The 53,125-nt window shown below is 39.8% G+C and carries 64 protein-coding genes, 4 tRNA genes and 1 pseudogene (1 of these 69 running past the window's edge); 17 read left to right on the top strand and 52 right to left on the bottom strand.

Going from position 1 to position 53,125, the window contains the following annotated elements; translation table 11 throughout:
• Positions 1-171: 171 nt before the first annotated feature.
• From AC1M9A_RS12565 to AC1M9A_RS12555, 3 genes are read right to left on the bottom strand one after another with little or no spacing between them, the layout of a single operon-like run.
• Positions 172-1,239 (bottom strand): DUF6670 family protein, encoded by a 1,068-nt coding sequence (locus AC1M9A_RS12565; protein ID WP_481590849.1) that lies wholly within the window; start codon positions 1,237-1,239, stop codon positions 172-174.
• An 18-nt stretch (positions 1,240-1,257) separates the two neighbouring features.
• The gene (pssA, locus tag AC1M9A_RS12560) at positions 1,258-2,082 is read right to left on the bottom strand and encodes a CDP-diacylglycerol--serine O-phosphatidyltransferase (protein ID WP_481586809.1); all 825 of its coding nucleotides are present in this window, start codon (positions 2,080-2,082) and stop codon (positions 1,258-1,260) included.
• A gap of 39 nt (positions 2,083-2,121) precedes the next feature.
• Positions 2,122-2,979, bottom strand: coding sequence for a 23S rRNA (adenine(2030)-N(6))-methyltransferase RlmJ (locus AC1M9A_RS12555; protein WP_092768034.1), 858 nt, complete (start codon positions 2,977-2,979; stop codon positions 2,122-2,124).
• A gap of 117 nt (positions 2,980-3,096) precedes the next feature.
• Here AC1M9A_RS12555 and AC1M9A_RS12550 point away from each other — a divergent pair, with 117 nt between their 5' ends.
• On the top strand, positions 3,097-3,699 hold the full coding sequence (locus tag AC1M9A_RS12550) for a 2OG-Fe(II) oxygenase (protein WP_481590847.1): 603 nt from the start codon (positions 3,097-3,099) through the stop codon (positions 3,697-3,699).
• A 58-nt stretch (positions 3,700-3,757) separates the two neighbouring features.
• Entirely contained in the window at positions 3,758-4,285 is a 528-nt protein-coding gene (locus AC1M9A_RS12545) for a hypothetical protein (RefSeq protein WP_035269895.1), read from the top strand.
• A 25-nt stretch (positions 4,286-4,310) separates the two neighbouring features.
• Here the strand turns inward: AC1M9A_RS12545 and AC1M9A_RS12540 are convergent, their stop codons facing one another.
• The 5 genes from AC1M9A_RS12540 to AC1M9A_RS12520 all read right to left on the bottom strand — a co-directional run bounded on the left by AC1M9A_RS12540 (position 4,311) and on the right by AC1M9A_RS12520 (position 8,832).
• The gene (locus AC1M9A_RS12540; protein WP_035269894.1) at positions 4,311-4,562 is read right to left on the bottom strand and encodes a DUF2789 family protein; all 252 of its coding nucleotides are present in this window, start codon (positions 4,560-4,562) and stop codon (positions 4,311-4,313) included.
• 119 nt (positions 4,563-4,681) lie between these two features.
• Positions 4,682-4,921 (bottom strand): DUF2789 family protein, encoded by a 240-nt coding sequence (locus AC1M9A_RS12535; protein WP_179999322.1) that lies wholly within the window; start codon positions 4,919-4,921, stop codon positions 4,682-4,684.
• 148 nt (positions 4,922-5,069) lie between these two features.
• Positions 5,070-6,056 (bottom strand): malate dehydrogenase, encoded by a 987-nt coding sequence (locus AC1M9A_RS12530; protein ID WP_035269892.1) that lies wholly within the window; start codon positions 6,054-6,056, stop codon positions 5,070-5,072.
• 173 nt (positions 6,057-6,229) lie between these two features.
• A complete protein-coding gene (locus AC1M9A_RS12525) occupies positions 6,230-6,892 on the bottom strand; it encodes a ribonuclease T2 family protein (protein WP_481608172.1) in 663 nt (220 codons plus the stop codon).
• A gap of 26 nt (positions 6,893-6,918) precedes the next feature.
• Entirely contained in the window at positions 6,919-8,832 is a 1,914-nt protein-coding gene (locus AC1M9A_RS12520) for a lytic transglycosylase domain-containing protein (RefSeq protein ID WP_481608178.1), read from the bottom strand.
• 360 nt (positions 8,833-9,192) lie between these two features.
• On the opposite strand from AC1M9A_RS12520, the gene miaB reads away from it, so the two are divergent.
• The 7 genes from miaB to AC1M9A_RS12485 all read left to right on the top strand — a co-directional run bounded on the left by miaB (position 9,193) and on the right by AC1M9A_RS12485 (position 15,113).
• Complete coding sequence (miaB, locus tag AC1M9A_RS12515) at positions 9,193-10,650, top strand: tRNA (N6-isopentenyl adenosine(37)-C2)-methylthiotransferase MiaB (protein WP_179999317.1); 1,458 nt, start codon at positions 9,193-9,195, stop codon at positions 10,648-10,650.
• Between the two features lie 38 nt (positions 10,651-10,688).
• Positions 10,689-11,774, top strand: a complete 1,086-nt coding sequence (locus AC1M9A_RS12510; RefSeq protein WP_092768044.1) for a PhoH family protein — start codon at positions 10,689-10,691, stop codon at positions 11,772-11,774.
• A gap of 30 nt (positions 11,775-11,804) precedes the next feature.
• Positions 11,805-12,293: an rRNA maturation RNase YbeY gene (ybeY, locus tag AC1M9A_RS12505; RefSeq protein ID WP_481592023.1), complete on the top strand. Its 489-nt coding sequence runs from the start codon at positions 11,805-11,807 to the stop codon at positions 12,291-12,293.
• Between the two features lie 74 nt (positions 12,294-12,367).
• A complete protein-coding gene (locus tag AC1M9A_RS12500) occupies positions 12,368-12,661 on the top strand; it encodes an antibiotic biosynthesis monooxygenase family protein (protein ID WP_481596488.1) in 294 nt (97 codons plus the stop codon).
• 258 nt (positions 12,662-12,919) lie between these two features.
• Positions 12,920-13,600, top strand: coding sequence for a hypothetical protein (locus tag AC1M9A_RS12495; protein ID WP_179999309.1), 681 nt, complete (start codon positions 12,920-12,922; stop codon positions 13,598-13,600).
• A gap of 141 nt (positions 13,601-13,741) precedes the next feature.
• Positions 13,742-14,455: a DUF3108 domain-containing protein gene (locus AC1M9A_RS12490; protein WP_481610327.1), complete on the top strand. Its 714-nt coding sequence runs from the start codon at positions 13,742-13,744 to the stop codon at positions 14,453-14,455.
• Between the two features lie 82 nt (positions 14,456-14,537).
• Positions 14,538-15,113, top strand: a complete 576-nt coding sequence (locus AC1M9A_RS12485) for a xanthine phosphoribosyltransferase (protein ID WP_035265221.1) — start codon at positions 14,538-14,540, stop codon at positions 15,111-15,113.
• A 36-nt stretch (positions 15,114-15,149) separates the two neighbouring features.
• Here AC1M9A_RS12485 and AC1M9A_RS12480 read toward each other — a convergent pair whose 3' ends face one another.
• The 3 genes from AC1M9A_RS12480 to AC1M9A_RS12470 all read right to left on the bottom strand — a co-directional run bounded on the left by AC1M9A_RS12480 (position 15,150) and on the right by AC1M9A_RS12470 (position 18,146).
• Positions 15,150-16,004, bottom strand: a complete 855-nt coding sequence (locus AC1M9A_RS12480; RefSeq protein ID WP_481610326.1) for a MetQ/NlpA family ABC transporter substrate-binding protein — start codon at positions 16,002-16,004, stop codon at positions 15,150-15,152.
• The gene (locus AC1M9A_RS12475; protein ID WP_481610325.1) at positions 16,001-17,050 is read right to left on the bottom strand and encodes an isopenicillin N synthase family dioxygenase; all 1,050 of its coding nucleotides are present in this window, start codon (positions 17,048-17,050) and stop codon (positions 16,001-16,003) included. Before AC1M9A_RS12475 ends, AC1M9A_RS12480 begins: the two co-directional genes overlap by 4 nt.
• A gap of 115 nt (positions 17,051-17,165) precedes the next feature.
• A complete protein-coding gene (locus AC1M9A_RS12470) occupies positions 17,166-18,146 on the bottom strand; it encodes an aliphatic sulfonate ABC transporter substrate-binding protein (RefSeq protein ID WP_481610324.1) in 981 nt (326 codons plus the stop codon).
• A gap of 271 nt (positions 18,147-18,417) precedes the next feature.
• On the opposite strand from AC1M9A_RS12470, the gene AC1M9A_RS12465 reads away from it, so the two are divergent.
• The gene (locus AC1M9A_RS12465) at positions 18,418-18,792 is read left to right on the top strand and encodes a hypothetical protein (protein WP_035265212.1); all 375 of its coding nucleotides are present in this window, start codon (positions 18,418-18,420) and stop codon (positions 18,790-18,792) included.
• 50 nt (positions 18,793-18,842) lie between these two features.
• On the opposite strand, the gene wrbA is transcribed toward AC1M9A_RS12465, so the two are convergent.
• Positions 18,843-19,439 carry an NAD(P)H:quinone oxidoreductase gene (gene wrbA / locus AC1M9A_RS12460; RefSeq protein WP_481610323.1) on the bottom strand — a complete coding sequence of 199 codons (597 nt, stop codon included), beginning with the start codon at positions 19,437-19,439 and terminating at the stop codon, positions 18,843-18,845.
• A 114-nt stretch (positions 19,440-19,553) separates the two neighbouring features.
• Between wrbA and AC1M9A_RS12455 the strand changes: the two genes are divergently transcribed.
• The gene (locus AC1M9A_RS12455; RefSeq protein WP_481610322.1) at positions 19,554-20,798 is read left to right on the top strand and encodes a YihY family inner membrane protein; all 1,245 of its coding nucleotides are present in this window, start codon (positions 19,554-19,556) and stop codon (positions 20,796-20,798) included.
• 38 nt (positions 20,799-20,836) lie between these two features.
• Here AC1M9A_RS12455 and yddG read toward each other — a convergent pair whose 3' ends face one another.
• Both yddG and AC1M9A_RS12445 read right to left on the bottom strand, forming a co-directional pair.
• The gene (gene yddG, locus AC1M9A_RS12450) at positions 20,837-21,724 is read right to left on the bottom strand and encodes an aromatic amino acid DMT transporter YddG (protein ID WP_481610321.1); all 888 of its coding nucleotides are present in this window, start codon (positions 21,722-21,724) and stop codon (positions 20,837-20,839) included.
• Positions 21,721-22,662 (bottom strand): DMT family transporter, encoded by a 942-nt coding sequence (locus AC1M9A_RS12445; RefSeq protein ID WP_481610320.1) that lies wholly within the window; start codon positions 22,660-22,662, stop codon positions 21,721-21,723. Before AC1M9A_RS12445 ends, yddG begins: the two co-directional genes overlap by 4 nt.
• 102 nt (positions 22,663-22,764) lie before the next feature.
• Between AC1M9A_RS12445 and AC1M9A_RS12440 the strand changes: the two genes are divergently transcribed.
• Positions 22,765-23,568, top strand: a complete 804-nt coding sequence (locus AC1M9A_RS12440; protein ID WP_481592032.1) for an AraC family transcriptional regulator — start codon at positions 22,765-22,767, stop codon at positions 23,566-23,568.
• Positions 23,569-23,619: 51 nt separating this feature from the next.
• Here the strand turns inward: AC1M9A_RS12440 and AC1M9A_RS12435 are convergent, their stop codons facing one another.
• Together AC1M9A_RS12435 and AC1M9A_RS12430 are read right to left on the bottom strand one after the other, a co-directional pair.
• The gene (locus tag AC1M9A_RS12435) at positions 23,620-24,258 is read right to left on the bottom strand and encodes a fumarylacetoacetate hydrolase family protein (protein ID WP_481592033.1); all 639 of its coding nucleotides are present in this window, start codon (positions 24,256-24,258) and stop codon (positions 23,620-23,622) included.
• Positions 24,259-24,303: 45 nt separating this feature from the next.
• Positions 24,304-24,807, bottom strand: a complete 504-nt coding sequence (locus AC1M9A_RS12430; protein ID WP_035265193.1) for a YcxB family protein — start codon at positions 24,805-24,807, stop codon at positions 24,304-24,306.
• Between the two features lie 171 nt (positions 24,808-24,978).
• Between AC1M9A_RS12430 and AC1M9A_RS12425 the strand changes: the two genes are divergently transcribed.
• Positions 24,979-26,286: an SRPBCC family protein gene (locus AC1M9A_RS12425; RefSeq protein ID WP_481610319.1), complete on the top strand. Its 1,308-nt coding sequence runs from the start codon at positions 24,979-24,981 to the stop codon at positions 26,284-26,286.
• 73 nt (positions 26,287-26,359) lie between these two features.
• On the opposite strand, the gene AC1M9A_RS12420 is transcribed toward AC1M9A_RS12425, so the two are convergent.
• From AC1M9A_RS12420 to AC1M9A_RS12405, 4 genes are all read right to left on the bottom strand, one after another.
• A tRNA-Arg gene (locus tag AC1M9A_RS12420) sits at positions 26,360-26,436 on the bottom strand.
• Positions 26,437-26,796: 360 nt separating this feature from the next.
• Positions 26,797-26,873: transfer RNA gene (locus tag AC1M9A_RS12415), tRNA-Arg, on the bottom strand.
• A gap of 43 nt (positions 26,874-26,916) precedes the next feature.
• A tRNA-Arg gene (locus AC1M9A_RS12410) sits at positions 26,917-26,993 on the bottom strand.
• A 16-nt stretch (positions 26,994-27,009) separates the two neighbouring features.
• Positions 27,010-27,100: transfer RNA gene (locus tag AC1M9A_RS12405), tRNA-Ser, on the bottom strand.
• 262 nt (positions 27,101-27,362) lie between these two features.
• Between AC1M9A_RS12405 and rnr the strand changes: the two genes are divergently transcribed.
• The 3 genes from rnr to AC1M9A_RS12390 all read left to right on the top strand — a co-directional run bounded on the left by rnr (position 27,363) and on the right by AC1M9A_RS12390 (position 32,263).
• Positions 27,363-29,801: a ribonuclease R gene (gene rnr / locus AC1M9A_RS12400; RefSeq protein ID WP_481610330.1), complete on the top strand. Its 2,439-nt coding sequence runs from the start codon at positions 27,363-27,365 to the stop codon at positions 29,799-29,801.
• A gap of 172 nt (positions 29,802-29,973) precedes the next feature.
• Positions 29,974-32,013, top strand: a complete 2,040-nt coding sequence (locus tag AC1M9A_RS12395; RefSeq protein WP_481608162.1) for a M3 family metallopeptidase — start codon at positions 29,974-29,976, stop codon at positions 32,011-32,013.
• 40 nt (positions 32,014-32,053) lie between these two features.
• Positions 32,054-32,263, top strand: coding sequence for a YheV family putative zinc ribbon protein (locus AC1M9A_RS12390; protein ID WP_481586819.1), 210 nt, complete (start codon positions 32,054-32,056; stop codon positions 32,261-32,263).
• A gap of 92 nt (positions 32,264-32,355) precedes the next feature.
• On the opposite strand, the gene AC1M9A_RS12385 is transcribed toward AC1M9A_RS12390, so the two are convergent.
• From AC1M9A_RS12385 to AC1M9A_RS12365, 5 genes are all read right to left on the bottom strand, one after another.
• Positions 32,356-33,741, bottom strand: a complete 1,386-nt coding sequence (locus AC1M9A_RS12385) for a TRAP transporter large permease subunit (protein WP_373687203.1) — start codon at positions 33,739-33,741, stop codon at positions 32,356-32,358.
• 1,173 nt (positions 33,742-34,914) lie between these two features.
• A complete protein-coding gene (rrtA, locus tag AC1M9A_RS12380; RefSeq protein ID WP_092768072.1) occupies positions 34,915-35,502 on the bottom strand; it encodes a rhombosortase in 588 nt (195 codons plus the stop codon).
• An 84-nt stretch (positions 35,503-35,586) separates the two neighbouring features.
• A complete protein-coding gene (locus AC1M9A_RS12375) occupies positions 35,587-36,630 on the bottom strand; it encodes a hypothetical protein (protein ID WP_035265182.1) in 1,044 nt (347 codons plus the stop codon).
• 537 nt (positions 36,631-37,167) lie between these two features.
• Positions 37,168-37,482, bottom strand: coding sequence for a hypothetical protein (locus AC1M9A_RS12370; protein WP_481596500.1), 315 nt, complete (start codon positions 37,480-37,482; stop codon positions 37,168-37,170).
• A gap of 61 nt (positions 37,483-37,543) precedes the next feature.
• A complete protein-coding gene (locus tag AC1M9A_RS12365) occupies positions 37,544-37,804 on the bottom strand; it encodes an FAD assembly factor SdhE (RefSeq protein WP_035265169.1) in 261 nt (86 codons plus the stop codon).
• A gap of 179 nt (positions 37,805-37,983) precedes the next feature.
• Between AC1M9A_RS12365 and AC1M9A_RS12360 the strand changes: the two genes are divergently transcribed.
• Positions 37,984-39,156, top strand: coding sequence for an acyl-CoA dehydrogenase family protein (locus AC1M9A_RS12360; protein ID WP_035265167.1), 1,173 nt, complete (start codon positions 37,984-37,986; stop codon positions 39,154-39,156).
• A 48-nt stretch (positions 39,157-39,204) separates the two neighbouring features.
• Here the strand turns inward: AC1M9A_RS12360 and AC1M9A_RS12355 are convergent, their stop codons facing one another.
• From AC1M9A_RS12355 to rplD, 27 genes and pseudogenes are all read right to left on the bottom strand, one after another.
• Entirely contained in the window at positions 39,205-40,695 is a 1,491-nt protein-coding gene (locus tag AC1M9A_RS12355; RefSeq protein WP_481610318.1) for a flavin-containing monooxygenase, read from the bottom strand.
• A gap of 188 nt (positions 40,696-40,883) precedes the next feature.
• Positions 40,884-41,249, bottom strand: coding sequence for a 50S ribosomal protein L17 (gene rplQ, locus AC1M9A_RS12350; protein WP_034587447.1), 366 nt, complete (start codon positions 41,247-41,249; stop codon positions 40,884-40,886).
• An 18-nt stretch (positions 41,250-41,267) separates the two neighbouring features.
• Positions 41,268-42,275, bottom strand: a complete 1,008-nt coding sequence (locus AC1M9A_RS12345) for a DNA-directed RNA polymerase subunit alpha (protein ID WP_035265161.1) — start codon at positions 42,273-42,275, stop codon at positions 41,268-41,270.
• A 17-nt stretch (positions 42,276-42,292) separates the two neighbouring features.
• Complete coding sequence (gene rpsD / locus AC1M9A_RS12340) at positions 42,293-42,919, bottom strand: 30S ribosomal protein S4 (protein ID WP_035265160.1); 627 nt, start codon at positions 42,917-42,919, stop codon at positions 42,293-42,295.
• Positions 42,920-42,931: 12 nt separating this feature from the next.
• Positions 42,932-43,318, bottom strand: a complete 387-nt coding sequence (rpsK, locus tag AC1M9A_RS12335; RefSeq protein WP_001040166.1) for a 30S ribosomal protein S11 — start codon at positions 43,316-43,318, stop codon at positions 42,932-42,934.
• 19 nt (positions 43,319-43,337) lie between these two features.
• The gene (gene rpsM, locus AC1M9A_RS12330; RefSeq protein ID WP_035265156.1) at positions 43,338-43,694 is read right to left on the bottom strand and encodes a 30S ribosomal protein S13; all 357 of its coding nucleotides are present in this window, start codon (positions 43,692-43,694) and stop codon (positions 43,338-43,340) included.
• A 106-nt stretch (positions 43,695-43,800) separates the two neighbouring features.
• Complete coding sequence (rpmJ, locus tag AC1M9A_RS12325; RefSeq protein ID WP_000867907.1) at positions 43,801-43,917, bottom strand: 50S ribosomal protein L36; 117 nt, start codon at positions 43,915-43,917, stop codon at positions 43,801-43,803.
• Positions 43,918-43,937: 20 nt separating this feature from the next.
• Complete coding sequence (gene secY, locus AC1M9A_RS12320; RefSeq protein WP_171076742.1) at positions 43,938-45,257, bottom strand: preprotein translocase subunit SecY; 1,320 nt, start codon at positions 45,255-45,257, stop codon at positions 43,938-43,940.
• Positions 45,258-45,302: 45 nt separating this feature from the next.
• Positions 45,303-45,743 (bottom strand): 50S ribosomal protein L15, encoded by a 441-nt coding sequence (gene rplO, locus AC1M9A_RS12315; protein WP_092768082.1) that lies wholly within the window; start codon positions 45,741-45,743, stop codon positions 45,303-45,305.
• Positions 45,744-45,746: 3 nt separating this feature from the next.
• Positions 45,747-45,923, bottom strand: a complete 177-nt coding sequence (gene rpmD / locus AC1M9A_RS12310; RefSeq protein ID WP_004786899.1) for a 50S ribosomal protein L30 — start codon at positions 45,921-45,923, stop codon at positions 45,747-45,749.
• 6 nt (positions 45,924-45,929) lie between these two features.
• Positions 45,930-46,427 carry a 30S ribosomal protein S5 gene (gene rpsE / locus AC1M9A_RS12305; RefSeq protein WP_035265141.1) on the bottom strand — a complete coding sequence of 166 codons (498 nt, stop codon included), beginning with the start codon at positions 46,425-46,427 and terminating at the stop codon, positions 45,930-45,932.
• A 2-nt stretch (positions 46,428-46,429) separates the two neighbouring features.
• Positions 46,430-46,780 (bottom strand): 50S ribosomal protein L18, encoded by a 351-nt coding sequence (gene rplR, locus AC1M9A_RS12300; RefSeq protein ID WP_035265138.1) that lies wholly within the window; start codon positions 46,778-46,780, stop codon positions 46,430-46,432.
• Positions 46,781-46,794: 14 nt separating this feature from the next.
• Positions 46,795-47,328 (bottom strand): 50S ribosomal protein L6, encoded by a 534-nt coding sequence (gene rplF / locus AC1M9A_RS12295; RefSeq protein ID WP_035265135.1) that lies wholly within the window; start codon positions 47,326-47,328, stop codon positions 46,795-46,797.
• A gap of 13 nt (positions 47,329-47,341) precedes the next feature.
• Positions 47,342-47,737, bottom strand: coding sequence for a 30S ribosomal protein S8 (rpsH, locus tag AC1M9A_RS12290; protein WP_035265132.1), 396 nt, complete (start codon positions 47,735-47,737; stop codon positions 47,342-47,344).
• 12 nt (positions 47,738-47,749) lie between these two features.
• A complete protein-coding gene (gene rpsN / locus AC1M9A_RS12285) occupies positions 47,750-48,055 on the bottom strand; it encodes a 30S ribosomal protein S14 (protein WP_067731180.1) in 306 nt (101 codons plus the stop codon).
• A 9-nt stretch (positions 48,056-48,064) separates the two neighbouring features.
• On the bottom strand, positions 48,065-48,601 hold the full coding sequence (gene rplE, locus AC1M9A_RS12280; RefSeq protein ID WP_004809796.1) for a 50S ribosomal protein L5: 537 nt from the start codon (positions 48,599-48,601) through the stop codon (positions 48,065-48,067).
• Between the two features lie 16 nt (positions 48,602-48,617).
• The gene (gene rplX, locus AC1M9A_RS12275; protein ID WP_035265122.1) at positions 48,618-48,935 is read right to left on the bottom strand and encodes a 50S ribosomal protein L24; all 318 of its coding nucleotides are present in this window, start codon (positions 48,933-48,935) and stop codon (positions 48,618-48,620) included.
• A gap of 11 nt (positions 48,936-48,946) precedes the next feature.
• Positions 48,947-49,315, bottom strand: a complete 369-nt coding sequence (gene rplN, locus AC1M9A_RS12270; RefSeq protein WP_035265119.1) for a 50S ribosomal protein L14 — start codon at positions 49,313-49,315, stop codon at positions 48,947-48,949.
• A 91-nt stretch (positions 49,316-49,406) separates the two neighbouring features.
• On the bottom strand, positions 49,407-49,664 hold the full coding sequence (rpsQ, locus tag AC1M9A_RS12265; protein ID WP_004691314.1) for a 30S ribosomal protein S17: 258 nt from the start codon (positions 49,662-49,664) through the stop codon (positions 49,407-49,409).
• Positions 49,661-49,858 (bottom strand): 50S ribosomal protein L29, encoded by a 198-nt coding sequence (gene rpmC / locus AC1M9A_RS12260; protein WP_035265113.1) that lies wholly within the window; start codon positions 49,856-49,858, stop codon positions 49,661-49,663. Before rpmC ends, rpsQ begins: the two co-directional genes overlap by 4 nt.
• Positions 49,858-50,271, bottom strand: coding sequence for a 50S ribosomal protein L16 (gene rplP, locus AC1M9A_RS12255; RefSeq protein WP_035265110.1), 414 nt, complete (start codon positions 50,269-50,271; stop codon positions 49,858-49,860). The genes rpmC and rplP overlap by 1 nt, the downstream gene beginning before the upstream one ends.
• Positions 50,211-51,027 (bottom strand): annotated as a pseudogene (gene rpsC / locus AC1M9A_RS12250) (30S ribosomal protein S3). Before rpsC ends, rplP begins: the two are co-directional and overlap by 61 nt.
• A gap of 1 nt (position 51,028) precedes the next feature.
• The gene (gene rplV / locus AC1M9A_RS12245) at positions 51,029-51,358 is read right to left on the bottom strand and encodes a 50S ribosomal protein L22 (protein ID WP_035265103.1); all 330 of its coding nucleotides are present in this window, start codon (positions 51,356-51,358) and stop codon (positions 51,029-51,031) included.
• An 11-nt stretch (positions 51,359-51,369) separates the two neighbouring features.
• On the bottom strand, positions 51,370-51,645 hold the full coding sequence (gene rpsS / locus AC1M9A_RS12240; RefSeq protein ID WP_004281508.1) for a 30S ribosomal protein S19: 276 nt from the start codon (positions 51,643-51,645) through the stop codon (positions 51,370-51,372).
• Between the two features lie 19 nt (positions 51,646-51,664).
• Complete coding sequence (rplB, locus tag AC1M9A_RS12235; protein WP_035265099.1) at positions 51,665-52,489, bottom strand: 50S ribosomal protein L2; 825 nt, start codon at positions 52,487-52,489, stop codon at positions 51,665-51,667.
• Between the two features lie 11 nt (positions 52,490-52,500).
• Positions 52,501-52,821 (bottom strand): 50S ribosomal protein L23, encoded by a 321-nt coding sequence (gene rplW / locus AC1M9A_RS12230; protein WP_035265097.1) that lies wholly within the window; start codon positions 52,819-52,821, stop codon positions 52,501-52,503.
• On the bottom strand, positions 52,818-53,125 hold the 3' portion of the coding sequence (gene rplD / locus AC1M9A_RS12225) for a 50S ribosomal protein L4 (RefSeq protein ID WP_035265093.1). The gene runs 295 nt beyond the window's last position; only the last 308 of its 603 coding nucleotides appear in the window; the start codon falls outside the window, past its right edge — the gene reads right to left on this strand; the stop codon is at positions 52,818-52,820. Before rplD ends, rplW begins: the two co-directional genes overlap by 4 nt.

Here is a 53,125-nt window from a genome sequence, read left to right as displayed (position 1 = left end):
TTATTCAGCTAAATCCTTGTTTTTCAACAAGTTTTAATCAACATCACCGCCGATGGATGTGCATTCTACAGCATTCCTCCCCCAATGCAACCATGTTTTTTAAATATTTAAAAAAAATATGATTAACTGGATATTTATTGTTCAATTTACGTGATTTTTATGCTTTTGGAGCTATTTTTTAAGCGTGCATGGCACAATACTTGCAAAATTATCCATTAATTTTTCATCTTTATTAATTTCTTGCCACTTTAAACTACGGCAATCTATATATTCACAATACCCAGATTGTCCCACTTCTTGAATTCCATCAATCTGCACCTGATAACTAAAACTACCTACATAACCTGCGGCAAGACCAAATTTAAAATCTCCACGACTTTCACCTTTCACGATTATTTTTCTTTTTTTATTTTCAAATGACCATTCAAATACGCGCGCTAAATACATCTCATGTCCATTAGGGGTTTTTACTTTTGGGTATACACGATGGACTTTGAAATAAACATCATCAAACATTTCAGATGTCTGAGCTTTTAAATCTCTTAAATACATCCTTGATTGCACAATTTGATTTAAACCATTGCGTATATGAGCAAGAAGTAACTGTCTTTGGTCGATTAAGTTAATTATCTGATAGGTAAAAAAATGAAGCGGTAGATAAGGAATATTGATCGCTCTGGCAAATTCAAATGATCCTAACTGGTCAATTTTATATGTTTGTTCTTTATAGGTTACTGTTCCTTTGCATTGACACACTAATGACCAGTGATCAAATAAACCTAATTTTAGTTTGGTAAAGTGCGAAATAATTGGTTGAGTTTGAATATTCAGATCAACGGAAAGTTCATTGTCCTTTCTTATTAATTTGAAGTTTGGGATTGAGCCTTCTAGTTGTTCTCTTTGTCCAAATACAAATTTATTCTCTTTAATCTCGCAATCATTGATGATTGAATAACCATTAAAATGTCCAACCATATGTGGACTAATGCTCGTAATGAGTGAAACAGTATCCAAGGCTTTTGTTTTAATTGCATAATCATTACGCAGCATTGGAACATTCGGCTGTCCGATAATGGTTAAAAAATTAAAATAATGAAGTGGAGATGGTAATCCTGGAATCATCAATCCTTGATGGATAATTTTATAGATTCCTCGTGGACCGTGATAATCCAACCGAAGAGGAAAAGGAGCCTGATTCAGCTGTTTTGAATCGTCCGCTAAACTCATCAACAACTGCATATCAAACTCCTTTTTTATTTATCTTGTTTTTTCTCGAGCCAAAAATGTAGTGACGAAACCTGAAAGTGCATAAATAATCGAAAGCACTAAAATACCGACAGGAATATTGTACGTAATCGCAGCAAAGATAAACACAACAATAGGCAAGACTGCAAACGGCACACGTTTACGATCTACGGTTTTAAACGAATAGTATTTAATATTCGAAATCATCAGCAAGCCAACTGCAATAATAATGACTGCATTTATGGTCTGAATCATTGGATCAGATAGGACAAAAATTTCAGGGAAATCACGTCCCACCCAAACCAAAGAAATGATCATTACTGCGGCTAGAGGACTAGCTACACCAATAAAATAGCGTTTATCAACCACACCTATTTGCACATTGAAACGTGCCAATCGGAATGCAGCACAAGCAGTATAGACAAAACATGCAGCCAAACCGATTCGACCTAGATCATGGAGGCTCCAGCTATACATCAAAATTGCAGGCGCAACACCAAATGCCAACATATCTGATAATGAATCAAACTGCTCACCAAAAGGGCTTTGCGCTCCAATTGCTCGTGCGACCCGACCATCTAAACCATCAAATAAAGCAGCGATAAAAATGGCATAAATAGCTTGTGTGAATTCGCCATTCATACTTGCAATAATTGAGTAAAACCCTGACAACAATGCTGCAGTAGTAATCAGATTTGGCCACAGATAAATCCCACGACGCTTAACCTTTTGCCCTTCTTGCGTATGTTCCTCTTCTTCAACTTCGAAAGTAATACCATCAAAGCCCGGAACATTTCTTGGAGAAGATTCAGTTTCAGGTTTATTTATATTTGTCATTGTCATTCGTCCTAACTGTAGCCTTATCTCTCAATATTCTTATTCGCCGACCAACCAACGAACGGCAGCATGACCACCATTTTCACTCATTCTTAAGTGCGGGAAAAGCCATTGCAATGCTTCATCTGCATCTTCAGAAAACTTCCAAGGTGGATTAATCACCAATAAACCACAACCGTTTAATCCTACAGGTGTATCGTCTGGCCATACACATACTTCACAAACCAATTGACGGCGAATACCAGTCTTAATCATTTTCTTCTCAAAACGATCAATCATTGCGCGGTCTTTAATTGGGTACCAAATTGCAAATACGCCTGTAGGCCATTTCTTATATGCCGTAGCGATGAGTTCAACCAACTGCGGAAAATCCTTTCGCTCCACCTCATATGGTGGATCAATCATGACCAATCCACGTTTTTCTTTAGGAGGAATCACACCGAGCAAACCTTCATAAGCATCACGCTCATGCAAACCTGCACGACGATCACGCACATTCATATAAAGTTGCTGAAATACATCTCGTTGCATCTCAAAAATTGTTGCTTTATCTGTTTCGCGCATTCCTTCCAAAGCGAACCATGGCGAACCCGGATAAGCGCCTTTTCCGGCACCTGCACGCATATCTTCTACAACTTTAAGATATTGCTTAACACCTTCAGGGGCATTACGCTTAATTGAGTCATCGAGTTTAACTAAACGGTGAATACCATTTAAAAACTCTCCCGACTTCTGTGCTGCAGACGTTGATAAATCGTATTTACCTGCACCACCATGTGTATCAATGTAACGATACGGCTTATCTTTTTGATTAAGACGTGACAAAATCTGAAGCAACAATACATGCTTCATGACATCGGCAAAGTTTCCAGCATGGAAATGGTGACGGTAATTCATGTTTCAATTATTCCTAAGATCAACAATCATTTTAACATGAAAAAGTGTTTCATTCAGAATCGATTATTACTCTAAAATAGCTGACCTTTTTTTTATACAGTAAATAGCGAGATAAATATGGAAGCAGTTGTCATCCCAGGGGCTTGGAATGTTGATCAAATCCTTGATGATTTAGATCAACATGGCTTCAGTATCATCGATCATGCATACCCACCAAGCTATTTAAAAAACGTTGTAAATGAATGCCAAATCCATCTCGATGATTTTAGAAATGCAGCAATTCAAAATGGCATTGTCAGCACAATCCGCAGCGATCACATTTTGTGGTTAGATCCAAAACTATCAATTTCCCATCAACACATTAAAACCTTACATTTACTCTCTCAGGAATTAAATCGTGCATTTTATTTAGGCATTCAAGAAGTCGAAGCCCACTTCGCTTGTTATAATCCTGGTGATTTCTATGCTTTACATCGAGACAACCCTCAAGGCAAAAATGGTCGTGTGATTTCGACAGTTTTTTATCTGCATGAAGAATGGCATCAGCATTGGGGTGGTCAACTAAAGCTCCAAGATAAGAATAATCAGTGGCATATTATTGAACCCAAACCTAATCGCATCGCTCTATTTCAAAGCGATTTATTACATGAAGTTCTTGTTGCACACCACCAACGTCTTTCAATTACAGCTTGGTTAAGGACCGCACGAACTTTAATTTAGCGCTTTATTTTTTCGAAGTTGCCTCCATATAGGTTTTAAACCTGATGAGGACTCATCCATGCAATCAAATACCAAGCTAATTATTCAACGCATTGGTGAAACAGACCAACTTTACTTACAAAAAAATACGCCTGAGCTTGCCTTTGAACGTGCCGAATTGCGTTTAGAGCTGGTCAGTATGAGTAAGCTTCGTCAGGAACAAATTCATTTTCTTCAAGAAGCGATTGTTCTTCTTGAACAAGGTCGAGTAGATTTCGAAGAAATGCCAATGCGTTTGTATATTAATCTTACCCTGATGTTAGCTAGAGCCTACATGATGTATTTTGAGATTACTCAAGATGAAAAATTTGCGATCATCACTCAGCAAATTTTAAAATCATTAACATCGACCAATCATAGTGATGTTTATTTTAATCTGGCTTATGCTTGCGCTTCTCGTAAAGAGTCAGCACTTACACGCCATTGGCTAAATAAATATTTTAAAACTATTGATCATGATTTAGAGGTGATAAGAACTCACCCTGCTTTCAAACAATTTCATGACCAAGAGTGGTTTATCCAGTTAACCAAACCTAAGATGCATTAAAAAAAGCCCCATGAAAGGGGCTTTTTTAGGCCATTTTTAATTTATATGCATCCATATGTAACTGTTGATTAAGTTCATCTATCCATATTGCCCAATCATCATCTTGTACTAAATGACTAATTAAGAAGTCGCGCTGACCTTTATTCCAAAATGGTGCATCATGTAAATTTTGTTGAGCGGAAAGCTGATGTGTACGGATATAGAGTTCAATTGCAGCTGGACTATTTGCCAACCCCAATTGAGAAAACAATAACGCTAAGGAAGGTTTATGTTCCATCAAGAGACTCCCCTTATCAGATTTTAATAAAATTATTATTTAAATAACTTATAAGAAATCCATGAAAAAACCCAGCTTTTGGTCTGGGTTTATTGTTTCAATTTGTGATTATATTTTCATCACTTTGTATCGTTTGTGAGCTGCTCACTCAATTGGTCAATGACAATGGCCCATTCATTATCTTTTTTCCAATGACTAATAATAAAATCGCGTTGCGATGGATTCCAAAAATCAGCTTCATGCATCGGCGTATTGGGATCAAGCCGATGTGTTTGTATAAATTGATCAATCCCTTCAGGTGAGCTATCTAAGCCCAATTGCTCAAAAAGTAATTCTTGATTTACTTCCATATCCAACATGGATTGCTCCTTGAGTTTTCATGATTTTGTTCAAGATAACATGTCAATACACAGTTCTATGTAGAAGGATTTCTTAAGCATTGTTAAGTTTTGTGCATTAAAAAAGCACTCCATTCGGAGTGCTTTTTTAATTTAGTTGAAAACTAAATTATTTAACCATGTCAGCAATCGCTGCACGTTCTTCTTCTAACTCATTAAGCGTGAAGTTGATACGCTCACGGCTGAATTCGTCAATTTCAAGACCTTGAACGATTTTGTACTCGCCATTTTCACAAGTTACAGGGAAACCGAACATTACGCCTTCAGGGATACCGTAAGAACCATCAGAAGGAATACCCATAGTTACCCATTCGCCGTTTGTGCCAAGAGCCCAATCGCGCATATGGTCGATTGCAGCGTTTGCAGCAGAAGCAGCAGAAGAAAGACCACGCGCTTCGATGATCGCAGCACCACGCTTACCAACAGTTGGAAGGAATACGTCTTTATTCCATGCAGCATCGTTGATTTTGTCTTTTAAGCTTTCGCCGTTTACGTTAGCAAAACGGTAGTCAGCATACATTGTTGGAGAGTGGTTACCCCAAACTGTCATGTTTTTGATGTCAGAAACTGCAACACCTGCTTTTTGAGCAAGTTGAGTTAACGCACGGTTGTGGTCAAGACGTAACATTGCTGTGAAATTTTTCGCTGGAAGATCTGGAGCAGATTTCATTGCGATATAAGCATTCGTGTTAGCAGGGTTACCTACAACAAGAACTTTAACGTCACGGCTAGCAACTTCGTTAAGCGCTTGACCTTGACCGATGAAGATTTCACCGTTGACTTTAAGAAGGTCAGCACGTTCCATACCAGGACCACGTGGACGTGAACCAACAAGAAGCGCGTAGTCAGCATCTTTGAATGCAACTTTAGGATCATCAGTACCGATCATGCCAGCCAACAATGGGAAAGCACAGTCGTCAAGTTCCATCATCACGCCTTTAAGCGCTTGTTGAGCTTTCTCAACAGGAATTTCTAATAATTGAAGAATAACTGGTTGGTCTTTACCCAACATTTCACCGCTAGCGATACGGAATAAAAGGCTGTAACCAATTTGACCAGCAGCGCCAGTAACGGCAACGCGAACAGGTTGCTTCATGTAATTATCTCCAGTTGAGAGGATAGTCAATGCGATTAAATAGCTGTTCTATCTAATCTTAATAATCATAAACGGCGAAGATTGTACTCCAATACTTTGACAGATGCATTGAAAAGAGAATGAATTTCAACAAAAGTCTGATAGGAAATATAAATTAACTTCGCGGAAATAAATTAGTAGGCGCCCTCTATGTCAAATGTATTTGGGCAGGTCGAGACAATATCAGACGCACATGACTTGAATTGACCATTCGTGCGATAACAGATTTCAACCCCCGTTAACACCGGGCGACCATTTAAACTTTGGCATTGAAATTCAATACCTTGGCTGGGTAATTTTGGGTTGAGTTTGATGAATTGCGATCGTAATGTCGCGATAGAGACTGTTTTACGATCCACTCCTGTTAAGTAATCAGGAACTTTTAATTGGTCTGCATGATTAATAATGGTACGAAAATACTGACTGGCATTCATTGGAACGCAACCACCATAGTTGGCCCACAGCCTAATTCTAGCCTGCTCATCAGGCATCACCCTAGCAACAACCCTCTTCTGTAGCGGTGCCAAGGTGGCAGATGAACTCGTTTGGCAATCATGACGACTGGTTTCTGGGATAAGACCCTTTATCGTAAGTGAATATCCTTCTAGGCATTTACGGTGTTTCGCTTTTGTTCGATCTAATGCACAAATGGCAGGTGTCATCTGTACTTGAAGCACATATCCTTGTAAACCTTTCCCTGATGCCATCACATCTGCTGAACACAACAAAGCCCCTACGCTCAAACTACTGAGGAGGTAAGTGTGTTGACGACTAAACAGCAGTTTTGTGTGATTCATCAAAGCTCACAAAAATAGTTGAAATGCTATTGCGTATTTCTTACTGGAATAGGCGGCATACGACTTTCGATCGCTTGCGGCCCCTGTCCAAGCAAAACACCATAATGAGCAGCATTGGTCATAACTTTCTTCACATAGTCACGTGTTTCATGAAGTGGTATTGACTCTGTGTATTGATCCGCCGCAATGCTTTTAAACTCTGGTTGCCAACGACGTGCTCTAGTCAGCCCTGCATTATAGCCAGCCGTAGCTAGAACTGGACTGTTACTCAGCATACCTTGAATCATTGACAGGTAATATGTCCCATAACGAATATTGGTATTCGGATCTGATAATGCAGCAGGATTATACGTTTCACCCATTTTTCGTGCCACATCTTTTGCTGTAGCAGGCATAATTTGCATCAATCCACCAGCACCTACATGTGAACGGGCCGTGGTTACAAAGCGACTTTCTTGACGCATTAAACCATAAGCCCACGAAGGATCAATCCCTGCATTTTTACTATGCGTCACCACTAGATTTTGATGTGGTGTCGCATAACGATATGCATAGTTATGACGTTTAAGTGTTCTTTCCGCCGCATAAATAGCACGGTCATACCACCCCATTTCTGTGGCACGTTTTGCCGCAGCCAGTAATAGACCATCATCTTGCTTAAGATAAGCTTGGCGGACAGCCCAATTCCATTCACGGTTTGTGTAAGTTGCTGAAGCATTGATATTGCGTAATGCAAAAGCACGTCTAAAGTGAATATCTTGATCTAAACGTTGAATATCCTGTGCGCTTGGTTGTGCTCGATCATGTGCTTCATTATAACGAATACCTAAATGATCTTTTGCCAACAGATTGTGATAATCATCGCCAGCGGCAGCTAATCGTTGATAAATACTTTTTGCAGCTTGCTTGGAAGCTTGATCTTTGCGATTTTCATACGCTCTCGCCATCCAATATTGCCAGCGATCTTCTTGTTTTTGCGTAACGCTCATACTATCTATGGCGCGCAACACACTTTCCCACTCACCAAAACGAATCGCTTGACGCGCGTAAATTTCAGCCTCTTCTGGTGTAAAAGGCACGCCATAACTGTAATCAAAGTTCTTCAGCACTTCAGGATTAAAATTATTTTTCATCACTGTCGTGCCTCCAATATACGCCACCGTGCGGTACATATACTTTTGAACATCTGCAGGAACACCTTGCACGACACGAGGAAGATTTTGAAGCGCCGTGTTCAAGTCAGCATCTGCAGCACGACCTAAAGCAAACACCAAATAAGCATAATCTACTGTTGTTCCTTTGGTCGCAGACCATAAATAATTCAAAGGATCTGCCTGAATTTGATTTAATTGTGCTAATGACAAGTTTAAACCCAGAGTTTGTGCTGTTGCGATCGCTGGACCGGACTGGCCCGCTCTAAGTTGCGCAAACAAGCGCTGTTGACGATCAGTGGTGGTGAGTAAGGGACTACTTAGCATTAAGCGACCTAAACCATTACACGATTCTGGCTGCGACTCTGTTGTAAGCCAGACATCTTTGTATTCCGCGTACACCAATGTATCGCCATTTTTTGCTCGTACTTGCGCAACCGCACAGCTTTCAGCTTGGTCAGGATTGGTGACATAAGGTAAAACAGGTTGAGCTGTCTTGAAATCCGCTTGTTTTACCTTTTCTTCGACATAATCAGCAGCTAATTTTTCAGCCATTGCAGATTGAGGATAGCGCTGTGCAAAGCTGATAATATTCGTTGCGGGTTGGAAGCCTAAATTATTATTCAACATCCAATATTCTGGATAATATCCAAGCGCATCATTTTGCATTGCAGAACGATAATATTCGAGCTGAGCTGTATTACCCGAGTTCGCAAATTTAATCGCCTCATTAAATTGCTCTTCAGCCGCATGAGCAACGGGCAAACAACCTAGTGTTATCAGCCCCATTAAATATTGTTTTAACTGTTTTTGCTTCACTGCTTTTTTTAACACGCTTCTCTTCTCAACTTTAACTCGTCGCTACATTTGGACATGCTTTTTTGCATGATCAACTCTTTTGCAGCGCTTGGCAATTTTAAAATGTATTTTAAATACTCTAATGATCAAGTACTGTTCTGTTATGTAAAGCGCTGATTAACCACTATTATTTTAAAGTATTTTTACTGTAAATCCATAAACTTGATCTGATTTATATATTTGTTCAACCCGTAGTACAAATACTGTAAAATAGCTCGCTTTTATCGAGTGTGGGATTCCCCCATACTTCACCGGAACATATTTATCCCTTTTTATAGGATAGGAGCCTTCATGACGGTTCAAACCTTCATTCCGAATAGTGCCCCAGCTGCCTCAGAAAACACTGTTACCCAGCCACAGCACACCCCAGCCATCGATGGTGCAGTCAAAAAACTGTATATCGAAACGCAAGGGTGTCAGATGAATGAGTATGACAGTCATCGTATGGCCGACTTGCTAGGTGATTCACACGGTTATGTATTAACAACAGACCCTGCTGATGCAGATATTCTTTTAATGAATACCTGTTCAATTCGTGAAAAAGCGCAAGAAAAAGTATTTTCAGAATTAGGTCGCTGGCGCAAGCTGAAAGAAAAAAATCCTGATTTGGTGATTGGTGTAGGTGGATGTGTTGCATCTCAAGAAGGTGACAATATCCAAAAACGTGCACCTTATGTCGACATGGTATTTGGTCCACAAACACTTCACCGTTTGCCACAAATGCTTGATCAGCATACGGATCAAATTGAAAAGCCGAAAAAAGAGAAAATCAAACTGGTAGACATCTCATTTCCAGATATCGAAAAGTTCGACTTCTTACCTGAACCTCGCGTTGAAGGTTATAAAGCTTTCGTATCGATTATGGAAGGCTGTTCAAAATACTGTTCATTCTGCGTGGTGCCATACACTCGTGGTGAGGAAGTCTCTCGTCCCCTAGATGATGTACTTGCTGAAATTGCTGGTCTTGCGGAAAAGGGCGTACGTGAGGTTTCTTTACTCGGTCAAAACGTAAATGGTTACCGCGGAGAAACATTCGAAGGTGAAATCTGTACGTTTGCTGATCTTCTTCGTCTAGTGGCGGAAATTCCAGGCATTGGTCGTATTCGCTATACGACATCTCATCCATTAGAATTCAATGATGACCTTATCCAATGCTATCGTGACCTACCACAGATGGTTTCTCACCTTCATTTACCAGTTCAAAGTGGTTCAAATGATGTATTGAAGGCGATGAAGCGTAACCACACGATTGACGTTTATATCGATAAGATTGCTAAATTACGCCAGGTACGCCCTGATATGCATTTGTCTTCAGACTTTATTATTGGCTTCCCTGGTGAAACTGATGCTAACTTTGAAGAGACATATCAATTTATTCAAGACTTAGATTTTGATCATTCTTATAGTTTCATCTACTCGAAACGTCCTGGTACACCAGCATCAGAGCTGGAAGATTTAACACCTGAAGATGTTAAAAAAGAGCGCTTGGCTAAAGTTCAACAATGGATTAAGCAGTCAAGTATCCAAAAAACTGATGCTATGCTTGGTACTGTCCAACGTGTGCTAATTGAGAGCGTTTCAAAGCACGATCCAAACTTATTGGTAGGAACCGCAGACAATACACGTTTAGTAACATTTATTGGTGATGCCTCTTGGCTTGGACGCTTTGCAGAGATTGAGATTACAGAGATTAAAACCTTGAATTTAGTTTACGGTGAACTCTTGAATCTTGAACCTGACGTGGCGTAATGTAGAGGTATAGATTAATAGACTCTAAAGGAAATCTCTTGACTGCAGCGATTCGACGTACAGTGGCTTTTCCCGGTGTTTCAATGGACCGTTTACAAACCATGCTTGGCGCGTACAACGGTCATATGAAACAAATTGAACAACGTTTAGATGTAAAAATCAGTCAGCGTGGTGATAGTTTTTTTATTGACGGTGGAATTGATGAAGTCGAGAGAGTTGAAAGCTTACTTCAGCGCTTATACGCCGAAGCTGAAGTTTCTCAACAAATCAGCTCTGATTTGATTCATTTAATGATTCAAGGCAGCCAGACTGATCATGAATTACAATTGGATCCTAATCAAGAACACACAGGACTTGACGAAGTCTGGCTCCAAACTCGCAAGGGCCGCATTAATCCGCGGGGGGCCAACCAAAAACGCTATGTACAACGTATTCTTCAAAGTGATATTTCTTTCGGGATTGGTCCAGCGGGTACAGGTAAGACCTATTTGGCTGTAGCTGCTGCCGTTGATATGCTTGAACGCAATGAAATTCAACGTATTCTTTTAGTTCGCCCTGCTGTGGAAGCTGGTGAAAAACTTGGCTTCTTGCCAGGTGACTTATCACAAAAAATTGATCCTTATTTACGCCCGCTCTATGATGCCTTGTATGAAATGCTTGGCTTTGAAAAAGTGGCAAAATTAATTGAGCGTCAAATTATTGAAGTAGCGCCACTTGCATATATGCGTGGTCGTACACTCAATCACTCCTTTGTCATTTTAGATGAAGCTCAAAATACAACGCCAGAACAGATGAAAATGTTCTTAACTCGTCTTGGTTTTGGTTCGCGTGCAGTCATTACAGGTGACATTACCCAAGTAGATTTACCACGTGGACAACAGTCTGGTTTGGCACATTCATTACGTGTGCTTGAAAAGATTAAAGAAATCCATATCACACGTTTTCACTCACGTGATGTTGTAAGACATCAGCTTGTACAAAAAATTGTAGAAGCATACGAAGGTTGGGACAGTGAACAACATCGTTTAACTGCTGAAGCACGTGCGGAACGTAAAGCGCGTCAAGAAGCACTCATATCAGAAAATGATTCTGCTGCTGATGCTCAGCATCAAGATGCAGAGTAATTTAAATCTAATCACGCTCAAGGCAAGATTTTGAAACTCAGTCTCTCATTACAACAATCGTTTGAAGCATCAAACTTGGTGCTCAAACGTGCGTATGTTAAAAAAATTATTGAAACCACCCTTCGTCATATTGATACACAAAGCGATTGTGAAATTGGAATAGCTTGCGTAGATGTCGAAGAAAGTCACAAACTTAACCTTGAATATCGTGGTAAAGATAAGCCAACCAATGTTTTATCTTTTCCAAGCGACTTACCAGATGAAATGGCTGAAATTTTAGACAGTTTCCCTATCGGAGATCTGGTGATTTGTATTCCCGTTGTGCTTCGAGAAGCAGAAGAACAATTTAAAGCACCATTAACACATTTCACTCATATGTTGGTTCACGGTACTTTACATCTGATGGGCTATGATCATGAAACTTCTGAACAAGATGCTGAGGAAATGGAAGCAATTGAGATTGAGATTTTACAAAAACTAGGTTTTGAAAACCCTTACTTGCTTTTGGATGACGAATAACACTCCTCAATGACTTCGGTCTATGCTTCCCGTTATTCGGGAAGCAAATTAAAATAATAAATGAGTATTCAAAAATGAACTTCGTTGTCATCTTCAAAGCTAAAATAAAAAATATTGATGATGAATATGTAATATTGGCTAGCCAAATGCGGCATAAAGCGATGCATGATTACAATTGTACAAAGTTTGAAAGCTATCAAGAGAAGGATAATGAAGTCAGTCTTTCTTATTGGAGTCGGTTAGAAGATATTCAAGCTTGGCATCAAGACACCCAACATCTTTATGCCCAACAAAAAGGTCGCCTATCATGGTATGACACGTATTCGATTGAGGTCTGTCAGATTCAGCGCGCTTATCAATCTGAGTAAATCGAGTTGATCTTTATATTGATGACATATTTTAGACAAATGAGTTAAATATTGAGCAAGTTCTTCAGATAAAATAAGATAAAGTCATGCGAAACCAATAGATTAAACTTAAATAACGCCTGACCATCAAAACCATAATAAACGTCTTTGTAAACATTACATCGCAATTGGATAAGCTGTTATCCTTCGGCAGTAATCACCTACAAGATATACACTAGCTGACATCTCACAATATTTAGAGGTAATGGAACTTCACTTATGCCAACGATTATTTCAAATATCGCGAACAAATTTCGTAAAGTCTATCAAAAGGCTGAAGGGTTTATTGAAGAAGAACGTGAATTTCCTGTCTCTCAAGTTTTTTTAAATGCGACTTTCAAGCGCTTTGTGACCGACAATGTCAGCATCCTTGAAGACTTACATGCTGATTTACACGACGATTGGCTTCGACTCTATGCCACTTTGAATGTGAAAGGGCTTTATACCATTCTCTCTGTAGATTTAAAGCTCATTCAAATGGAATTGAATAAAGATGTACAACTGATTGTATTTGAACAAATTAGTGAAACCGAAGTAATTGAAGCAAAATTTCAAACCTTTTGGATGAAAATTGCATTCCGCTCTGCCCTATTTTTCTATCAAAAAATTCTTCGTAAAGATCCACTTGGCATGATTTTAGAGCGTTTTAATGTCATTAAAGTCAAAGATGATCTCTTACATCTCGATTTAAATCAGTGGCTCGGAAAAAATCGCTCGATCATCGAAACATTGGGCAAAGTACACGTCAACCATGCAGAACTGCGTGAAACAGAATTGGTCGTGATTGGTAATGTAAATTTGATGGCTTTATTTAGCAAAATGAATACTGATCGATTCAAATCTAAATCTGATGAAGTGGAAAGTGATCACATTACACCAATTAAACAAAAGGACGACTAGAGCGCAGCGTTTTGATGTCGTCATAAAGCTTAAGCTACAGAAAAATACATTTTCACTGTGATTATTGATTATTTCTCCTTATTTATCAGAGATAATATAACTTCAAGTGATCCTTCGATACGAAGGTAAAGGAAAATATTTATGGCATTTAAATCGTTTAAAACTTTGAGTGTGATTGCAAGTGTAGGTACAGCCGTGCTTTTCACAGGCTATTCAAGTCAAGCGCTTGCCATGACGCCCTTCCAAGCCTCTTATCAGTTTGCATACAATGGTAAAAACTTGGGGTCAGCAACACGAACCTTGAAAAAATCAGGTAACACCTGGAATTACGTTTTTGCAGCTAAAGCAGGTGGTATTGCTTCAGCAACTGAAACCAGTAACTTCACATTCAATAATAATCAGATTCAATCATCCAATTTCAGTCGCACCAGTAAAATTTTGGTTCATAACAATACGATGAGCATTAAATTTAATCCAAGTGCCAAAACCATTAACACCACCAAAGATAAAGAGCAACGTTCATTTGCTTGGAAATCTGGTGTACTGGATGAGTTAAATGCAGAATTGCAAATTCGTGAAGACCTCAAAAATAACGGTTTAAAATCGCAATATTGGATTGCAGATGCTAAAGAAGTTGAATCACGTCGATTCGTCAAACAAGGCACTGAAAAAGTGGAAACCAAGTACGGCACGTTAGATACCATCAAGGTGGTGATGAAACATGATAAACCAGGTCGTGAAACGATTTTTTGGCTGTCTCCGAAATTGGACTATCTACCAGTGAAAGTCACACACCAAGATAAGAAATCTTCATACGGGCTCTTACTGACAGGGTATAACGGTCCACAAAATTAAGGCATTTTTTACTTGCTTTTTTGCAGATGCTTTTTAAAATACGTCTTTGCTTAAAAAGGCACCTGCCCTAGAGGATTCTCCCGTGTACGCACTAGAACAGAAAATCTTAAACGAAGGTATCGTTCTATCTGATCAGGTTTTAAAAGTTGATTCTTTTCTAAACCACCAAATCGACCCAGTGATGATGCAACAAATTGGTCAAGAATTTGCTCGTCTATTCAAAGATGCAGGCATCACCAAAATCATCACAATTGAAGCTTCAGGTATCGCACCTGCTGTGATGGCTGGCTTGGAACTTGGTGTACCGGTAATTTTTGCACGTAAGTATCAATCTTTAACTTTAAAAGATGATTTATATCGTTCAAAAGTATTCTCATTTACAAAGCAAGTAGAAAGCACAATTGCTATTTCTAAGAAGCACATTGCAGCAACAGATAAGGTTCTTGTGATCGATGACTTTCTTGCGAATGGACAAGCAGCTTTAGGTTTAGCTGATTTGATTCACCAAGCTGAAGCTGAGGTTGTCGGGATTGGTATCGTGATTGAAAAGTCGTTCCAACCTGGCCGTGATCTTTTACTTGAAAAAGGTTACCGAGTTGAATCACTTGCTCGTGTTGAATCACTTGCAAATGGGACAGTGACTTTTGTTCAAGAATAATGTTGAACATTAAAAAAAGCGCCTAACGGCGCTTTTTTATTTTAATGTGGCAGGATCAAGTTGAATACCCAATTTTGTACCACCAAAATGCTTTTGAATATAATCTTCAACGTAAGGCTGATGGTAAAGATTTGAAAGTTTTTGAAATTGTGGATCATTCAATCGATCTTTACGCACTGCAAGTATATTGACATTTTCTAAAGCTTTATCAGTAACCTCTTCTTTAAATATCGCATTTGTTATTACATTTAGTCCACTTTCTAGAGCAATAGTATTTCCAATTGCGGCTAAATCCACCTCAGACAATACACGTGGTAGTTGTGCACCTTTGACCAATTTAAATTGAAGTGATTTCGGATTTGACTGGATACTTTCAAGAGTTCCAGAAATCGTATTAAAATCTGGCTTAAGTTGAATCAACTGAGCACGTTCTAATAGTCTTAATGCACGTGCTGTATTCGCCACATCATTTGGAATTGCAATTAAGGCCCGATAAGGCAAAGCAGTTAGTGACTTGTAGTTTTGAGAATATAAACCCATAGGCTCTAAATAAGTGGTCGCCAAGACAGCAAGCTTATGATGATTCAAGTCATTAAATTCTTTGAAATACGCCCAAGATTGAAATGCATTTACATCAATTTCACCATCGAGCAAAGCTTGATTCAAAGCCACACCGTCATTAATTTCTTTCACCTCAATGTCAACATTTGCTGCTTTCGCCTGATCAGAATCCGCGATATGTCTCCAAATATCAACATCCGATCCATGTGATCCAATCACGATTGTTTGTTGTGTTTGCTTTGTTTTTTGAGGTTCAGGTTGAGCACTACATGCACTGATAATGAGAATTGCAAAAATAATAAATAAAAATTGGGCGTATTTTGACTTCATGATTTACTCGATATTGTTGTTGATTGTTTGAGTTGTTTAAATTGCTCTGGATAATATTTTTCAGTAACGTCTAGATGAGATCTAAGTCGACCTTTGATACAGTTTTCTCCCACATTTCTCAGTAAAGGATTCAGCGGATCTGTCTCTGGTCCTTGTGCAAGCGCTTTTAAATTATCTGCAAGATTTAAAAGCGGAATTTCACCAGCAAATAAATTGGGAGAAAGAAAATAAGCAACCGAATACCGATCTGCATTCGTTGGAGATATGACTCGATGTTGATTCGCAATCAAATATCCATTTGTGGCAAGCTCTAAAACCTCACCGATATTGACGACAAATGCGTGTTCAACAAATGGTACTTCAATCCATTTACCTTGACTTAAGACCTGAAGTCCTCCGATCTGGTCTTGTAAAAGTAAAGTTAAAATATTGGAGTCTTTATGAGAGCCTACCCCCTGATGATTCATTTGATCAATTGGAGGATAATGAATCAGCTTGAGTAGTTCATGTGGACTACCTGTAATCAATTGATCAAGTGCTGTGTCCTGCTGCCCCAATGAAAGCAACAAGGCTTTTAATAATTTAATTGCAACCTGTCTGAGATCTCGTTGCCATGCGGTGACTACGCGTTGAAACTCAGGCCAATTCGAAGGCCACTGATTTGGTCCCTGCAAACGTCTCCATGTCGGTCCAGTTTCAGGTTCTAATGCTGCAAGTTCAAAACCAATGTCTATTTGTTCTCTAAAATCAGGTTGCAGACGTGTAACTTCGGCATTTACTCGACTATACCCTCGAAAATGCGGGGAATGAATCATAGCGATTTCATCTTTTTGTTCTTGTGGCAGCGAAAAAAACTGTCGAGTAATACGCTGAATCTCCAAAATTTTTTCAGCTGAAATGCCATGACCTGTTAAATAAAAAAAACCAATATCTTTGGCGATATGTGCAAGTCGTTGCAGAAAATCTGCTTGCGTTGATGATTGATCAAATTGACTTAAATTCAGAATAGGAAGTGCGGTTAAGCTTTGTTGTAATGGTTGATTCATGATGCACTCATCTTTCTAAGACTTCATTGTATTAATGACTGAAAGATGAATGCTTTTGAAATCATTTAAATTGGATACTTATTCGTCTATAAAAATATGATTCGCGTTCAATCACTTAGTCTTGCCCAGTCCACACATGATCTTTTAAAGACACGGCATTCGGAATGAGTTTGAGCTGATAAAATAAATCTGCAATTTTTTGTTGCGCCGTGACTGTATCTGTATCGACCAGTTTGGCATAAGCAGGAATATTTCTTTTTTCTAAAACCAGTTTGGTAATATTTTCGTCCAAGCTTGTACTTTGCGCCAAAATTTTTGCGGCTTGATCTGGGTGTTGATTAATCCAATCATCTACTTGATTTAATGTTTGCACAAATTTTTGGGCTTCAACCCCATGTTGTTTTAAAAATTTTGGAGAAGACAAATAGAAGCTATACGCTAATGGCAAAGCTTTTGAATCAATAAGAACACGTGTATCACCTTTAAGCGAAGCAGCACTTGCATAAGGATCCCAAATCGCCCAAGCATCGAGTGATTTTTTATCAATAGCAGCTCGTGCATCTGCAGGCGTTAACCAGACGGGTTGAATATCAGACCAACTCAATTGAGCTTGATCTAATATTTGTGAGAGAAAGTAATGCGCACTTGAACCTTGTGTAACACCAATACGCTTACCTTTTAGATCCTTTAAACTTTGAATCGTGCTGTCTTTGGGTAACAGCAAGCTGTGTGCATTTTTAGATCCATTTTCATATGCTAAATATTGAATTGGTTTCCCTGCAGAAAGTGCGAAAATTACAGGTGTATCCCCTGTATACCCCACATCTATAGCACCGACATTTAATGCTTCTAGTGTTTGAGGACCTGCCGGGAATTCTTTCCATTGAATTTTCACACCAGGAAATGCCTGCTCAAAAGTTTTATTTTGTTTTGCAACGATGAATTTAAGCGCCGCTTTTTGATAGCCAATATTCAAGGTTGTTAATTTTTCATTTGATTCATCTTGCCCCTTAAGCTCAGTAGGCTTTTCTTTTGAGCATGCAATGAGGCTAAAACTCAATGTCACAATGGTGCTTAGTACAAATAATTTTTTCATTGTCTTGGTAATTTTTTTGATTGGAATAAAAAAATAAGCCAAACTTCGAAAAAAATTAAATCACTATTTGCGCTTAGTTATTCAGTTCAAGATCTAAGCCATCCTGCTCATAAAATACGGTTTTATCCTTAAAAATTAAATTAATCTATTTTGAAATCAATTTTTTATTTTATCTGGCATTACAGTTTTTCTACATTCAGCCATGTTGCAACTTTAAGCGCAATGCTAGAATCTTTTAAATAAATGGATGTATAGATTAGAGCAATCCTAAATGACTGAAAACTTAGAAATACACTGCCCAAAATGCGGTTCAACTGATATTGAAAAACGCAACCATGAACAATTACTGCAAAAAACAGGTGGTGTTCTTCTTTCCGCAGCGGGTACGACTGCGGGTACTGTAGGTGGTGCTGCATCAGGTGCTTCTATTGGCGCTTCCATTGGCGCTGTTGCAGGCCCTTTAGGTGTAATCATGGGTGGCACAATTGGCACTTTTGTTGGTGCAATCAGTGTGGGTGTGACTGGTGGCTTTTTAGGTCATCGTTTTGGAAAAAAAGCGGGAGAAATCGTCGACAAAAATGTTTTCCTCGATTACCAATGTAAAAAGTGCAAACACCGGTTTGAACAAAAGCATATTTCAAAATAAAAGTGAGCGAGAAGCTCACTTTTTTATGCCTGATAAAATAATCTTTAAAATTATTTCTTTAACATTTGCAACGCCACTTCACCTAATCGTTTCCCTTGCTCGATACACAGTGATTTTTCATCTTGGCTTAGAGATTGATCGTGTCTAGGTCCACTGACATGTGTAGCACCATAGGGTGTCCCCCCTGATTTTGTATTCGATAAAGCTGGGTTGGCATTGGTTAAACCCAAAATCAACATTCCATGATGAAACAAAGGTGGCAACATAGTCAGTAATGTACTTTCCTGCCCGCCGTGCATAGAGCCCGATGAACCAAACACACAAGCAGGTTTATTATGCAATGCACCATTGAGCCATAAACTCGTTGTTTGATCCCAAAAATATTTCATTTCTGATGCCATATTGCCAAATCGAGTTGGTGATCCTAATGCAAGTCCCGAACAATGTTGAAGATCATCCAAAGTCGCATAAATATCGCCCTCCTCTGGAATACTTGGTGCTGCTTTGGTCACCACTGTTGCCAACTGTGGAACTGTTCTAATTTTCGCAAGCATTCCAGTAGATTCAATTCCTTGAGCAATTAAATGTGCCATTTCCTTGGTTGAACCATATTTGCTGTAATACAAAACTAGAACATATGCTTGCATAAAAAGATCATCCAATGAAAAAAGAAAACTATACGGTATTTTTTTTAAAATTTGGTTAAGCTGTGCAACGAACGTACAGAATTTTAACTAAAAAATACTCGAGACTCATTATTTATGGCGGAAATCTTAAAAAAGTTACCTTTCTACAATAAAACATGGTTTCAGTTTATTTTGTTTGTACTACGACGCTTTGAAGCTAACAATTGTCGTGAGCAAGCAGGCTCTTTAACTTACACCACACTTTTCGCTGTCGTGCCCATGTTGACCGTATTCTTGGTTATCATTTCATCGATTAAAGCATTAGAACCTGCTCGGCAACAATTACAACAATTGATCTACAGTAATTTTCTGCCTAAAACCAGTATCGCGTTTGATAAAGCATTGAATGCATTTACTGACAATTCGAGCAACTTAACCATTATTGGTGTGCTGTTTTTATTCTTTACCACAGTAATGATGCTCACTAGCATTGAGACAGCATTCAATCGTATTTGGCGTGTGACAGAAACGCGTAATGGCATTATTGGTTTTATGCGCTATTGGACCATCATTTCACTGGGACCAATCCTGCTGGGTTCGGCTTTTGTGATTTCATCGACTTTAGCGTCTATGAACATCCTAAGCAATAATTTTGCAGGTTATGAATTAAATGGGACGTTTATTTTGTGGGTCATCTCATTTGCACTCACCGCATTTGGTTTTTTTGCCTTGTATTGGACGATTCCAAACCGCTCTGTTCCAATAAAAGCAGCCATGATTGCTGCGATTTTTAGTGCTGTTACCTTCGAGTTACTGAAAAATTTATTCGGCTTCGTGATGACTAACTTTACCAGTTATCAGTTGGTTTACGGTGCTTTTGCAGCAGTTCCAATTTTCCTGTTGTGGATTTATCTCTCTTGGAACATCGTACTGCTTGGTGTTGAGATAAGTTATGCCCTCACAGCATTTCATACAGGTAAGACCGAAACGCGCCATCCAATTCTCATGCTTCTAGATATGCTTGAGTTATTCTATAAAAAACAAAAACAAGGTAAAACCGTAACCGATCTGGAGGCACTTGATATTTTAGGACGCGGTGAAATTGGCCGCTGGCCTAAATATGTCAATCTATTAGAACAGCAGAATATTATTAAACGTACTGATAATAATGAATATGTTTTGGTTAGAAATTTAGATCATCTGGATTTTTGGTCATTTTATAAATCATTGCCTTATACGCTACCTGATAAAAATGATATCGGACAAATCCATGAAGATGACATATGGATGAACCGTATTGGTCCTGCACTAATTGAAGCTGATGATTATCTGGCTGCAAAGCTCTCCGTACCGCTATCGACCATACTTGAAGAAAAATAAACTCTTGCAATAAGAAAAGACCTCTATAGGTCTTTTTCTTATTTCATAGATGGATTATATGGACGTGTAGATTGCCAACAAATAAGTGCACCTAAGGTCACTAAGACACAACCGATCCAAAAGCTCATTAGAGGTTGCACATCTAGAATCAGCATCGACATCAGACTTGAAAAAATGGGCATAAAATACGTTGCCAAAATTAAAATTTTGAGATGTCCATATTGCATGCTTTGGTTCCAATTGCTGTAAGCCAAGCCAATTAAGCTGCCAATGACTACAACCATCAGCCATGTCATCAAATTCAGCTCAATAAACGGTTCTCGCATCACAAAATGTACAGCCCACAATCCAACTGCAGTCATTAGAAAAAGAAATGGGACAGTATTATGACCTTCTGCATATTTCTTGGTAAATATACTGTACAAAGGCCATAGTACGGCGCCGATGAAAGCAAATGAATATGCTAATGGATTTTCAAGCACAGCCACAAATATCCGTTTCGGCTCGAGAATATCAGGATTAACAACCATCATTAACCCAAGAATGGCACATGCAAAGCCAGCAATCACCCAAATATTCGCGCTCAATTGCCGTGCAAGAATCGAAAATACAATCAGCAAAGGAGGCCAAAGATAATTAATCATTGCAATGATTAATACCTGTTCTCGATGCGTTGAAAGTGCAATCGAAATTAAAAACAGGATCTCATAGCCAACAAAAAGAGCACCACAGCCCCATAAGTATTTTTTAGGCATGAGTGAAAGCTTGGGAAAACCATTTTTCCATAACATGAACAATGCACTAAAACTATAGATCAGTGCCACCGCCTGTACCGGGCTTAATGATTCAGTTACAAGTTTCACCACCGCAACCAACGAGGCCCAAATTAAAATCGAGCTTAATCCCAGCCATGTATACTGATTCAATGGAATGCTCCAATTCTTGCGCTGATTCGATCAAAATAAATTCTCAAATAGCGGTGCAAAGATACAATCATAATCCCTGCAAGAACCATACTAGAACCGACCAAGAAACTCGTTTCGATCTCCTCATCTAACAGCCATACACCAAACAACATGCCGAACATGGGGGTCAAAAACGAAAACACACCTAAGCCATTTGCTAAATAAGTTCGTAACAACCAAAACCATAGCAGCAAACTTAAAAAAGACATGACAACCGCATGAAATGTTAAGCTCAGAAACGTCAGTTGTGACCAGCGTACATCTGCTTGTCCAGTCCAAAAAGCTAAGGGTAATAAAAAAATAAAGCCCCCAAGCAATTGATAAAATAATGTTTGAGTGGGCGGCGCCTCAGAAAGCGTTGAAAATTTTAAAGAAATCGTAGTCAATGCCCACATCATCCCTGCCATTAGAGCAAGAAAATCTCCCCATAAAATATGGTTGAGTTGACTTTGAGCTTGATCACGCACTAAAAAAGTATAAGCGATGCCAAAAAATGCGAACCAAATACCAAACCACTGCAAGTGATTCAATTTTTCAGCTTTGACTTTCCAATGTAAGCCTAAAGCCACAAAAATAGGCGCGGTATAGAGCAGAACAACAGTGTGCGCAGCACTGGTGTACCTGAGTGCCTCAGCAACCAAATAAAATTCTGCAGAAAATAAAAAGGCTAACCAAATTCCAGGAACAACATAACGGTAATTGAGCAGTTGTTGCACTCGTTGTCGATACAATAATGGAACGACAAGCAAGGTTGCCAAACCACAGCGCAATGCGATTTGCATCAGAGGACTAATATCAGTAGCTGCAAGTTTCAAGACAATTTGCTGTAAACCCCAGACTAAACACAATACGATCATTAAGCTTGACGCCTGAAGGTCAAGACCTCTTCGCTCACCCATGAGTGGCACTCTTCACACAAACAAGTCGTCACTATACTGCTGACTGAATTAGAATATATAATTCAAAACAGACAACAAATACATTTATTCAGGCAATTTAATATGCCAAAACGCCATCCACATGAACTATTCGTTCAGTTAGATAATTATGATCATATCCAAGAGAATCTTTGGCTAACATTCCGCAATGATCCAGCCCATTCGGAATATCCTAAACACGGTCATGCATGGGGCGAATTTATCTATGCATTTGATGGTGTAATGGAAGTTCATATTGATCAAAATCAATATTTAACACCTCCGCCCTACGGAATTTGGCTACCGCCGCATCTGCATCACAGCAGTATTAATCTCACAGCTGTTTCTCATGCCACCTTATACGTGCATGAAAGCCTGTGTGATGCACTGCCCAAACAAGCAGGTATTTTACTAAGCTCCCCCTTAGTGACGGCGCTACTCAATGAACTCAGAAAAACTTATTTCAAACATGATCAACCCGAATATCAACGACTTTTAATGGTTTTACTGGATCAATTAAAAAGCTCACCCCTGCTCAAAAGCTACTTGCCCCATTCTGATCATCCTGCATTACAAACGATATTTACATACATCCATGAGCATCTCAGTGATCAGCGTCCACTGAGAGATTATGCTCAAATGGTGAATATGAGTGAGCGCACTTTATCTCGCCTATGTGAAGCTGAAATTTCGATGTCGCTCAATGAATGGCGTCAACGCTTTAAAATTACACGAGCATTAAGCTTATTGTCTGAAAATAAAACCGTTGAACATATTGCTCTAGATTTGGGCTATGCCAACGCCTCAGCCTTTATCAATATGTTTAAACGCTGGATGCACATCACGCCCCAACAGTTTCGTAAAAACATCAACTCAGACAATCTCTAGCCATAAAAAAAGGATGAACCATCATCCTTTTTAATTGAGCTTGATGCATCATTAATGCACTTGCGTAGTCCACACAAAATCTTGTTTTAAGCCAGTCAAAGTCATTTTGAGCTGATCACCCGATTCTAATGGTCCCACACCTGCAGGCGTACCCGTCATGACAACATCACCAGACATTAAGCTAAAGTTTTGACTGATTTCTGCCAAAAGCGCTCCTAATTTAAAAATCAGTAACCCCGTATCACCATGTTGCCTAAGTTGATCATTAATTTCGAGCTTAAACTGGACTTGATCTAATGCTGGGACCTGATCAAGCGAAATCCAATCTGCCAAAATACAAGATCCATCAAATGCTTTCGCACGTTCCCAAGGTTGTCCTTTCTTTTTAAGCTGATCTTGTTGATCTCTTAAAGTCAAATCCAAACCAAGGGTGACTGCACCTACTGCTGCTAATGCCTCTTGAGGATCCTTAACGTTTTTGAGCGGTCGATCTATTCGTAATGAAAGTTCACATTCATGATGACACTGTCCCAATGCACGATTCCAATCAATCCCTTCTGCTAAGGACACCAAGCTACTCGGCGGCTTGATAAATAAGACAGGTTGATCAGGAATCGCATTACCTAATTCTTGAGCATGCGCAGCATAACTGCGACCGACACATACAATTTTTGATGGAACTGCACTCATGAAAATCTCTCTTATTTATAGTTTGAGTAATGAACTCATCAAAACTTAACGTTTTTGGAATGTATTTTCAAACAGTGTTCTGTCTACATCAGACTCAAATGCACGTTTTGGAATAATGACCACTGTATGATTTTTGAGTTCAAGCATATAGGTCAATTTACCCACTACAAATTTTTGTACTTCACTGTAGGCAAATGCTTGTTTAGGACGACCACTTGAAAAAAGCTCGGCAGAGTTTTGAAACAAATCGATACCTTGTTCAGTCTTACCAAATTGATATTTTTCAAACTGACGCTTGAACATCATAGGTAAGAACCAGTAACGCATAACGATTTGTAAAAAGATAAAGAACGTGCCTAAAGCCACGTAATAGCGTCCTACACCCTCTAATCCAAGATAAAGCCCCCAAATCACGATCGCAATACTGACAAGTGGCGTTAAAAAACGCGTAAATTGTTTTTTGCCAAAAGTAGCTAATGCAAAACCATCCTGAGACTCTTGTAAATTTAAGAAGTAACGGACAGATAAAACTGGTTGAGTATCAGACATAGGGGATTCAACAATCGATTTTCTTAAGCAAAGATATTACACCACTTTACCTGAAATCGAATTGTCGTTTTAATGAATACTGTTGATTACATCATCGCACTATTGATGAAAGCATCACACGATTTACAATGACACAAAATAAAAAGTCTAAATTCATAGTTCAGGATGAAAATGAAATACTTTAACTATCGAGCATTGTGCTTAAGCCTTATTTTTGTACCTAGCTTGTCGTACAGTGCGATTATTGAATGGAAAGAAAATATACCCAGTGCGTTAAAACCATTTCAAAATAATAGTACCGAACTCGCCAGCATCGCAAAAGATCAGATTCTCATCTATGCGCACACAAATACCCAAACATCTATTCCGACACGCAAAAAACAACCCAATCCAAATGTGAAGTTCACATCATCTGCCATCGTATTGCCTGTTAATGAAGAAAAGGTCGCCAAAACGCTTTCACAGTTTGAAAATTTTGTTGGTTTATTCCCGACATTGAAGTCAGCTAAAATATTAAATCAAGAAAAAAATATCACTCAGGTTCAATATAAAATTTCCATTCCAACACCAATACCTGTGCTCAACTTTAATGAGACCATAGTGTTTCAGCATCATATTGAAGGTAATACTATTTCGAGTTTGATTGTGGATGCACCCGTTCCTTATGGTCTAGGCAAATTTGAATGGTTCAAATTGGATCAAAATCATACTCTTCTGACCCTAACGCAATGGGGAGATTTGAACCAACCTAAAGGTTTTCTATTTAGCAAAGTTCTGAATGCAGTGCCTGAAGCAAAAATGGGAATTCCAAGTGGTACACATGCATTTTTACTTGAATCAATTCGAAAAAAATTAACAGCACCTTCTTCGAGTACGCTCAAACCAGGTCAATTTCCATCCGACCAATTAACGACAAATCAATTGGCCAAAATCGCACAAATCAGTCGTATCACCGAACACCCTGTAAGTTTTGTCCATACACCGACAACCGTGCCTTATCAACACGGTGCAGAATCAATGCGTTTTGTGACGACGTATCAGTATTATTCCCAACCAGTGCAACAATTACAAAAATGGACACAGCCTGTACATTATAAAAAGTTGTTTCCCCGCCAACTCAAATCTATTGATATCGAAACCCTAAAAGACCAAACACAATTGGCAGATTTTAAAGTTGAACTCGGGTTAGGAGTTATTCAAATTCCATTCCGATTTAAACTAAATTTTAGCTTTCCTAAGTCGAATCAGAATAGTTTTTATGCTCAAGGCGGTGATCTGAAATACATTAAAGGAAAAATGCAATTTGATAAGTTTCAACAAGGTACTTTATTGAAAATGACGAATGCTGGAAAAATAGATGAAAAAGCACCGTTCCTGATTCGTGCAGCACGGAGCTTGCCTTATCATGATGTGCTCCCTACAGTTGGGGCGAATGTCGTCTTTGCATTGAAAGTCAAAAACGAAGAGCAGAAGAAATAAGATAAAAAATAGACACAAAAAAACCGCAATTAAGCGGTTTCTTCTCTTTTTTACATCTTAGAGATGATCAAGTTGGTGCGCTCAGAGAGATTCGAACTCCCGACCCCTTAGTTCGTAGCCAAGTGCTCTATCCAGCTGAGCTATGAGCGCGACGTCTTGATGGAGTGCATTATATATGAATATTATTATTTGTTAAGTACTTTTTAATAAAATTTAAATCAAGCGAACAGTATTTATACGTAAATGTAAATTATGGCTAGATAATCAACAATTTAAGAGATGGTCAACAGGATCAATCCAAATTCCAAACAATCCTGAGTTGGATTGATGATGTTTTTATAAGAGCTAATATCTATTAATTAAAAATAATATGTGTAGAAATTTTAAAATTTATTTCTTTCTTAAGTAGCTAATAAAATATGATGATTTATAGCATCACTTCATTCTAGAAACAAAAAAACCGCAATTAAGCGGTTTCTTCTCTTTTTTACATCTTAGAGATGATCAAGTTGGTGCGCTCAGAGAGATTCGAACTCCCGACCCCTTAGTTCGTAGCCAAGTGCTCTATCCAGCTGAGCTATGAGCGCGTACTTGAGTGTCTTACGACTTCGTTACATCGATTAACTTGATTGGTGCGCTCAGAGAGATTCGAACTCCCGACCCCTTAGTTCGTAGCCAAGTGCTCTATCCAGCTGAGCTATGAGCGCATTTCAAGTTTATCGTTGGCGGTGAGAGAGGGATTCGAACCCTCGATACCAGTAATAGGTATGCTTCCTTAGCAGGGAAGTGATTTCAGCCACTCATCCACCTCACCGTAACGAGACGCCATAATACAAACTTCGTCCCTACTCTTCAAGTGAGAATTTAAAAAATTCTATGTTTTTTGTTCAATCATATATTTTTTAAACAATTTTCAGGTTTTTTACCTTTAATCTGCATTAATTTCACTTTAATACTGTCTATTCTGCATCTCTTTTATAATTTATGAACTAAAAACACTTTATTGCAATCATTTACGTGCAGTATTTCTCATCATGTCTTATGCTAAACTTATCTTCTGATATGAAGCCAAAGACATTATGAAAAATTGGGTCGACCCTGAAGCCAAAGCGGAAGCTGAACGTTACGATAATCCTATTCCAAGCCGTGTTCTGATTCTAGAAACGATTGAGAATAAGAAAAAAGCATTGTCTCATGCAGACCTTGTGGAACACTTCGAAATTGCGGATCAAAAAAGTATTGAAGCACTTAGTCACCGTTTAAGTGCGATGGTTCGTGATGGTCAATTGACGAAAGAAGGTTATAAGTTCCAGCTTATGGCAGATCAACCTGTTCATGATGCGACCATCTATATCAATAGCAAAGGTTTAGGGGTTGCGAGTATAGATGGTAAGAAAGAAGAATATTTGTTACCTGAGCGTGAATTACGTCAAGTCTTCCATGGTGACCGAGTTAAAGTTCAACAGACCTCTGTTGACCGTAAAGGTAAACCATGGGGTTTCATTACTGAAATTACCCAACGACGCGTCAAACAAATCATTGGGAAACTCGCAGAATATGAAGGTGAATACTTCATTCAACCAGCAAATCCAAATGCGCATCAACCGATTACCTTAGAAAAAGAACTCATTGCGCATGCGAAAGCTAAAGTTGGTGATTCTCTTCGAGTTGAAATTGATGATTTTCCAAATCGTGAAGAGTTTGCTACAGGCCATATTATTCAATCTATGGCCGACAAATCTGATACTGAAATTATTATTCCTCAAACCATTTTAGAATATGGTTTACCTTACGAATTTCCAGAAGCAGTAGTTCAAGAAGCTGAAAGTTTTAAAGAACCGACAGCACGAGATCGTCAAGGACGCATTGATTTAAGAGATTTACCCTTAGTCACAATTGACGGTGAAGATGCACGTGACTTCGACGATGCTGTCTATGCAGAAAAACGTCCTGGTGGCGGCTATCGTGTCGTAGTTGCGATTGCAGATGTCAGTCATTATGTTCGTATTGGTAAACCTTTAGATGATGAAGCACAAGAACGCGGTACGTCTGTGTACTTCCCTCACTTTGTCTTACCGATGTTGCCTGAAGCACTTTCAAATGGCTTATGCTCACTCAATCCAAATGTCGATCGTCTATGTATGGTCTGTGATTTGAATTTAAGTCGCGCAGGTAAAGTCACAAAATTTGAATTCTATCCGTCGGTGATGCACTCTAAAGCACGACTCACCTATGACCAAGTTGCAAAATATTTTGAAGGTGATAGTCAAGCTGTACCTGAAGATCGTACAGTGCGTAAATCACTGAATACATTATTCCAACTTTACCAAGTATTAAAAGGTTTACGTGGAGAACGCCATGCAATGGAATTTGAAACCGTTGAAACGTACATGACCTTTGATGAACTTGGTGGAATTAAAGAAATTCTACCAAGATCACGTAACGATGCTCATAAACTCATTGAAGAATGTATGTTGTTAGCCAATGTCGCTGCTGCTGAATTTGCTTTAAAACACGAAATTCCAATGTTGTATCGTGTGCATGAGCCACCTGAATTCTCACGCATTCAAAAAGTTCGCGACTTTGTTAAGTTATTAGGTTTGAAATTCCCTGATCAACCTACGCAAGCGGACTACCAAGCGGTCATTGAAGCCACTAAAGACCGTATTGATGCGCCAAGTATTCATGCTGTGCTTCTTCGCTCCATGATGCAAGCTTATTATGGGCCAAATAACGCTGGTCACTATGGTTTGGCGTATGAGGCATACACTCATTTCACCTCTCCAATTCGTCGTTATCCAGATTTATTATTACATCGTGCTATCAAAGCACACCTGAAAAATAAACCTGCACCAGTCTCAGGTGGCGCACTAGAAGAAGCCGGTAATCATTTCTCGGCAACAGAACGTCGAGCTGATGAAGCTTCTCGCTCAGTAACCACTTGGTTAAAATGCCATTATATGCAACAGCATCTTGGTGAAGAGTTTGTTGGCGTCATTAGTGCTACGGCTGAGTTTGGTCTATTTGTCACTTTAAAAGATTTATATGTCGATGGTATGGTCCATGTAAGCCAGCTTGGCGATGACTTCTTTGTCTTCGATCAAGCGAGTCAAAGTTTAGTTGGGCAAAATCGTGGTCAGACCTTCGGTTTGGGTGATGAAGTACGCATCAAGGTTGCAGGTGTCAATTTAGAAGAACGTAAGATTGATTTTGAATTGATTCAACAACTCAGCCATGCAGGTCGCGCTATTCGTAGTCGAGCACCACGTGTCGTAAAGGAAAAACCGGTCACCAAGCAAGAAGCGTTAAATCGCATGTTGAATGAGCCTGTCGAACTCCTAAAAGATAAAGATGAAAACGGTGAACGCCCTGTTCGTAAGAAAAAGTCCAAGGCAAAACCAAGCTCTTATTCTAAAAAATCAGACAAAAAATCTGATGGAAAAGTAAAAGATAAAGCGAAAAAGAAAGCTAAAGTGAAAAAGAAAAAGTCGAATGCGAAAGCTAAATTAGACTAAATCTTTAAAGAGCGCTACGGCGCTCTTTTTTTTAAGCTTTATTTTTTTAATTTATAATCAAGTGCACCGATTCTTTATTTAGCACTTACGTAAATAATTGAATGTATCACTTGATTTAAAGTCCATAAACCCCTACATCTAAATGAAGTAAATGAATCAATTAGGTCCTTGAATGACTTTAGAAAAGGCAACTTTGCCTGTACCCGATTTTTCTCAAATTACACTCGATCAACTTAAAGCACAGATTGAACAAGCGATTCAAAATGGTCAACACTTTATAAACCAACTCGAGAAAGTCCCAGACACGGTACAATTACAATTAAATGTGCTCGATCAAATCGATGAATTAGAAAACCAAATGAGCGAGTCTTGGGGAATTTTGTCTCACTTAAATGCTGTGATGAACAATCCTGAAACCCGCGAGATTTATCAGTCTCTTTTACCTAGCTTAAGTGAATACTACACACAATTAGGGCAACATACTGCGCTCTATCAAACCTACCAACATGTGCATGATGCACCTATTTTTTCGGATTTACCAGAAGCTCAACAGAGTGCGATTAAACTTGCACTTAGAGACTTTAAACTCTCAGGCGTGGCTCTAGAAGGCGATGCAAAAAAACGCTACGCAGAAATATCAGCTCGTTTATCGCAGCTTTCTTCAGATTTTTCTAACCACGTTCTTGATGCCACACAATCATATTTCAAACCATTAACTGAAGATGAACTTGCTGGTTTACCTGCGAGCAGTATCGAACTGCTAAAGCAATACGGTCAACAACGTGAACTCGATCAAGCCGTGGCGACATTGGATTTCCCTTCTTATCTTGCCATCATGACTTACGCAGATAATCGAGAGCTTCGCGAAGCCTTATATAAAGCATATACCACGCGAGCGTCGGATCAGTCAGATCACCCTGAATATGACAATACTGCGGTGATGGAAGAAATTCTCAAATTGCGCCAAGAAATGGCTCAACTTTTAGGTTTTGATCATTATGCAGCATATTCACTGGCAAGTAAGATGGCTCCAAGTGTTGAAGCTGTAGATCAATTTCTGATTGAGTTGGCAGAACATGCTCGTAAACCTGCCCTACAAGAAATTGAGGCATTAAAAGCAATTGCTCAATCTCATGGTGTAGATGAACTACAACCTTGGGACACGACGTATTTCTCGGAAAAACTCAAAGTTCAACAGTTTAATCTGTCTCAGGAAGCACTTAAGCCATACTTCCCTACCCCTGTCGTCATTCAAGGTTTATTTAAAATTGTGGAGCGTTTATATGGTATTCAAGTCATTGAACGTGAAGCACCAGTATGGCATCCAGATGCACGATATTATGAGCTTGAAGATCAAGGCAGTGTCATAGGTGGATTCTATTTTGACTTGTACGCTAGAAGTGGGAAACGTGGTGGAGCATGGATGAGCGGATTCCGCTCACGTATGCAAACCAACAATGGCATGCAGAAACCGATTTGTTACATGGTCGGTAATTTTACACCACCGATTGGTCAACAATCTGCGCTTTTGACACATGATGAAGTCGTTACTCTTTTCCATGAGTTTGGACATGGTCTGCATCATATGCTCACAGAAGTAGATCATATCTCTGTAGCAGGCACACATGGTGTCGCTTGGGATGCCGTCGAGCTGCCAAGTCAGTTTATGGAGTTCTGGACTTGGGATAATGAAAGCTTGGCTTTAATCAGCCAACACATTGAAACCAAAACACCCTTACCTGAAGAACTCCTTAAGTCTCTTTTGGATGCGAGATTTTTCCAATCAGGCATGCAAACCCTTCGACAGCTTGAGTTTGCCATGTTTGATTTGAATATACATAAACAATCTCCTGCTTTAGATGCAACAGGTATTCAACAATCCTTAAACGAAATTCGTGAACAATATGCTGTTCTCCCTACAGCACCATACAACCGATTCCAAAATAGTTTTAGCCATATTTTCGCAGGGGGTTATGCCGCAGGCTACTACTCTTACAAATGGGCTGAAGTTTTAGCAAGTGATGCATTCGATCGCTTTGAACAAGAAGGGATCTTCAACCAAGAGACTGGACTTGCTTTCCGCAAGGCAGTGCTGGCTGTAGGCGGTAAAGATACAGCGCTTGATGCCTTTGTTAAATTTAGAGGTCGTGAGCCTAAAATTGATGCATTATTACGCCATCAAGGTTGGACGAATGACACTAAAACTGCTTAAACTACGCTACTAATTTTTGAAGGTGAGAGTCATTATGTCGATCAAACGTCGTTTCATTGCAGGTGCAAAATGTCCGAAATGTGAAGCTATGGATCGTATTGTCATGCTCACTTCAGGTGATTCAGAATGGATCGAATGTATTGAATGCAACTATTCTGAAAATCGTCCGACACACATTGACGAACCTCAAATGCCTGAGGTTGCAGACGAAATTGGTGTTATTCAATTTAAACCTAGTCCAAGAAATTAAGATGCTTAAAGTCAATAAAGCCAGCTCTATAGAGCTGGCTTTATTGTAAATTCATTAAAAAATAAGCACCCGAAGGTGCTTATTTTATTTAATTATTGATACCAACCAAATAACTTAAAGATATAAGGTACATAGGCGATAATTAACATAGCTGGAATCATCACAATCAGAGGAAGAATCCAACGTTCGTATTTGTAGTAGAACGTTTTATCTTTCACTTCTGCATCGGCAGCAGCCACCTCTTCATCACCAATCGACTGCCTTGCGAGCAAGTGATTGAGTGCAACTGGAGGTGATACATAACCCAATTCGAAACCAATTAAAGCAATCATCCAGAAGTGAACAGGATCTATACCATAAGCGTAGGCGACAGGAGCAACTGTTGCTGAAATTAAGATGACAGCACCAAACGGATCCATAATCATCCCGACGAATACCATGAGACATACGATCAAGGTAATCACGATATAGATATTTTCAATATCCGTTGGGAAGTGTTCCATCAACTCGATACGCTCTAAGTATCCACCAACGCTGACAGACAATGCCATTAAGATCACAAGCGCCCCGATATGTCCGACTGTTTCACTTGCAGATACATGAATTGACTTCCAGAAACTCACTTTACGTGCAGGATTGTCTGGACTATCCTGTGCTGCAATTTCAGATGCTGACACTCGCGCCTTAGCAGCTTCTTGTTCAACCGAAGTATGGCTTAATGTCGTATCCCAATGTCCTACTGGTGCGAGCGGTGCTGGTTCATGACGTAATTTTTCATAAAGCACCATGACAAGTAAGATGATTGGCATCATGACTGGTGCAGTAAACTCATTCAAGTTGGTATTTAACGCATACTTGTAGAATGCCCACACAATCAGGAATACGATCACATAAGGAACTACTGCCACTAATGCCTTAGCTGAATTCGGGAATGCAACTGATGGCGCTGCAATACGGAATTTTTGCTCAGCAAAGAACAGTGAAATCAATAAGAACAAAGTTGAAGTGATGAGGAAAACACCAATACCATATTGGTATAACAAGTCAGTCGTCACTTCTTTGTTCAGCGATGCAACAACAACAATCAATAGACATGGACGGAGTACCACACCAAGCGAACCTGACATTGCAGCCGTAGCCAAAGCGAATTGACGGCGTCCGCCCGCATTCCAAACTTCTTTATAAATGATCGCACCTGCAGCGATTACAAAAATACCTGATGCACCTGTATAAGCTGTAGGTAATGCAGCAGCAAGTAAGATTAACCAGGTAAGCGTTTCAGGCGCTAGATTCCATGGACGTAAAATGTTTAGGAATTTATCAACAATCAAGGTCTGCTTTAGCAGCATACCTGCCCAAATGAACAGTGATAAATTAAGGAAAATGGTAGAGAACTCAACCAGCTGCCCTAAATAAATCCCTTGACCCATTGGATAGTCCATCACAAAGGTAAAGTTAAATCCTGTTGTGATCGCCATATAGGCATAAAGTGGGACTGACAATAATGCCATGCCAATCGTACCACCTGGCTTCGCATTTTCTGGTACACGGAACAATTGGTACAAACTAATTAATGTCAGTGTACTGAACAAGATTATCCATAACCAATAGATGATTGTCATCTCACTGGTTGGCGGAACACCAGAGTTCAATACAGATCTATACTGACTGATCGCTGAATTGGTTAAGAAACTGTTCGCAAGTATCATTGCGACAGCGTAAACCCGATAATCTAAAACAGAACTTGGACCGCGTAGACCAATGTGGTGGATTTTAAGTGTTGCAGTGATCGCTGCAAGTACCACCATGATAATCAATAGAACTGCCTTATTTTCAGTACCAAATTGGAAAATACCAAAGAAAGTTGTTTCCATGGTTCGGTAAGTTCGTATTGAAGGGTTATCTTCTAAATACTGAATTGACTTATCGTAGAAGGCATATTTTTCTTCACATAACTGTTGACCAGCCAATACAGAGGCACGAACATCTTCTTCAGACGTTGTACCAAAGATATCTGCAAATTCATCTTTTGCATTGGCTTGCATTTGGTTTTGAACCAAAAGGTCAATATTTGGATTTCGATCACAGACTGGCTTTTCAGGTTCGGCACGCAAGAATGAATACTGCATACCAATTTTTTCGTCACCGTATAGACTTTCACCTATACGTAACATCTGCCCGTGAATCATTTCTCCTGTCCCGATGATGAGCGTCAGTAACAGTAGAAGCAAAATCGTAAACGCAGATATCCACTCAGTCCATATATAACTAAGTAGACCTAACCCAGATCTCTTTTTAGAAGGCTCTTGCATTGTTATTCCATTATTTAATACTGCTATACATTGCCTGTACAGCTCATCTTTTCTAATTCGGGCTTAGGCAAAATCCTTTACCTAATTTCCTTACCACTTTTATCACATGAATCTGACTGATTTTTTTTAAAAAAAGAATGACTGACTTTTCCATTTTTTTTAAATTTATGCCAATTTTCATCAATTCACCTCTTAAGAGCGAGATAAAAACCAACTAAATCAGTAGGCTATACCATACTGTATTTCTTTTTTTAAACAAATATGACCTTAAAAAAATAAATGCAAAAGATTTGAATCTGATCACACATTAAAATAAGTGATAATTAAGCATCAGAGGAATTAAGAGATGTGTGTGTCCTTCACGGAGATATGCTGATAAATTAAAAAGAGCATGCTGAGTAATGCCCCCCATATTGCACCTGTTAAATGTGCTTCAACCAATACTGGGCTACCAATCATTTGCGCAGTATCGAGAGAACCAAAGATATTTTCCCACAAAATTTTGCCCGTGATTAAAGCTAATACAAGCAGCGAGAATTTACGTTCTTTTTCAAATTTAAAAAAATAAACTGCCAAAGCCATATACATACCATGTAGCACCCCTGATAGACCTGCATAAGCTTCAACGCGAGGATAAACATAAAAAAAACTTAAACTAATTAATGGCGGGAGTGCGATCAACAAGTACAACATGTACCTAATTTTGACATATGGGAAGATGAATGGTAGGCAGGCTAAACCCACCATATTCAATGCATAGTGTATCCATCCCACATGTACATAGTGAGCTGTCCATACTCGCCAAATTTCTTCATCCAATACAGGACGCCAATAGAAAAAATACTCCTGAAAAATCTGCAAACTAGCAGCAATACTGATACAGCATGCAATAAACAGTATTTTTCGAATCAGGATAGTATCTTTCATCTTTCGTATTCCTAAAAGAAAAAGAGCTTAAAGCTCTTTTTCTTGAATAACTCCATTTTTAATTTTGAACAAAATTAAAAAATCTTATTCGCCTAATGTGTTCTCGAAAAGATCATCGGCTTCATTGGTCGCTTGATCATCCCAGAAGCTCGACATTCCATCTGCTTCAGTTCGGACACCTGTATTCTCCGTCCAATAACGGTCTGAGATCGCTTGTATCATTTGTCCTGCCATATTATCCAATAACTTAAACTCTGGATTTACAGGAACTTCTTCAGCACGTGAAGCGGCATAAGAACGTAATGCATCACGTATTTTTGCATCGTCACCACTGGCTTGTGCTGCAACAGCATACAAGGCATGCGATAAGCGTACTCCTTTTTGCTCACCAATTTGCATAGATTGTTTAAGCGTTTGGTATGGATCTGGTTTGCCTGCATCAGCTCCAGGTAATAATGTCCAAATCACTGCTCGAGTAGCATTCGGTACACCCCAAAACTTGTTGTTATCAAGGCAGACCATGCCACGTTCAACAATTGCTGCGATATCTTTAGGAACATGCACTTGACCACCAGAAGCAATATCATTGGTCATTGCTTGTAAGCCACTTAACATCCCTAACAGATATACTGTTTGGTCAAGATTACGACGCATAGTTGGACATGAGTCACCTAAATTATATTTATATTTAGACTGCCAACGCTCCGCAAACAATTGATAACCCGTATATTGACGTTCGGCAGCAACAGCAGCCCAGCGCTTTTGTTCAATACGCGCATCTTGTGCTTCTGTCACTTGACCTGCTTTTGATGCTCTTAGGTATCTTAATTCTGCATCTAAGGCACGATTTTCTGCGCACATCCCTGAAGCTGAATATAAAAGAACTGCCATACGGGTCGGATCAGCACCCATATCTTTAGTCGCCATAATCACAGGAGTCAAAGCTGTGCCCTGATTACACACCATATCCACATCACCCATTGAGAGTACTGGCGGTAAGATGTGTTTTTCACTAAACGCAAGTGATGCATTCGCACCAGTTTTGATTACGTATGAACATCCAGATAAAGTTGTAGCTGCTACAACCGCAATTGCCGTGAAAAGACCTTGAGTCTTTAATTTAGACATACTTCCTGTCCTCAATTTTATAATTTTGTCATCCTTGCGATTTAAAATATCAGATGCAATCGCTGAATAAAAGTGCAGCAATGCACTTCATTAACAATTAGTCTGTCATTGATCTGAATTGAAATAATTGACTTATTTTTTGAATTGTTAAAATTTTGGGCAAAAAAAAGTAGCATTGCGACGGTTCGGCACATGCTACTTATTAAATGGTAAACTCAAGAGAGTTTATTTCGTTCGTTGTTGTGGTGTTCAATTCGTTCCTTCAGCACAGTTCCTAGTCTTCCAATTATAATTGCCATAACAGCAGCAACCACTAGAAACAACCACATATGAATTTCGCTCATTTTGAAATTCCTCATTAGCTGTTGGTATATTTAATGTACTTTAGAAATTTAGATTTCATCGCATTTTTGTCTAACAATTTGATTTTCTTTCATTTTCGTCAAACAATTCATTTTTTGTCCATACTATACGTTTTTAAATAATTGTTTTTTATCATGTTTTAAATTTTAAAATAAAGAACTTTTTGTCTAACAATTAGCCAAAATTTGCATGAGTAATCAAGCTTTTCCATTGTTTTTCATCTATTTGATCTCTCCAAATCACCAAAGAATCTAATTTCTTTTCGTTAAAACTGAGTACAACGAAGTAATGAAAATGAAAAACTCGAGTCAGTTTTGCTTGGTATATTTTTGGATTTGAAGTCATTTGAATCGACCATAAATCTTTGTCTAGTTTTTGTAATTCACTTAATTGTGGTTTTTTTCTAAAACCCCACCAGATAATCAGTATAAATATAATACTGCTTAAAGCATAAATGAGCTCAATACTGATTAATAAAGTAATACTCATGATGAACATAAAGAAAGCGTGAAACACAGCTGAATAAAGGCTGTGTTTCAGTGAATAACGCTCATGGATTATGGACATAATCTTTTAATTTTTGAATAAATTGGCGCAATTCAGGTCGAGGTGGTTCAGAAACCTCCATAAACCAATCCAATAAATCAGGATCTTCTTGCTCAACCAATTCAGCAAACATTGCTTTCTCTTCAGGTTCAGCTTGCAAATAGTATTGCTTTACATAAGGATCAAAATACACGTCAATTTCTTTTAACCCACGACGTGCGCGATAGATAACTTTACGCTCTTCAAGCGTTAATTCATCGTACATTTTTATCCCCTAATCTGTGTTCATTCCATTTTAACTGAAGCCATGAGCTTTGTGTTTTAAAAATATCAATTGACCAAATTCATCAGCATTTCTTGTGTTTTGAGCATTCAACACATTGCACCAATGTTCAGGCTCTCTTATGTTGTGGCTATTCTAATAACACTTATGGAAATATAAATATGCAATCAGGCGCAATTCGACCAATTCCTAATATGTTGCCTCGAAAATTATTCAATGCAGAACATGAAGCCTTTCGTGATACTGTCCGAAAATTCTATGAAAAAGAAGTCGTTCCAAATATTGCCAAATACGAAGAACAACAACATGTAGATCGTGACTTATGGAATAAAGCGGGTGAAATGGGTCTATTGTGTACCACAATGCCTGAAGAATATGGTGGATATGGTGTAGATCGACTCTACAGTATGATCCTCATTGAAGAACAAGCTTATGCAATGGATTCATCAACTGGTTTTTCATTGCATTCGGATATTGTTGCGAACTACCTGAATAATTTTGCCAACGAAGAGCAGAAGAAAAAATGGCTCCCTAAAATGGCTTCTGGCGAAGTTGTCACTGCCATTGCGATGACGGAGCCTGGTACAGGTTCAGACTTACAAGCTGTACGAACTTCTGCAGTTTTAGATGGCGATGAATATGTCATCAATGGTTCTAAAATTTTTATTACCAATGGTTATCTATGTGACATGGCGATTGTTGTGTGCAAGACAGGTAATAGTGATAAAGGTTCAGCCAACTTATCGCTTATCATTGTCGAAGCTGATCGAGCAGGATTCACCAAAGGTAAACCACTCAATAAAATTGGTATGAAAGGACAAGATACTTGCGAATTGTTCTTTGATAATGTTCGTGTACCAAAGGAAAATTTAATTGGTATGGAAGGCATGGGCTTCATCATGCTTATGAAAGAACTCGCATGGGAACGTATGCTTGTTGCGATTATCTGCCAAGCAGGTGCAGAAGCTGCCTTTGCGCACACAGTACAATATACAAAAGATCGTAAAGCATTTGGCAAGCCAATTGGTGCATTTCAAAATACACGTTTTAAGCTAGCAGAACTTCGAACTGAAATAGACTTCTGTCGTTCTTATTTAGATCGTTGTATGGAATTACAACTTGAGGGTACGTTAGGTGTAGATGCGGCCGCAGCTGCAAAATATAAAATTTCTGATATGTTCTCTAAAGTCGTCGATGAATGCTTGCAGTTACATGGTGGCTATGGCTTCATGCTTGAATACCCTATTGCACGCGCATATATTGATAACCGTGCAAATCGTATATATGCAGGCACCAATGAAATCATGAAAGAACTCATATCACGTTCTTTATAAATAGAAAAAGGAAGCTTTCGCTTCCTTTTTTATTTTAATAGCTATTCATTAAGATACTAATTTAGGCTTTTTTACAGACTGTGCGGGAGCCTTCGAAAATTTTAAAATACCATCGTTAAAAGTCGCATTTTTGAGATCTTTACGATCAGCTAAATAGTTATGCGTTGCCATCCAAGGTGCCTTAGTACCTTGTTTTGGAAGTTGATCAGCCGCTCGCGCGATATAACCTGATGACATTTCACCCATAACTGTTTCATCGAGCATTGCAGAATGGTCAGTTGGTGCGACAACTTCATCATAACCGTTCTGATCCATATATTTGAATAAACGGCAAATATAATCAGCAACGACATCTACTTTTAAGGTCCATGACGCGTTCACATAACCAATAACCATCGCCATATTTGGTACATCACTTACCATCACACCATTATAAAGCATATGTTCGCTAGTCTTGATCGGCTGACCATCAACAGTCGCTTTGATACCGCCCATAATTTGAATTTCTAGACCAGTTGCAGAAACAATGATATCTGCATCTAAGTGTTTACCAGATTTTAATTGAATACCATTTTCAGTGAAGGATTCAATATGATCTGTTTCAACACTTGCTTTACCACTACGTAAAATTTTGAATAAATCACCGTCTGGCACTACACATAAACGTTGATCCCAAGGATTGTAACTTGGGGTAAAGTGCTTCATATCCACTTTACCTTTCAACTGCATTTCAATAGATTTAAGAAGTAACTTGCGAACCAATTGAGGTTGTTTTTTTGACAAAGCAAAAATCGCACGTTGCATTCCGATATTACGAGCACGCGTGAACTTATATGCCATGTCCTCTGTCATAAATTTACGTGTTTTGTCATAAACAAAATCAATCGAAGGAATTGAAGCAATATACGTTGGTGAACGTTGTAACATTGTTACATGCCCAGCCCCACCTTTTGCCATTGCTGGTACTAAAGTGATTGCAGTTGCTCCACTACCAATGATAACTACTTTCTTACCGGTATAATCTAAATTTTCAGGCCAAAATTGTGGATGAATCAATTGACCTTTAAATTTATCTTGATTTGGAAAATCAGGTTGGAAACCTTGATCGTAGTTATAATAGCCTGTACATCCTAAGACGAAATTAGCTTGCCAAGTTTGTTTCTTTTCATTTTGATCTTGGATTTCTACAATCCATTTTTTAATTGAAGTATCGTAATTCGCTGAAAGTACACGATGTTCAAAATGAATTTTTTCTTTAATATTGTACTCACTAACAACTTCGCCCAAGTAACCTTTAATCGAAGCGCCATCTGCAAGCACATTCGCTTTACGCCACGGCTTAAAATTGTAGCCAAAAGTAGACATATCTGAGTCGGAGCGAATACCTGGGTATTTAAACAAATCCCACGTTCCACCGAAACTTTTACGACGTTCGAGTATTTCAAATTTACGGTTCGGATTATTTTTAATTAAATGTGCTGCAATTCCAATTCCAGAGATACCAGCACCAACAATAAGAATATCGACTTGCTTATCCATTTCTTTTATTAACCTTTTTATAAGAACATTTTTATTAAAACATATTTTTGACAATACACAATGTCAAGTTTGACTAAAAGTTGCAAAAAACATATCAATTGAGGTCAAGTAATGCCAATTGTTAGACAAAAAAAGGCCGGTTTATTCAACCGACCTTTTTTGAACAACTTGCGATGTTCTACACGAAATTATTTAACTTCGCGATCTACTAGCTCAACGTAAGCCATCGGTGCAGCATCACCTGCACGGAAGCCCGCTTTAAGAACACGTAGATAACCGCCGTTACGTTCTTTGTAACGAGGGCCAAGAACGGTAAATAATTTACCAACAGTTGCTGCTGAACGAGTACGAGCAAACGCTAAACGACGGTTTGCTACTGTATCGACTTTAGCTAAAGTGATTAAAGGCTCAGCTACACGACGTAACTCTTTTGCTTTAGGCACAGTTGTTTTGATCAACTCGTGTTCAAACAAAGAATTAGCCATGTTTTGGAACATCGCTTTACGATGACTGCTTGTACGGCCTAATTTCACACCACTATTACGATGACGCATGGTGATAGTCCTACTTAATTAACGACTACGATAGGCAAAACGATCGTCCATACGTAAACTAGCTGGTGGCCAGTTTTCTAAACGCATGCCGAGTTGTAAGCCTTTTGAAGCCAGAACATCTTTGATCTCAGTCAACGATTTTTTACCTAAGTTAGGAGTTTTTAACAACTCAACCTCAGTACGTTGAACAAGATCACCAATGTAGTAAATATTTTCTGCTTTCAAACAGTTAGCAGAACGAACAGTAAGCTCTAGATCATCTACTGGACGAAGCAAGATTGGGTCAACTTCTTCACGAGGTTCTTGAGCAACTGGAGCTTGATCTTTCTGAAGATCAACAAAGATTGCAATTTGTTGTTGCAAGATTGTTGCCGCTTTACGGATCGCTTCTTCAGGATCAACAGTCCCGTTTGTTTCAAGATCAATGACCAACTTGTCAAGGTCTGTACGTTGTTCTACACGAGCATTTTCAACTGTGTAAGAAACACGTTTAATCGGGCTATAAGACGCATCTAATTGTAAACGTCCCACTGGGCGAGTTTCACCTTCTGGGAAGCGAGAATCAGAAGTCTCATAACCACGACCTTGAACAACTTTCAAGCGCATTTTCAATGAGCCTGAAGCACTTAACGTGCCGATCAAATGTTCAGGGTTAACCACTTCGACATTGTGAGGTAAACGAAGATCAGCGGCAGTTACATCGCCAGGTCCTTGTTTCTCTAATGTCAAATATGCTTCATTTTGATCGAACAGCTTAATAGACAATCCTTTAAGGTTCAGCAAGAGCTCGACGATGTCCTGCTGCAAGCCTTCTAAAGTACTGTACTCGTGCTCGACGCCTTCAATCTCAACTTCAACCACAGCAGCGCCAGGTAAAGATGATAAAAGAATGCGACGTAAAGCATTACCTAGAGTATGACCAAAGCCACGCTCTAAAGGTTCTAGAATCACTTTTGCCGAGGTCCCGCTTGCCGCTTCGACCTTGATCGCTTGCGGAGTTAGAAACTCGTTTGCAGTACGCGTCATTATTGCTACCTCAAGGATTATTTAGAATACAATTCAACAATCAAGCTTTCGTTGATTTCAGCAGGTAAATCAGAACGATCAGGTGCAGATTTGAATGTACCTTCTAATTTAGAATGGTCAACTTCCATCCAAGAAGGAGTTCCACGTTGAGCAGCCAATTCAATTGCGTTTTTAATACGTAATTGTTGTTTAGCGCCTTCGTGTACTGCAATCACGTCACCAGCTTTAACTTGGATTGACGCGATGTTAACACGACGACCATTTAAAGTGATTGAACGGTGAGATACAAGCTGACGAGCTTCTGCACGTGTAGAACCAAAGCCCATACGATAAACAACGTTATCTAAACGGCTTTCAAGCAATTTCAACAAGTTTTCACCTGTTGCGCCTTTAACACGAGCAGCTTCTTTATAGTAGTTACTAAATTGACGTTCTAAAACACCGTACATACGACGTACTTTTTGTTTTTCACGTAATTGTAGTGAGTACTCTGATTGTTTACCACCACGAGCTCCACCATGTTGGCCAGGAGCTTTAGCATGTTTTTTTGTCTTAACATCAAACGGTTTAACGCCTGATTTAAGTTGCAGGTCTGTCCCTTCGCGGCGAGAGAGTTTGCATTTTGGACCAATATAACGAGCCATGAATGTTTCTCCTTACACGCGACGTTTTTTAGGTGGACGGCAACCGTTGTGAGGAATTGGAGTCACATCGGTAATGCTATTAATTTTATAACCCACTGCACCTAAAGCACGAACCGCAGATTCACGACCTGGACCAGGACCTTTAACAAGGACGTCCAAGTTTTTCAAACCGTAATCTAAAGCAGCTTTACCAGCAACTTCAGCAGCTACCTGAGCAGCAAACGGAGTTGATTTACGTGATCCACGGAAGCCTTGTCCACCTGAAGTGGCCCAAGCCAGTGCATTACCTTGACGATCGGTAATAGTCACAATGGTGTTATTAAAAGAAGCGTGAATGTGTGCAACACCTTCAGAGACGGTACGAGTGACCTTCTTGCGTGTGCGAGTATCTTTAGCCATCTTTTAGCTTCCAGAAATCTTATTTCTTAATAGGTTTGCGCGGACCTTTACGGGTACGTGCGTTAGTTTTGGTGCGTTGTCCGCGGACAGGCAAGCTGCGACGATGACGAAGACCGCGGTAGCAGCCTAAATCCATTAAACGTTTAATGTTCATGGAAATTTCGCGACGTAAGTCACCTTCGGTCGGAACCTTAGCAACTTCTGCACGAATCGCATCAAGCTGAGCGTCATCTAATTCACGGATCTTAGTAGTTGGTGCAATACCAGTTGCAGCTAAGATTTGCTTAGCAGTATGGCGACCAATACCAAAGATATACGTAAGAGAGATAACAGCATGCTTGTTATCCGGAATGTTTACACCGGCAATACGAGCCATTCACTTTCTCCAAAAAGGCAGTAGAGATAATCAACCGCCCCACAAAATCTTTGAGGGGCGGATAATAACCTAATTAGCCTACTGAAATCAACAGGTCTTGATCAGATTAACCTTGACGCTGCTTATGACGAGGTTCAGCGCTACAAATCACGCGGATTACCCCATTACGACGGATAACTTTACAGCTACCACAAATTTTCTTTACAGAAGCTTGAACTTTCATGATGAAACCTCTAAGTGCGCTTATCCCTTAGGATGAGCAGTCGTTTTACTCATTAGTGTTTGATTATCATATTGGCGCGATGTGAGGTGTGCCTGTAGCTGAGCCATAAAGTCCATAACTACAACAACCACGATCAACAGCGATGTACCACCCAAATGGAATGGAATACCGAAAGAACTTTGAAGCACCATCGGCATTAAACATACAACAGTGATATAAATCGAACCGATAAATGTTAAACGACTAAGAATATGATCTAAATAACGAGCAGTTTGCTCACCTGGGCGGATACCAGGTACATAAGCTCCACTACGCTTTAAGTTTTCTGATACTTCTTTAGGACTGAAAACTAGTGCCGTATAAAAATAACAGAAGAAAATAATAAGCGCACCGAATAGCACCAAATATAATGGTTGTCCAGGCGATAAAACTAATGCCAAATCTTGTAGTGTACGCTTAACGATCCCTGCATTAGGATCAGAACTACCTAACCATTGACCTAAACTTGCAGGAAACAGCAATAACGAACTTGCGAAAATTGCTGGAATTACACCCGCCATATTTATTTTTAATGGTAAGTGAGTCTGCTGTGCAGTAAATACTCGGCGACCTTGCTGCTTTTGAGCATAGTTAACAGGTATACGACGTTGTGCTTTTTCAATAAACACAATCGCAGCTAAAACAGCTAAAGACAATAAGCCAAATATAGCAATACCAATTAAACTTGATTGACCATTTTCCACAAGGGTAAATGATTGCACAACCATACTTGGTAAACCAGCAACAATACCTGCAAAGATGATCATAGAGATCCCATTACCAACACCACGCTCGGTAATTTGCTCTCCCAACCACATTAAGAACATGGTACCTGCAACTAAAGACGTTAATGCAGGAATATAGAATGCTAAACCTGAAGTAAAGGTAATCCCTTGACTGATCAGACCCGCACACATACCAATACCTTGTACAATTGCAAGGAATAATGTGCCGTAACGCGTATATTGGTTAATCTTACGCTTGCCCTGCTCGCCTTCTTTTTTCAATGCTTCCAGCGAAGGAACAACCGTTGACATTAACTGCACAATAATCGATGCAGAGATATACGGCATGATCCCCAACGCAAGAATGGACATTCGTTCCAATGCCCCGCCTGAGAACATATTAAACAAACCAAGGAAAGTACCCTGGTTTGCATTAAAGAAACGTTCTAAAGCGACATTATCAATACCTGGCAGCGGAATATGCGCTCCTAGTCGAAAGACCACCAAAGCACCAATTAAAAACATTAATCGGCGTATAATTTCACGATATTTAACGTGAAATGGTTGACCTTTCATCATGTGAACATGACCTGTAGAACTAGGAGACATAGACACTCGCGATTACTCCTCGACTTTACCGCCAGCAGCTTCAACAGCAGCTTTAGCGCCTTTAGTCAATGCAACACCTTGAACAGTGAATGCACGAGTGATTTCACCAGAAAGAACGATACGAGCACGAATCATATCTTTACGTACAACGTTCGCTGCTTTTAAAGTTTCAAGAGACACGATATCGCCTTCAACTTTGTTAAGTTCAGACAAACGTACTTCAGCAGTTTTCAAAGCCAATTGGCTAGTAAAACCGAACTTAGGTAGACGACGATATAATGCAGTTTGACCACCCTCGAAACCTGGACGAGTACCACCGCTCTTACGTGAGTTTTGACCTTTGACACCACGGCCACCAGTCTTACCAACGCCAGAACCAATACCACGGCCTAAACGAAGGTTTTCACGCTTAGCACCTTCTGCAGGTGCAATTGTATTTAAACGCAGAGTCATGGCTTATTCCTCTACACTAACCATATAGTAAACTTGATTGATCATACCACGGTTAGAAGGAGTATCTTGAACTTCTACAGTGTGACCAATACGACGCAGACCTAAACCTTTAAGGCTAAGCTTGTGATTTTTCAAGCGATGCGATGCAGATTTAGTCTGGGTAACTTTAATCGTTTTCATGATTGATTACCCTTGAATTTGTGCTACTGAAAGACCACGTTTCGCAGCAACTTTCTCAGGAGAAGTCATATCACGCAGACCATTAAAAGTCGCGTTTACTACGTTCGCAGCGTTAGTAGAACCATAACATTTAGTTAATACGTTACGTACACCAACAGCTTCTAAAACAGCACGCATAGCGCCACCAGCAATTACACCAGTACCTTCAGAAGCAGGTTGCATGTAAACACGGCTAGCACCGTGACGAGCGTTGATAGGGTGCTGAACAGTACCATCAACAAGTTCAACAGTAATCATGTTGCGACGAGCAGCTTCAAGTGCTTTAGAAATAGCAGCTGGAACTTCACGAGCTTTACCACGACCAAAACCTACGCGACCATTACCATCACCCACAACAGTTAATGCTGTGAAAGAGAAGATACGACCACCCTTAACAACTTTGGCTACACGATCAACGGCAACCAGCTTTTCAACAAGACCTTCGTTTTGTTCAACTTTAGCCATGATTAGAACTCCAAGCCGTTTTCACGAGCAGCATCAGCCAAGGCTTTGATACGACCATGATATTTGAAACCAGAACGGTCAAATGCAACTTTAGTTACGCCAGCTGCTTTAGCACGTTCAGCGATTAAAGCACCAACTTTAGTAGCTGCTTCAACGTTACCTGTAGTACCACTACGTAACGTAGCATCTAAAGTAGAAGCTTGCGCTAATACTTTGCCACCATCTGCTGAGATTACTTGAGCATAGATGTGACGCGGAGTGCGGTTTACACACAAACGAGTCGCACCCAATGCACGGATGTGCAAGCGTGTGCTTTTCGCACGACGCAAACGGGTTTGTTTCTTTTCGTTCATAAGAACCTCGCGCCTTATTTCTTCTTAGCTTCTTTACGAAGTACAACTTCATCAGAATAACGAACACCTTTACCTTTATATGGCTCTGGTGGACGGTAACCACGGATATCTGCAGCAACTTGACCTAAAGCTGCTTTATCAGCAGATTTAAGCACGATTTCAGTAGCTGTAGGAGTTTCAGCAGTTACACCTTCAGGAAGGTTGTAATCGATCGGGTGAGAGAAACCTAGGTTAAGGTGAACTGTGTTCCCTTTAACCGCAGCTTTATAACCAACACCGATAAGTTGTAACTTACGTTCGAAACCTTCGCTAACACCTTTAACAAGGTTGTTAAGCACAGCGCGAGCAGTACCAGCTTGCATCCAAGCATCTTTAGATTCAGCTTTAGGAGCAACAGCTAGAATACCGTCTTCCTGTTTTAGCTCGACCAGCGCATGCAGGTTGAAAGACAAAGTACCTTTGCTGCCTTTCACTTCGACCTGCCGGCCGTTCTGAGTAACTGTTACACCGTTAGGTACAGTTACTGGGGCTTTAGCCACACGAGACATGAGGAATCACCTATTAAGAAACAAAAGCAATAACTTCACCACCGATACCTGCAGCACGTGCAGCGCGATCAGTCATGATGCCTTTGCTTGTAGAAACAATTGCAATACCTAAACCTTGCTTAACGCTTGGAAGGTTATCTTTACCGCGATATTGACGTAAACCTGGACGGCTAACGCGCTTCACAGTTTCAATAACTGGTTTGCCTTCGAAATATTTTAAAGTCAAAGTAAGTGTTGGTTTGCCTTCAGCATCCGCAACAGCTACGTCAGCGATATAACCTTCTTGTTGAAGAACGTTAGCAATCGCAACTTTTAACTTTGAGTTTGGCATAGAAACAGTTTGTTTCTTCGCCATTTGTGCGTTACGAACACGTGTTAACATGTCGGCAACGGTATCTTGCATACTCATTTATAGTGCTCCTTACCAGCTTGCCTTAACAACGCCCGGTACATCACCTTGCATTACTGTGTCACGTAATTTGTTACGGCTTAAACCGAACTTACGGAAGTAACCATGAGGACGACCAGTTAAACCACAACGGTTACGAAGACGTACTGGAGATGCATTACGTGGTAATGCTTGTAACTTCATCATCGCTTCGAAACGCTCTTCGTCGCTTGCATTTACGTTTGCAATAACAGCTTTTAATTCAGCACGTTTTGCAGCGTATTTAGCAACAGTAGCTTCGCGTTTCAATTCGCGATTAATCATACCTTTCTTAGCCATATCGACCTCTTATTTGAACGGGAAGCCGAATGCACGCATAAGCGCACGGCCTTCGTCATCGGTGCGAGCAGTCGTAGTGATGGTAATATCCATACCACGAATACGGTCAATCTTATCAAAATCGATCTCAGGGAACATGATCTGTTCTTTAAGACCCATAGAGTAGTTACCACGACCGTCAAATGATTTCGCAGAGAAACCACGGAAGTCACGGATACGAGGGATCGCGATAGAGATCAAACGGTCTAAGAATTCGTACATGCGTTCGCCGCGTAAAGTAACTTTACAACCAATCGGCCAACCATCACGGATTTTGAAACCAGCGATAGATTTACGAGCTAACGTAAGAACTGGTTTTTGACCAGCGATAGCTTGCATATCAGAAAGAGCACCATCAAGGAGTTTTTTGTCAGCAGCTGCTGCACCAACACCCATATTGATCGTGATTTTAGTGATGCGAGGGATCTCCATCACATTCTTAACGCCCAATTGTTCTTGTAATTGAGCTTTAAGTTCGTCGTTGTAACGCGCTTTAAGTCTGGCCATTGCCTATTTCAACCTATTACTTCGCTACCGCCACTGATTCACCATTTGATTTGTAAACGCGAGTTTTCACGCCATCAATCACTTGGTAACCAACACGGTCAGCCTTTTGGGTTGTAGCATTAAAAATTGCCACGTTAGAGATATGAAGCAAAGCTTCTTGTGTAACGATAGCGCCTTCAGCACCTGTTGCACGGTTAGGCTTTTGATGCTTCTTAACTAAGTTAAGACCTTCAACCTTAACTCGGTCATTAGAAACAGACAAAACAGTACCTTGTTTGCCTTTTTCTTTACCTGCGATCACGATTACTTGATCGCCTTTTTTAATCTTAGCCATGATTGCCTCTATTATAGAACTTCAGGAGCCAATGAAATGATTTTCATGAACTGTTCAGTACGAAGTTCACGAGTCACTGGTCCGAAAATACGAGTAGCAATCGGAGCTTTGTTGTTGTTCAAAATAACAGCAGCGTTATCATCGAAACGAATAACAGAACCATCTGGACGACGGATACCGAATTTTGTACGTACAACTACTGCATTCATTACGTCGCCTTTTTTAACACGGCCACGTGGAATTGCTTCTTTTACAGTAACTTTAATAATGTCGCCAACTGAAGCATAACGACGATGTGAACCACCAAGTACTTTAATACATTGTACGCGGCGAGCACCACTGTTGTCTGCTACGTCGAGCATAGTTTCGGTCTGAATCATTGCCCTACTCCAAAACCGAGCATCACCGGTCACAATTTCGAAAGGCTCAAAGAGTACTCGAAATTGACCGATGATGCAACAAGAACGTTATTTACTCAGCAGCTGCTTCAACAACTTCAACTAAAGTCCAAGACTTAGTTTTAGAAATTGGGCGGCTTTCTTTGATAGTTACAACATCGCCAGTTTTAGCAGTGTTGTTCTCATCATGAGCGTGTAATTTTGTTGAACGGCGGATTGATTTGCCATACAACGGGTGTTGAACGCGGCGTTCGATAAGAACAACGATAGACTTGTCCATCTTGTCGCTTACTACTTTGCCTGTTAACGTGCGAACTGTTTGCTCACTCATTGTGCGTTCCCCTGTTTTTCGGTAAGGAGGGTCTTGATGCGAGCAATAGTTTTACGAGTTAATTGCACTTCGTGCGATTTACCCAATTGACCAGTTGCTTTAGCCATGCGAAGACGGAATTGGTTCAACTGTTGCTCATCAAGCAAAGCTGTCAATTCTTCTACCGACTTTTCACGTAGATCTTTAGTTTTCATTACATTACCGTCCGAGTCACGATAGTGGTTTTAAACGGAAGTTTAGCAGCAGCAAGCGTAAATGCTTCACGCGCTAATTCTTCGTTCACACCTTCCATTTCGTACAGGATCTTACCTGGTTTGATTTCACAAACCCAATATTCCACAGAACCTTTACCTTTACCCATACGAACTTCTAATGGTTTTTCAGTAATTGGTTTGTCCGGGAATACACGGATAAAGATCTTACCACCACGTTTTACACGACGGCTGATTGTACGACGCGCTGCTTCAATTTGACGCGCAGTCATGCGACCACGTTCAACTGATTTAAGTGCGATAGTACCAAAAGATACTGTGCTACCGCGATGTGCTAGACCAGTGTTACGGCCTTTTTGCACTTTACGGAATTTAGTACGTTTAGGTTGCAACATGGATTATTCTCCTTTTTCAGCAGAACGATCATTGCGACGACCACGACGCTCTTGACCTTCACCACGACCGCGACCACGTTTAGCTGGACGTTCTTCAGCTGGAGCTGGGTTCATGACTTGTTTCATGCCGCCCAAGATCTCACCACGGAAGATCCAAACTTTAACGCCGATCGTACCGTAAGTAGTTTCTGCGCGAACCGCTGAATAGTCGATGTCAGCACGAAGAGTATGTAGAGGTACACGACCTTCACGATACCATTCAGTACGTGCAATCTCTGCACCGCCTAAACGACCAGAAACTTCAACTTTGATACCTTTCGCACCAGCACGCATAGTGTTTTGAACCGCACGCTTCATAGCACGACGGAACATTACACGTTTTTCTAATTGAGAAGCAATTGCTTCACCAACTAGACGAGCGTCTAAATCTGGACGATCAATTTCGTTGATGCTTACTTGCGCTGGAACACCCATAATATTGGTAAGTTCGCGCTGTAATTTTTCAATGTCTTCGCCTTTTTTACCGATCACGATACCAGGACGAGCAGTGCTAATTGTTACTTTAGCAGCACCTGTTGGACGTTCGATAAGAATATTGCTCACCATCGCATTCTTAAGTTTTTTGTTTAAAAACTCACGAACTTGAAGATCTTTAAGCAAGTATTCAGCGTATTGTTTCGGATTCGCATACCAGTTAGCGTTATGACGTTTCACAACACCTAGGCGGATACCGATTGGATGAACCTTCTGACCCATATCAAACCCCTACCTTAACGGTGATGTGACAAGTACGCTTAGTAATACGATCTGCACGGCCTTTAGCACGTGGCAAAATACGTTTAAGGCTCATGCCTTCATCAACGTAGATCGTAGAAACTTTAAGATCGTCTACATCTAAACTGTTATTATGTTCAGCGTTTGCAATCGCAGATTCCAACGCTTTCTTAACTAAAACTGCAGCTTTTTTGTTGCTGAAGTTTAGGATGTTAAGAGCGTGCGCAACAGATTTGCCGCGAATCAAGTCTGCAACCAAACGAGCTTTTTGTGCCGAGATAGCGGCACCGCGTAATTTAGCAGTTACTTCCATCATAGCACCTATTAACGTTTAGATTTCTTGTCAACACCGTGACCACGGTAAGTACGAGTCGGCGCAAATTCACCAAGCTTGTGACCAACCATATGCTCAGATACGATTACCGGAACATGGTTACGACCATTGTGTACAGAAATTGTTAAACCAACAAAATCCGGGAGGATCATCGAACGACGCGACCAAGTTTTGATCGGCTTACGGTTATTAGCCGCGATAGCCGCTTCAACCTTAGCGAACAAGTGCGCATCGACGAATGGGCCTTTTTTCAGAGAACGAGGCATTGTCAGATTCCTTTACTTGTTACTTAACGCGACGGTCGCGAATGATCATCTTAGTCGTACGCTTATTGGTACGTGTCTTGTACCCTTTAGCTTTTTGACCCCATGGGCTTACAGGTTGAATACCTTTGTTACGCCCTTCACCACCACCATGTGGGTGATCTACCGGGTTCATCGCCATACCACGAACGGTAGGACGAACACCACGCCAGCGTGAAGCACCAGCTTTACCTAGTGAACGTAAGTTGCTTTCTTGGTTAGAAACTTCACCAAGAACTGCGCGACATTCAACGTGTACTTTACGCATTTCGCCAGAACGTAGACGAATAATTGCGTAAGAACCGTCACGACCCAATAACTGAGCAGAAGCACCAGCAGAACGCACTAATTGAGCGCCTTTACCGATTTTAAGCTCGATATTGTGAAGAGTAGAACCGATAGGCATGTTACGAAGTGGTAAGCAGTTACCTGGACGAATTGGAGCATCGTTACCAGATTGAACTTTATCACCAGCACGTAGACCTTTAGGCGCAATGATATAACGACGCTCACCGTCAGCATACAAAACTAATGCAATGTGTGCAGTACGGTTAGGATCGTATTCGATACGCTCTACAGTCGCAGGAATGCCATCTTTGTTACGTTTAAAGTCAACAATACGGTAATGTTGCTTGTGACCACCACCAACGTGACGTGTAGTAATGTGACCGTTGTTATTACGACCACCAGTACGTTTTTTAGCTTCTACCAACGGAGCATAAGGCGCACCTTTGTGAAGATGGTCGTGAACGACTTTCTCTACAAAGCGACGTCCTGGAGACGTTGGCTTACATTTTTGAATAGGCATAATTCTCGTCCTTATTCCGCTGTGCTTTCAGCGGTATCGCCCAAGTCAGCCATTTCTACATCTTGGCCAGCTTTCAGGGTGACGTATGCTTTTTTAACATCAGAACGACGTCCGATAGTTTTACCAAAGCGTTTAGTCTTACCTTTAGTGATAGTCGTGTTAACTTTAACAACTTCTACACCAAATAATTGTTCAACTGCTTTTTTGATTTCAAGTTTGTTTGCATCGATAGCAACTTTAAACACTTGAACACCAGCAGTTTCACCTAAAACTTGTGCTTTTTCTGAGAATACAGGTCCTTTTAGGACTTGATAGATACGTTCGTTGTTCATCCGAGTTCTACCTCAATTTTCTTAGCAGCAGCTACAGACATAACAACTTTATCGAACGCGATCAAGCTAACAGGATCGATAGCAGCAGCATCAACCACATCAACGTGTGGAAGGTTACGAGCAGCTAGATACAAGTTCTCATCAACAGCATCAGTAACGATTAATGCACGAGTAGCATTCAAGTCGTTAAGTTTTGCAAGCAATTCTTTAGTTTTTGGAGCAGCTACAGCAAACTCTTCAACTAAAACTAAGCGATCTTGACGAACAAGTTCAGCTAGGATGCATTGCATAGCACCGCGATACA

The sequence above is a fragment of the Acinetobacter sp. ANC_7634 genome, assembly GCF_056779875.1.
This window is presented reverse-complemented; position numbering and strand designations above follow the sequence as displayed.

Bases quoted from the DNA above. Each gene is read 5' to 3' on its own strand.
- AC1M9A_RS12565 (WP_481590849.1), bottom strand. From the start codon at position 1,239: ATGCAGTTGTTGATGAGTTTAGCGGACGATTCAAAACAGCTGAATCAG.
- pssA (WP_481586809.1), bottom strand. From the start codon at position 2,082: ATGACAAATATAAATAAACCTGAAACTGAATCTTCTCCAAGAAATGTT.
- AC1M9A_RS12555 (WP_092768034.1), bottom strand. From the start codon at position 2,979: ATGAATTACCGTCACCATTTCCATGCTGGAAACTTTGCCGATGTCATG.
- AC1M9A_RS12550 (WP_481590847.1), top strand. From the start codon at position 3,097: ATGGAAGCAGTTGTCATCCCAGGGGCTTGGAATGTTGATCAAATCCTT.
- AC1M9A_RS12545 (WP_035269895.1), top strand. From the start codon at position 3,758: ATGCAATCAAATACCAAGCTAATTATTCAACGCATTGGTGAAACAGAC.
- AC1M9A_RS12540 (WP_035269894.1), bottom strand. From the start codon at position 4,562: ATGGAACATAAACCTTCCTTAGCGTTATTGTTTTCTCAATTGGGGTTG.
- AC1M9A_RS12535 (WP_179999322.1), bottom strand. From the start codon at position 4,921: ATGTTGGATATGGAAGTAAATCAAGAATTACTTTTTGAGCAATTGGGC.
- AC1M9A_RS12530 (WP_035269892.1), bottom strand. From the start codon at position 6,056: ATGAAGCAACCTGTTCGCGTTGCCGTTACTGGCGCTGCTGGTCAAATT.
- AC1M9A_RS12525 (WP_481608172.1), bottom strand. From the start codon at position 6,892: ATGAATCACACAAAACTGCTGTTTAGTCGTCAACACACTTACCTCCTC.
- AC1M9A_RS12520 (WP_481608178.1), bottom strand. From the start codon at position 8,832: ATGGGGCTGATAACACTAGGTTGTTTGCCCGTTGCTCATGCGGCTGAA.
- miaB (WP_179999317.1), top strand. From the start codon at position 9,193: ATGACGGTTCAAACCTTCATTCCGAATAGTGCCCCAGCTGCCTCAGAA.
- AC1M9A_RS12500 (WP_481596488.1), top strand. From the start codon at position 12,368: ATGAACTTCGTTGTCATCTTCAAAGCTAAAATAAAAAATATTGATGAT.
- AC1M9A_RS12495 (WP_179999309.1), top strand. From the start codon at position 12,920: ATGCCAACGATTATTTCAAATATCGCGAACAAATTTCGTAAAGTCTAT.
- AC1M9A_RS12490 (WP_481610327.1), top strand. From the start codon at position 13,742: ATGGCATTTAAATCGTTTAAAACTTTGAGTGTGATTGCAAGTGTAGGT.
- AC1M9A_RS12480 (WP_481610326.1), bottom strand. From the start codon at position 16,004: ATGAAGTCAAAATACGCCCAATTTTTATTTATTATTTTTGCAATTCTC.
- AC1M9A_RS12475 (WP_481610325.1), bottom strand. From the start codon at position 17,050: ATGAATCAACCATTACAACAAAGCTTAACCGCACTTCCTATTCTGAAT.
- AC1M9A_RS12470 (WP_481610324.1), bottom strand. From the start codon at position 18,146: ATGAAAAAATTATTTGTACTAAGCACCATTGTGACATTGAGTTTTAGC.
- AC1M9A_RS12465 (WP_035265212.1), top strand. From the start codon at position 18,418: ATGACTGAAAACTTAGAAATACACTGCCCAAAATGCGGTTCAACTGAT.
- wrbA (WP_481610323.1), bottom strand. From the start codon at position 19,439: ATGCAAGCATATGTTCTAGTTTTGTATTACAGCAAATATGGTTCAACC.
- AC1M9A_RS12455 (WP_481610322.1), top strand. From the start codon at position 19,554: ATGGCGGAAATCTTAAAAAAGTTACCTTTCTACAATAAAACATGGTTT.
- AC1M9A_RS12445 (WP_481610320.1), bottom strand. From the start codon at position 22,662: ATGGGTGAGCGAAGAGGTCTTGACCTTCAGGCGTCAAGCTTAATGATC.
- AC1M9A_RS12440 (WP_481592032.1), top strand. From the start codon at position 22,765: ATGCCAAAACGCCATCCACATGAACTATTCGTTCAGTTAGATAATTAT.
- AC1M9A_RS12435 (WP_481592033.1), bottom strand. From the start codon at position 24,258: ATGAGTGCAGTTCCATCAAAAATTGTATGTGTCGGTCGCAGTTATGCT.
- AC1M9A_RS12430 (WP_035265193.1), bottom strand. From the start codon at position 24,807: ATGTCTGATACTCAACCAGTTTTATCTGTCCGTTACTTCTTAAATTTA.
- AC1M9A_RS12425 (WP_481610319.1), top strand. From the start codon at position 24,979: ATGAAATACTTTAACTATCGAGCATTGTGCTTAAGCCTTATTTTTGTA.
- AC1M9A_RS12395 (WP_481608162.1), top strand. From the start codon at position 29,974: ATGACTTTAGAAAAGGCAACTTTGCCTGTACCCGATTTTTCTCAAATT.
- AC1M9A_RS12385 (WP_373687203.1), bottom strand. From the start codon at position 33,741: ATGGCGATCACAACAGGATTTAACTTTACCTTTGTGATGGACTATCCA.
- rrtA (WP_092768072.1), bottom strand. From the start codon at position 35,502: ATGAAAGATACTATCCTGATTCGAAAAATACTGTTTATTGCATGCTGT.
- AC1M9A_RS12375 (WP_035265182.1), bottom strand. From the start codon at position 36,630: ATGTCTAAATTAAAGACTCAAGGTCTTTTCACGGCAATTGCGGTTGTA.
- AC1M9A_RS12370 (WP_481596500.1), bottom strand. From the start codon at position 37,482: ATGAGTATTACTTTATTAATCAGTATTGAGCTCATTTATGCTTTAAGC.
- AC1M9A_RS12365 (WP_035265169.1), bottom strand. From the start codon at position 37,804: ATGTACGATGAATTAACGCTTGAAGAGCGTAAAGTTATCTATCGCGCA.
- AC1M9A_RS12360 (WP_035265167.1), top strand. From the start codon at position 37,984: ATGCAATCAGGCGCAATTCGACCAATTCCTAATATGTTGCCTCGAAAA.
- AC1M9A_RS12355 (WP_481610318.1), bottom strand. From the start codon at position 40,695: ATGGATAAGCAAGTCGATATTCTTATTGTTGGTGCTGGTATCTCTGGA.
- rplQ (WP_034587447.1), bottom strand. From the start codon at position 41,249: ATGCGTCATCGTAATAGTGGTGTGAAATTAGGCCGTACAAGCAGTCAT.
- AC1M9A_RS12345 (WP_035265161.1), bottom strand. From the start codon at position 42,275: ATGACGCGTACTGCAAACGAGTTTCTAACTCCGCAAGCGATCAAGGTC.
- rpsD (WP_035265160.1), bottom strand. From the start codon at position 42,919: ATGGCTCGTTATATTGGTCCAAAATGCAAACTCTCTCGCCGCGAAGGG.
- rpsK (WP_001040166.1), bottom strand. From the start codon at position 43,318: ATGGCTAAAGATACTCGCACACGCAAGAAGGTCACTCGTACCGTCTCT.
- rpsM (WP_035265156.1), bottom strand. From the start codon at position 43,694: ATGGCTCGTATTGCCGGTGTAAACATTCCGGATAACAAGCATGCTGTT.
- rpmJ (WP_000867907.1), bottom strand. From the start codon at position 43,917: ATGAAAGTTCAAGCTTCTGTAAAGAAAATTTGTGGTAGCTGTAAAGTT.
- secY (WP_171076742.1), bottom strand. From the start codon at position 45,257: ATGAAAGGTCAACCATTTCACGTTAAATATCGTGAAATTATACGCCGA.
- rplO (WP_092768082.1), bottom strand. From the start codon at position 45,743: ATGACTCTGCGTTTAAATACAATTGCACCTGCAGAAGGTGCTAAGCGT.
- rpmD (WP_004786899.1), bottom strand. From the start codon at position 45,923: ATGAAAACGATTAAAGTTACCCAGACTAAATCTGCATCGCATCGCTTG.
- rpsE (WP_035265141.1), bottom strand. From the start codon at position 46,427: ATGGCTAAAGTTGAACAAAACGAAGGTCTTGTTGAAAAGCTGGTTGCC.
- rplR (WP_035265138.1), bottom strand. From the start codon at position 46,780: ATGAACGAAAAGAAACAAACCCGTTTGCGTCGTGCGAAAAGCACACGC.
- rplF (WP_035265135.1), bottom strand. From the start codon at position 47,328: ATGTCTCGTGTGGCTAAAGCCCCAGTAACTGTACCTAACGGTGTAACA.
- rpsH (WP_035265132.1), bottom strand. From the start codon at position 47,737: ATGAGTATGCAAGATACCGTTGCCGACATGTTAACACGTGTTCGTAAC.
- rpsN (WP_067731180.1), bottom strand. From the start codon at position 48,055: ATGGCTAAGAAAGGTATGATTAATCGCGAATTGAAACGCGAAGCTACT.
- rplE (WP_004809796.1), bottom strand. From the start codon at position 48,601: ATGGCCAGACTTAAAGCGCGTTACAACGACGAACTTAAAGCTCAATTA.
- rplX (WP_035265122.1), bottom strand. From the start codon at position 48,935: ATGGCTAAGATTAAAAAAGGCGATCAAGTAATCGTGATCGCAGGTAAA.
- rplN (WP_035265119.1), bottom strand. From the start codon at position 49,315: ATGATTCAGACCGAAACTATGCTCGACGTAGCAGACAACAGTGGTGCT.
- rpsQ (WP_004691314.1), bottom strand. From the start codon at position 49,664: ATGAGTGAGCAAACAGTTCGCACGTTAACAGGCAAAGTAGTAAGCGAC.
- rpmC (WP_035265113.1), bottom strand. From the start codon at position 49,858: ATGAAAACTAAAGATCTACGTGAAAAGTCGGTAGAAGAATTGACAGCT.
- rplP (WP_035265110.1), bottom strand. From the start codon at position 50,271: ATGTTGCAACCTAAACGTACTAAATTCCGTAAAGTGCAAAAAGGCCGT.
- rplV (WP_035265103.1), bottom strand. From the start codon at position 51,358: ATGGAAGTAACTGCTAAATTACGCGGTGCCGCTATCTCGGCACAAAAA.
- rpsS (WP_004281508.1), bottom strand. From the start codon at position 51,645: ATGCCTCGTTCTCTGAAAAAAGGCCCATTCGTCGATGCGCACTTGTTC.
- rplB (WP_035265099.1), bottom strand. From the start codon at position 52,489: ATGCCTATTCAAAAATGTAAGCCAACGTCTCCAGGACGTCGCTTTGTA.
- rplW (WP_035265097.1), bottom strand. From the start codon at position 52,821: ATGAACAACGAACGTATCTATCAAGTCCTAAAAGGACCTGTATTCTCA.